The following is a 54,838-nucleotide window of genomic DNA, read 5'->3' on the forward strand; positions in this document are numbered from 1 at the left end:
TCTCAGGTTGGGCAGACTCTACATCACAGCGAGGGAACTTCCGGGGGGCAGGTCACAATATGCAGGAGATGAGATATCTTTTCTCACAACTCTCTACTACGGCAATTTGGAGCGCGAGAGAATTAGGGCCGCCCGGAAAGAACAAATGGAACGCCGCGAATGGAAGCAAATCGACAGGCTTGAGGCACTGCCTGAGTGGCTGACGAAGCGTAGTGAAGAAAAAGACGACTTTGAGTAACCTCACACATCCAACTCCTCCACAAACCTCGCATTCTCCTGGATGTACTGGAACCGCAACTCCGGCTTCTTGCCCATCAGGCGCTCCACCAGGTCGGAGGTGTCCCCCGGTTCGTCCTCGTCGATCGACACCCGGATCAGCTTGCGCGTCGCGGGGTTCATCGTGGTGTCCTTCAGATCCTTGGCGTCCATCTCGCCCAGCCCCTTGAAACGCTGGACGTCGATCTTGCCCTTTCCGCCCAGGCCCTTGGCGAGCCAAAGCTCCTTTTCGGCGTCGTCGGCGACGTACATCCGCCGCGCGCCTTGGGTCAGGCGGTAGAGGGGCGGGCAGGCGAGGTAGAGGTGGCCCTTGTCGATCAGGGGGCGCATCTGGGTGAAGAAGAAGGTCATCAGAAGCGAGGCGATATGCGCGCCGTCCACGTCGGCGTCGGTCATGATGATGATCTTTTCATACCGCAGGTCGTCGAGGCGGAACTTCGACCCCATGCCGGTCCCCAGCGCCTCGCAGATGTCGCGGATCTCGGCGTTCTCGGTCAGCTTGGAGGAGGCGGCGCCGAGGACGTTCAGCACCTTGCCGCGCAGGGGCAGGAGCGCCTGGAAGTTGCGGTCGCGCGCGCCCTTGGCGGAGCCGCCCGCGCTGTCGCCTTCGACGATGAAGAGTTCGGTGCCTTCGCGCGACTTGGCGGAGCAGTCGGTGAGTTTGCCGGGGAGGCGCAGCTTCTTGGTCGCGGTCTTGCGGGCGGTTTCCTTTTCCTCGCGCCGGCGCAGGCGTTCCTCGGCGCGCAGGACGAGGAAGTCGAGGATCGCTCCGGCCGATTTCGGGTCGGCGGCGAGCCAGGTGTCGAAATGGTCGCGGACGGCGTTTTCGACCCATTTCGTGGCTTCCTCGGTGGACAGCCGGTCCTTGGTCTGGCCGACGAAACTGGGTTCGCGGATGAAGATCGACAGCAGCGCGCAGCCCCCGGTCAGCAGGTCCTCGCGGGTGATCTGGTCGGCCTTGCGGTTCTTCACCCGCTCGCCATAGGCGCGGATGCCCTTCAGGATCGCGGCCCAGAAGCCTGCCTCATGCGTGCCGCCTTCCGGCGTGGGGACGGTGTTGCAGTAGGAGTGGAGCCAGCCGTCCTGGGCGGGCGTCCAGTTGATCGCCCATTCGACCGAGCCGGGGACGCCGTATTTCTCCTCGAACGAGACGCGGCCGGCGAAGGGGCGTTCGGAGTAGGTGGTGACCTTCTTGAGCGAGTCGTTCAGGAAGTCGGCGAGGCCGCCGGGGAAGTGGAAGGTCGCCTCCATCGGCGTGTCGCCGTCGGGGATGGCCGATTTCCAGCGGATCTCGACGCCCGAGAAGAGATAGGCCTTGGACCGCGTCATCTTGTAGAGGCGCGCGGGTTTCAGGGTCTGGTGGCCGAAGATGTCCGGGTCGGGGTGGAAGGTGACCCAGGTGCCGCGGCGGTTCTGGGTGGGGCCGAGCTTGCGGACCGGGCCTTGCGGGATGCCGCGCGAGAAGGATTGTTCGTAAAGCTCGCGGTCGCGGGCGACCTGGACCACCATCAGGTCGGAGAGCGCGTTCACGACCGAGGAGCCGACGCCGTTGAGGCCGCCCGAGGTGGAATAGGCCTTGTTGGAAAACTTGCCGCCGGCGTGGAGGGTGCAGAGGATGACCTCCAGGGCGCTTTTTCCGGGGAACTTGGGGTGGGGATCGACGGGGATGCCGCGGCCGTTGTCGCGGACGGTGACCGAGCCGTCGGCGTGCAGTTCGACCTCGATCCGGTTGGCGTGGCCCGCGACGGCCTCGTCCATCGCGTTGTCGAGGATTTCCGCGACCATGTGGTGCAACGCGCGTTCGTCGGTGCCGCCGATATACATGCCGGGGCGCTTGCGGACGGGTTCCAGGCCTTCGAGGACCTCGATCGAGGAGGCGTCGTAGGTGGTGGCGCCGGAGAGGAGGTCGTTCATGGATCACCTGTTCAAATGCGCAGGCATTAGAGCATCGAAGGGCATGGGGGCGCAAGATGTGGGGGCTGGTCGGGCCGGGGGGTGTGGCCTAGCTTAGCGCCAAAGCAGAAGGAGGATGGACGATGCGGGTGCTGTTCACGGGCGGATCGGGGAAGGCGGGGCGGCATGTGGTGCCTTACCTTGTGGCGCAGGGGCACAGGGTGCTGAACTTCGACCGGGTGCCGCTGGGGCTGGCAGGGGTGCATGACCTGATCGGCGACATCTGCGATGCGGGGCAGGTCTATTCGGCGATGCGGACCCATGCGGGCTATGACGAGATGGAGGACGGCGCGGCGAAGCTGTTCGACGCCGTGGTGCATTTCGCGGCCGTGCCCCGCTATGGCATGGTGCCGGACACCGAGACCTGGCGCGTCAACGTGGTGGGGACCTACAATGTGATCGAGGCCGCGCTGAAGATGGGCATCCGCAAGGTCATCATCGCGTCTTCCGAGACGACCTATGGCGTGTGTTTCAGCGATGGCGTGGTGGACCCCAAGGTCCTGCCGCTGGAAGAGGATTACGACATCGATCCGATGGACACCTACGGCACCTCGAAGAAGGTGAACGAGGTGACGGCGCGCAGCCTGCAGCGCCGCTTTGGCGCTGATGTCTATGCCTTGCGGATCGGCAACGTGATCGAGCCGCATGAATATGCCACGCTCTTCCCGCCACTGAGGGACGACCCGGGCCTGCGGCGGCGGATCACCTTCAGCTACATCGACGCGCGGGATCTGGGGCAGATCGTGGATCTGTGCCTGAAGAAGGACGGGCTTGGCTTTCAGGTGTTCAACGCGGTGAACGACGAGAACGCCGTGCCGCAGCCGAACTCGGAACTGCTGCCCCGGTTCTTCCCGAACGTGCCCCTGTCGCGGCCGGTGGGCGAGCGGGAGGGGCTTTTGTCCAACCGGAAGATCCGGGAAGTGCTGGGGTTCAAGGAAGAGCACAACTGGCAGAAGTATGTGAAATAGCCGGGCACAGCCTATCATTCGTCCGGGGGGGCGGTTGGCTTCGGCAGAATCAACCGCCAACTCCAGCTGGGAAAAGGGGAGGTGCAGGATGCGGAATGTCTTGCAGCAGCCGTTGAAGGCGGTCGCCATCGGGACTGTCCTTGCTGTTGGCCTGACGGTGTCGGTCGCGGCGGAGGAGCGGAAGGTGACCTACCTTTGCGACAAGGGCGCCACGATCGAGGTTGCCTTCGACGACGAGAGGGCGGTGCTGGTCCATGCCGGCCAGACCGTCGTGATGACCGCGCTGCCCACCGGGTCCGGGTATCTCTATACCGGCGGCGGGGCGGTCCTGCGCGGCAAGGAGCACGAGGCGACCTGGATCGACGCGCAGGGCGAGGTCCGGCAGTGCAGGGACGAGGTGCATGCCATGAGCCAGCCGCAGGTGGAGCCGCCGATGCTGACCATCGAGGGCACGAAATGGCGTCTGGTGCATTTCCAGTCGTCCGACGACGCGATCGGAACGGTGGTTCCGCCGCGACTGGAAAACTACTTGGCCGAGTTCAATACCAACGGCGAGCTGGCGATGCAGCTGGACTGCAACCGGCTGCGGGCAAGCTGGACCTCGGACCGGCTGGCGCCGGAAGGGGCCTCGCTGTCGATCTCGGCCGGGGCCATGACCCGGGCCTACTGTGGCGACGACGCCCTCGACGGCCAGATCGCCCGTGACCTGGAGAGGGTCCGGTCCTTCGTCATCCGCGACGGCAAGCTGTCGCTGGTGCTGGAGGCCGACAGCGGCATCTACCTGTGGGAGCCGGCCGCGCCCTGACCCGGCAGCGCGTTCGGGGCCTGGGTCAGGCCGGTTCCGCCATCCGCGCCGCCCACATCTTCTTGAACGCCGGGCGCGACTGGCAGGTTTCCAGCCAGGCCTTTACGGCGGGAAACTCGCCGAGCAGCGTCGGGTGGCCCTGTGCGTAGCGGAGGCATTCGGCGAGGTTCAGATCGGCCACGGTGAAGCGGTCACCCACCAGATAGGGATGCGCCGACAGATGCGACTCGAGCCGTTTCAGCGGGCGGCGGAGTTTCTCGGCATTGATCGCGATGGTGCCCTGGCCTTCGGGGGTCTTGTCGCCCCCGGCGCCCTGGACGTTCAGGATCTCCAGCGCCGGGGCCTCGATGGCGGTCACGGCCAGGAGCGTCCACTGGTCGATCAGCGCGGCCTCGGCCGGGGTCTGCGGCCCGAGCATCCCGCCCCGGGTGCGGGCGATGTGGTTGGTGATGGAGAGCGATTCCGTCAGCACCAGATCGCCTTCGACATAGGCGGGAATCTGGCCCTGCGGGTTCACCTTCAGGAAGGCGGGCGAGGCGGTATTCAGCGGTGCGTCCGGCGCGCTGGCCTGGGGCAGGCGGTAGGCCTGGATGACGGGGACGTGCTCGAAGGCCTCGTCCAGTTCGTAGAGTAGCCAGATCGGGCGCGAGGCGCGGCTGCGGAAGACGCCGTAGAGGGTGGGCATGGGGGACTCCATCGTATCCAGCGCCAGCCTAGGCGCTGTGGCGGGCAAGCAAAAGGGGCAAGGAAAGCAGGGCCGTCTTGATCCGTGTCAAGGCAAATTGTCGCAGACTGTGCCTGTCTTGTCCGATCATGTGCAAGGGAGGTGCCCCGTATGGATGACACTGCAACGATCCTGAAGCCCGCCGGGGATGCCGACCCGGTGGCCGAGGCGAAACCGCCGAAGGCCGAGCCGAGCCCGCTGCATCAGGCCTTCGAGTCCGGCCGTTATCCCTATGCCCGGCTGATGGGCCGCGCGCCCTACGAGGCCGAGAAGGCGCGACTTCAGGCCGAGCTTCTGAAGGTGCAGATCTGGGCGCAGGACACCGGGCAGAAGTTCGTGATCCTGATGGAGGGGCGCGACGCGGCCGGCAAGGGCGGCACGATCAAGCGGTTCATGGAGCATCTGAACCCCCGCTATGCCCGGGTCTGTGCGCTGACCAAGCCTTCCGATGTGGAGAAGGGCCAGTGGTTCTTCCAGCGCTACATCGCGCATCTGCCGACGGCGGGCGAAATGGTGTTCTACGACCGCAGCTGGTACAACCGCGCCGGGGTGGAGCGGGTGATGGGCTTCTGCACGCCCTCGGAATACCTGGAGTTCATGCGCCAGGCGCCGGAGTTCGAGCGCATGCTCGTCCGGTCGGGCATCCGGCTTTACAAGTACTGGTTCAGCGTGACGCGCGAGGAGCAGCTGGCCCGGTTCAAGGCGCGCGAGACCGATCCGCTGAAGATGTGGAAGCTCTCGCCGATCGACAAGGCGAGCCTCGACCGCTGGGACGATTACACCGAAGCCAAGGAGGCGATGTTCTTCTACACCGACACGGCGGACGCGCCCTGGGTGATCGTCAAGTCGAACGACAAGAAGCGGGCGCGGCTGAACTGCATGAAGCATTTCCTGTCCACCATCGACTATCCGAACAAGGATCCCGAAGTGGTGGGCACGCCCGATCCGCTGATCGTCGGCCGGGCGACGCAGGTTCTTGGCATGGGGCCGGCGATCTATGACGTGGCGACCCATCCGGCCATGCTGAAGCGCTGAGACGCGGATCGGCGCCGGGGGTGGCCCTCGCCTCTTGGCTCCGGCCCGTCCGGTGCTTACCTTGCCGGCCATGCTGCGCGCCGTCCTGTCTGCCCTCGTCCTGACATCCGCCCTGCCGGCCGGGCCGGCCGGGGCGCATCCGCATGTCTGGATCGACACCGGGATCGAGGTGATCCTGAACGACCGGAACGAGGCGGTCGCGCTGCGGATCCGCTGGACCTATGACGAGCTTTACTCGCTGTACATCGTCGGCGACATGGGGCTGGACGCGGACTGGGACGGCAAGCTGACGCCCGAGGAAGAGGCGCGGCTGTCCGGCTTCGACATGAAATGGGATGAGGGTTTTGCCGGCGACACCTTCGCTCTTCTGGGCGAGGCGGCGCTGGAGCTGTCGGGGCCGGAGGAGTTCGGCGCGAGCTATGACGGCAAGCGGATCACCTCGACCCATCTGCGGCGCCTTGCGGCCCCGGTGCCGGTGGGGCAGGTGCCGCTGATCGTGCAGGCCTATGATCCGGGCTATTACGTCGCCTATTCCATTCCCGAGCCGGCGGTGATCACCGGGGGCAGGGGCTGCACGGCGCAGACCTTCGTCCCCGACCTGACCGAGGCGCAGGCGGCGCTGATGGAGGCCCTGAAGGAATACACGCCGGATGTCGATGTCGAGGACGAGTTTCCGGCCGTGGGTGCCCAGTTCGCCGAGGAAGTGCGGGTGACATGCGCCGCGCCCTGATGCTGGCCGGGCTGGTCCTGGTGCTGGTGCTGGGGGCGCTCTGGGCCTCGGGCGCGCTTGGGGGGCTGGTGGCCTGGCTTGAAGCCGCGCAGCGGGCAGCGCAGGAGCGGCTGGCGGGCGCGATCCGGGCGCTGCGGGGGGGCGAGGCCGGGGCGCTGACGGCGTTCTGGGCGCTGTGCCTCGGCTATGGCGTGCTGCATGCGGCGGGGCCGGGGCATGGCAAGCTGGTGATCGGCGGCTATGGCCTGGCGCGGCGGGTGCCGGTGGCGCGACTTGCGGGGCTCGCTCTGGCCTCGAGCCTGGCGCAGGCGGCGGTGGCGGTGGCGCTGGTCTATGGGCTGGTGGCGCTGCTGGGGCTGGGCCGGCAGGCGGTCGAGGGCGCGGCGGAGCGCTGGGTGACGCCGGCGGGCCATGCGATGATCGCGGGGCTGGGCCTGTGGCTGGTCTGGCGCGGCGTGCAGGACCTGCGGCGGCAGGTGGCGGCGGGTGCCGATGCTCATGGCCACCAACACCAACACCATCACCATCATGACCACGACCACGACCACGACCACGGGCCGGGCTGCACCCATGCCCACGGGCCGACCGTCGAGGCGGTGGAGCGTGTCGCCTCGTTCCGAGACGGGCTGGCGCTGGTGGCGGGGATCGCGCTGCGACCCTGTTCGGGGGCGCTGTTCGTGCTGGTCCTGACCTGGCAGCTGGGGATCGCTTTGGCCGGGATCGTCGGCGCCTTCGTCATGGGCCTCGGGACGGCGCTGGTGACGGTCGGGGCGGCGGTGCTGTCGGTCTGGGCGCGCGAGGGGGCGTTCCTTGGCCTCGGCCTCGGCACCGGGCGCCTGGCGCGGGCCTTGCCGGTGGTGGAGCTGGCGGTCGGCGCGGCGATCGCGGCGGCGGCGCTGGGACTTCTGGCCGGCAGCCTCTGACGCCGCGCCGCGGCGGAAACCCTGCCTTGTGCCTGCCGGACGGCGCGGATAAGCCTGCGCCATGGCTATACGGTTGTCCAATTCGGCCCATGCGCGGGAGACGCTCGCGCTGGGCCTGCCCCTGATCGGCTCGCATCTGGCGCAGATGGCGCTGCATGTGACCGATACGGTCATGGTCGGCTGGTATGGGGTGGTGGCGCTGGCCGCGGTGGTGCTGCGGGCCTCGTCCTTCTTCATCGTCTTCGTCGTGGGATCGGGCTTTGCCAAGGCGGTGATGCCGATGGTCGCCGCCGCGCTGGGCCGCGAGGACGAGACGCAGGTCCGGCGCGACACGCGGATGGGGATCTGGCTGTCCATCGCCTTCGGCCTCGTGGTCTATCCGGTGTTCTGGTGGTCCGAGCCGATCCTGCGGGCGCTGGGGCAGGATCCGGAGGTGTCGGCCATCGCGCAGGACTACATGCGCATCGCGGGGCTGGGGATGGTGCCGGCACTGGTGGTGACGGTGCTGCAGAGCTATCTGTCGGCGCTGCACCGGACGCAGGTTGTCCTCTGGGTCACGCTGGCGGCGGTTGCGGTCAACATCGCGGTCAACTGGGCGCTGATCTTCGGCAACTGGGGTTTCCCCGAGATGGGCGCGCGCGGGGCGGCGGTGGCGACGCTGGTGGTGCAGGTCGTCTCTCTGGTGGCGCTGGCGCTTTACGCGCATTTCCTGCCGGCGCTGCGCCGGTTCCACCTGTTCCAGCGCTTCTGGCGGCCGGACTGGCCGGCGATGCGGCAGGTGTGGCGGCTGGGGCTGCCCATCGGGCTGACGGGGCTGGCCGAGGGCGGGCTGTTCCAGGCCTCGGCTCTGATGATGGGCTGGATCGGCACGGTGGAACTGGCCGCGCATGGCATCGCGCTGGAGGTGGCGGCGCTGACCTTCATGCTGCATGTCGGACTGTCCAGCGCCGCGACGATCCGGGTCGCGCGGTTCGACGGGCAGGGCGAGCGGGCAGAGCTGCGCCGGGCAGCGAAGGTGGCGGTGGTGATCTCCCTGGGCGTGGCGCTGGCCTCGATCCTCCTGTTCCTGTCTGCACCCCGGCCGATCGTCGCGCTGTTCCTGGACCTGACGAAGCCGGAAAGCGCGGCGATCCTCGCCTACGGCACGGTGCTTCTGGGGGTGGCGGCACTGTTCCAGCTGGCCGACGGGATGCAGGTCATGGCGCTGGGCCTCTTGCGCGGGGTGCAGGACACGCGGGTGCCGATGGGTCTGGCGGCGGTCAGCTACTGGTTGATCGGCATCCCGTGCAGCTATGTGCTGGCCTTCCCGCTGGGCCTCGGCGGGGTCGGGCTGTGGCTCGGGCTGGTCGTGGGTCTGGTCTGCGCCGCGGCGAGCCTGATGTGGCGGTTCTGGCGGCTGGCCCGGTAGCGCTCGTCGGCGACTTCGTCCCTCCTCGCCGGTCCCGCGACGAGGCGATGCAATCGCACGAGGAGCCTCAGCGCCAGAGCGGCGCGAGGCTGGCGAAGCGGCCCTGCGCCTTCGACAGCAGCCGGTTGAGCCGCCCCGGATGCGGGATCGCGCCCGAGGCCAGCCGCTCCAGCGCCACTTCGGGTGGGCAGGGGCGGCGGGCGACCGGATCCCAGTAGCGCGGATAGGCGATCAGCGCGGCATGGGCGAGCTGCACCAGATCGGGCCGCGCCGTCCGCCGCGCCGGCACCGGGCCGAGGTCGCGCGTCAGTCCCCAGCCGGCATAGAAGGGCGCGCCGAGGCAGGTGACGGAGAGGCCGCGGATCAGCGCCTCGAAGCCGAGAAGCGAGGTCATGGTCCAGACCTCCCCCACCTCGGCCAGAAGCGCCACCGGATCCGCCCCGGAGGCCACGACATCGGCGAGACCGTCGAGGTCGGCGGGCGCGATGGCGCCGGCGCGCAGGCCCGCCTCGACATCCGGGTGCGGCTTGTAGATCAGCACCGCGTCCGGGTGCGCCTGCCGCACCGCGCGCAGAAGCGCGAGGTTCGTCCGCACCGCGCCCGCCCCCTTGCCGATCGAGGCGTCGTCCTCCACCTGCCCCGGCACGAGGATCCGGCGGCCCGGAGGCAGGGCAGGGGTCGCGCCGCCGAGGTTGTATTTCGACAGGCCCCCCGCGCGCAGGCGGTCGAGGAGAGCCTCGGCCCGGCGGCGCTGCGTGGGGGTGAGCGGCGTGGCGATCAGCGCCTCGAGACGCGAGGGGCGGGTCGGGTCGTAGTAGATGCCGAGATCGTCCGTCACCAGCGACAGGGGCGGCACCAGTTCCGCGCCAAGCCCGCGCGAGCGCAGGAAGCCGTCCTCGACCCGGCGGCAGGGCGCGGCGGGGGTGAAGCCTTCCGGTTCCTTCCCCGCCCAGACCAGAAGGCCGCGCCCGGTGGCCGTGGCCAGCCGGTCCGCCGCCACGGGATCGTCGCGAAAGCGCAGCGACCGCGTGCCGCCGAAAACCGCCTGCAACCGGGGCCGCTTCCACAGCCGCATCCCCGCCGCGACATGGCCCCGGCGATCCTCGCGGAAGGCGCGGGCCTCGGCGGCAAGCTGGTGGATCACCTCTTCCAGCCCGCAGAGCCGGTCGCGGCAGGGGTCGTACCAGAGCGGCGCCAGCAGCATCGCGCCGGCGAACAGCTCTTCGCGCGTCAGGCGGCGGGTGCGGCGCGGGATCGGCTGTTCGTCCCGGCTGAGGCCCCAGCCGGCATAGAAGGGCTGGCCGAAGATCCGGGGGCAGTGGCCGTGCAGGATCGCCTCGAACCCCATCTGCGAGGTGACGGCATAGACCTCGGCCGCCCCCGCGAGCAGCCGGTGCGCCGAGACCGGCGCGGTCAGGAGCGTGACGCGGCGCTCGGCATCGGCCGGGCCGAAATGGCCGGGACGCAGGCCGGCGGCGGTCTCGGGATGGCTGCGGATCACGATGCGGCGGTCGGGATGGTCGCGCAGGGCGGCCGCGAGCATGTTGCGGAAGGTCGCGGCCGTGGCGCCGCCAAGACGGATCGAGGCGTCGCCGGCGCTCTGGTCGATCACCAGGACATAGCCGGGGTCGGGTGCGGCGAGATCGGAGTCATAATTGTTGTATTTTGATAGATTGCTTTCAAAAATACAGTCAATTAGAGCGCTTACTTCATTCAGAATGTTCGGATTGTGAAAATCCGTCGAGGCGAGGATCCGCTCCATCCGCGAGGGGGCGCGGCTGTCGAAATGCACGCCCTCGGGGTCGACCAGGTAACCCGCAGCCGGTTCGCCCCGCGCCCGGCCGGGGTGGATCGAGCGGAGGAAGGCGTCCTCGACCCGGATCAGCGGCAGGCCGCGCCGGGCGGCAAGCGCCTCGCCGCGCCAGGCGGTGGGACTTGCGCCCCAGACCAGGACGCCCTCGCCGGGGCGGGGCAGGCCGAAGCGCAGCTCGTGGCCGGCAAGCTGCAGGACCCGGTGCAGCCGGGCATTGCGCAGGATCGACAGGTTCTGATGCACCAGAACGCGCGGCACCCCGGCCAGCGCCGGATGCGCCTCTGGCCCTGCGAACAGGGCGGGATCAGTCGCCGGTATCGCCGACGCTGGCAAGGCTGGTCGCGGCCGAGGTGCTGCCGGTGATTGCACCGAGCGTCTTCTGCCACTGCACGAAGGGGGCCTCGGTGACATAGAGCGTGTCGCCGTCGCGGATCTGGAAGTCGCGGGCCTCGAACAGGCCGGTGGGTTCGGTCAGGTCCAGCACATAGACGATGCGCTGGTCGCCGATCAGGTCGTTGCGGCCCAGGACGGCGCGGGCGATCTCCTCGCTTTCGTCGCGCAGGATGAAGACGCCCTTGGGGTCGGCGGCCATGGTGGACAGCCCGCCCACAGTTGCGATGGCTTCGAGGGCGGACATCGATTCGGATTCGAACGGCACCAGGCTTTGTGCGCCGGTCGCCCCGAGCGCGATGAACTTGCGGCCGTCCTTCTCGATGTTGATCTTGTCGCCCGGGCGCAGCGCGATGTCGAGCGCGGGGTTCTCGTAGAGATCCTTGAGCCAGATCTTGCCGGTATGCTTGCCGCGCGTCACCCGCACGATGGCGATCGCGGGGTCGATCGTGACGCCGCCGGCCTTGGCCAGCATGGTGGCCAGCGTCCGGGTCGAAGCCTCGATCGGATAGACGCCGTTCAGCCCGGCCTGGCCCGAGATCGACACCGTCGCGCCTTCGCCCGCCACCCGCGAGACGCTGACCTGCGGGTCGGGCGTCTGGTTTTCCAGCTTGCGGGTGATCGCCTGGCGGAGGCCCTCGGGCGTCTGGCCCGCCGCCTTGATGCGCCCGGCATAGGGGATGTAGATGTAGCCCTGCCCATCGACCTGGACATCCGTCAGGCCCGAGACGCGCTGGCCTGTATTGCCCAGAAGCGGGTCGTCCTTGACGTTTTCGTAGACCGTCACGTTGATCGTGTCGCCCGGCGAGATCATGTCCGAGGCGACGACACCGGCGTTGCGGAAGCTCTGGCTGAAACCGAAGACCGGTTGCGCCGAGGTGGCGCGCGTCACCGCGGGCGTGACGCGGACAACATGCGCATTTCCCTGCTTGTCCACCGCGCCGGCGAGGATCTCGCGCTTGTTGGGGCCCGAGCGGGGCAGACCGCAGGAGGCCACCAGAACAATCGCCGCAAGCAGCGCAAGCGCCCTTGCCGTGTGCGACACACCAACCTTCACCTGACTGTCCCCTGGCTTCGAGCAGCTTTCTTGCGGCGTAACCTAGCGAAGCCCGTTCACCAAGGCCAGTGCGGAATCAGCGGACGAGCCGCAACTGCTGCCGCGGGCCTGCCGTGCCCTGCAACAGCGACTGGTAGGGGTCTTCCGGCGACAGCATCAGGTCGACAACCTGCCGCAAGAGCCGCCGCCGCCCCCGCGCCGAGTAGAACCCGCCGACCAGTTGCGAGGTCTCCAGCAGGAAATGGCGGTAGTCGCGATAGGCGCGGGTATCCGGCCGGTCCGGTGCGGCGAAGAACTCTGCCAGCGGCTGGGACGAGACGAATTCCGGCTTGGCATAGACCGCCGCCCCGAAGGTGCGCAACGGCAGGCCGCGCCAGAGCGCCTGCTGCCCGGCCGTGGAATTCACCGTCACCGCCGAGCGCGCATCGTTCAGAAGCTGCGCGAGCTTGCCGCCGCGGACGAAATGCACCCGGCCCCTCACGCCGTGCAGCCGCGCAAGCCTGCGGATCTCCGGCAGGAGCGGCACGCGCCCGTCCTCCAGCGGGTGGGCCTTGAAGACCAGGTGGTGATGGCCGGGCGCGCCTTTTGCGAAGCCTGCGATCACCTCGGCCAGGAAGTCGGTCATGCTGGCGAAGGGGGAATGGGCCCGGAAGCTCGCGTCGTGTTCGAGTTGCAGGATCGCCAGGTGATAGGGAAAGCCGCCGTTGCGGATCCGCCGGGTGGCGATGCGTCGTTCGATGCGATGGACCGGCATCATCAGGAAGCGGCGCAGGTAGAGCCGGAATTCCTGGCCCACGGTCAGCGCGCGGTGCGGACGGAAATTCCGGTAGGCGCGGAAGCCGGCCGCGACGCAGCCGTGGTAGAGCGCACCCCAGAACATGTGCTGGCGCATGTCGCCCCATGTTGCGGGCACCTCGGGCAGGTCGAGATCGACGCGCGCCAGCGCGCCCCGCATCTCCTCGACCGTCAGGTCCATCAGCCGCGAATGGCCGTTCGATCCGTTACGTTCGTAGGTGACCCAGTAGGGGCGCAGGTAGCCTTCCTCGAACACATGCACGGTGATGCCGCGCGCCCTGGCCAGCCGGATCGCCTGGGCATGGATCGGTCGGGTGTCGCCGTAGAGCACCAGATCGGTGACGCCGAGGTCCGTCATCAGGCGGTCGCAGGTTTCCGGCCAGCAGTCCTGCGGGTCGTGGAAGGCGATGTAGCCGGGGCCAGGCCAGAAGACCCGGTCGCCAAGGTTGAAGCCCACGCGCGTCACCCGCGCCCCGGTGCGGCGCAGGTGCTGGCCCAGGCGGTGGAACCAGGGACCGTGCGGGCCTTGCAGCAAGAGGAAGTGGCGGGAGGCGGGGGGCAAGTCGGGCCTTGTGTTCCGTCGGGTCATGCAGCGGTCGTCGGGACAGCCTGCCCCGGAAAGGATGAAAAGCGGGTGAGGGATGATGGCCCCAACCGGCCGAGGCTTGCAAGCGGCGAGGGCGGGCTTTACCTCGGAACGGCAGGTCGGGATCCAGGGAAGGCGGGGTGCAGTCATGTTTACCGGAATTGTCACCGATGTGGGGCGGATCATCGACACCAGGGTCGCGGGAGACCTGCGCGCGCGCATTGCCACGCATTATGATGTCGGCGGCATCGATATCGGCGCATCCATCGCCTGCGACGGGGTCTGCCTGACGGTTGTCGCGCTGGGCAGCGAACCGGAGGGCTGGTTCGACGTGGAGATTTCGGCCGAGACGGTGTCGAAGACGAATCTGGGCAACTGGCGCCCGGGCAAGCGGGTGAACCTGGAGCGGGCGCTGAAGGTCGGGGACGAGCTGGGCGGGCATATCGTGTCGGGCCATGTCGACGGACTGGCCGAGGTCGTGGGGGTCCGGCCCGAGGGCGGGTCGCTCCGGGTGACATTCCGCGCGCCGGAGGCGTTGGCGAAGTTCATCGCGCCGAAGGGGTCGGTGGCGCTGAACGGGACGAGCCTGACGGTGAACGAGGTCTCGGGGGCGGAGTTCGGGGTGAACCTGATCCCGCACACGCAGGAGGTGACGACCTGGGGCGAGGTGGCCGTGGGCGACCGGGTGAACCTGGAGGTCGACACGATGGCCCGCTACGTGGCGCGGCTGCGCGAGTATGACTGACGGCGCGCTTTTGGCTGGCCCCGGGGGATTTCACATCCCCCGGACCCCCTGTGGAGTATTTGCCAAAGGGCAAGCGCAGATTCTGGTCGAATTGTCTGGAGTTTCTGTTGGGCGAGATCGGGCATAACGGCGGGCCTTCGATGGAGGCCGGGGTCAGCTGGCGGCGGCACTGCTGGTCCTCGGCGCGGGAGGCCTTGTTGCCCACGCTGCCCGTCGAGGTGGTGCGGACGCGGGTTCGCCGGGCGCAGGCCTTGGGACTGGATTACCGGACCTATGCCGGGGTGCGGGCGGCTACGGGGCATGATGTGGTGGCGTTCCTGTTTTCGTCCAATGCCTTGCGGGTCACGCTCGTCAACCCGGCCATGCCCGAGGCGCGAGCGGTGAAGCTGGCGGAGGTCGCTTGCGAGCGGTTCGCGCTGGCGGTGGCGCCGCTGACGCCCGGGATGGTGGCGGCGGCCAATCCGGTGCTGGATGGGGTTTCGCCTGCTCCTTATGCGCTGGCGGGGTTCGGCGAGATGCGGGATCGGGTGCGGGCGGCTTTGCGCAAGTTGCCCTCGGATCAGGTGATCCTGGTGGGCGACCTGGGGCTGGAGCGCGACTGGTGTGCGGCGGGGCGGCTGGCGGGGTATCTGCCGGCAGAGCGGTACTTCGGGTGAGGCGGGTCGGGGATGTTGTCCTTTCCGTACTGCAATGGCTCCTCATGCTGTGGGGCGTGGCGCTGATCGTGATTTCGCTTGTCGAGTACAACTTTCAGGCGGAGTTGCAGCAAGGGCTTACGGTGTCAGGCTTGGAAAGCGCTCTATACGCTCCGCCAATCCGTTTGCGCCTCGTTCAGGGCGTTACGACGGGTCTGGTTGCGATGGGACTGAGTGCCGCGCTGTTCTACCTTGGCCGCCTGTACCTCTCGCGCCGGAAATGAAAAACGGCGGCCCCTTGGGACCGCCGTTTCGCATTCCATGACCCCGAAAGATCAGGCCGCGCGGCCGACGAGGACCGAGTCCACCTGCTTCGCTGCGCCCGCCTCATCGACGCCCGAGACAGCCGCGACTTCGCGGGTCAGGCGTTCAAGGGCGGCCTCGTAGAGTTGACGTTCGGAATAGGACTGCTCGCGCTGGTCGTCGGCGCGGTGCAGGTCGCGGACCACCTCGGCGATCGAGAGCAGGTCGCCGGAATTGATCTTCTGTTCGTATTCCTGGGCGCGGCGCGACCACATCGCGCGCTTGACCTTGGCCTTGCCCTTCAGCGTGTCGAGCGCCTTGGTCACGACATCGGGGGCCGACAGGGGGCGCATGCCGATGTCGATGGCCTTGTGGGTCGGCACCCGCAGGGTCATCTTGTCCTTCTCGAAGGAGATGACAAAAAGCTCCAGCTGAATCCCGGCGATCTGCTGTTCCTCGATGGAAATGATCTTGCCGACGCCATGCGCCGGGTAGACCACGAAATCGTTCGGACGGAATTCAGGCTTCTTCGACTTGGTCATTCATGCTTCCCCAGAAAGGATGCCCTCTGCCCGCAACAAACGCCCCGCGCGCCCTGAACCCCTCGTTCAGGCGTGTGGAGCTGATTGTCACAACAGATTCTGGCCCAGGCGATGTGCTCTAAGCCGGCGTCAGGCGTCCATGCTTGCTTTGTAAAGAAATCATAACACAAACATCGCCCGATTCCAACTGCCGCGACTCACGGGTGGGTTGGGATAACACGTTGAATCCATGCAACTTTGCGCGTCGTAACCGATTCGTGGTCACAGTTGTGCCCGAATCGGGCCCAGGCTCAGCCGCCCGTGCCGGGGGCTTCCGAGAAGTATTTCTCGCGCTTGTTCTTCTCGCCGTCGCGTTCCTGGTAGCCGGGGAGCGGGTCCTTCTTGGTCACGATCACCGGCCATTGCACGGCGTATTTCCGGTTGAAGGCGACCCATTCCTCCATGTCCGGCTCGGTGTCCGGGCGGATAGCGTCGGCTGGGCATTCCGGTTCGCAGACGCCGCAGTCGATGCATTCGTCGGGGTGGATGACGAGCATGTTCTCGCCTTCGTAGAAGCAGTCGACCGGGCAGACCTCGACGCAGTCGGTGTATTTGCAGGCGATGCAGTTGTCGATGACGACATAGGTCATGGGCGGGCCCCGGAGCGGATGGTCTGCATGCCAGTTAGAGCAGGCGGCCGGATCATTCAAGCGGGTCCGGCGCCGCGGAGGGTTCGAGATCGAGATAGAGCGCCTGCGCCTCGGTCGCGGGGCCGCGGCGCAGCCCCAGCGCAAGGATGCGGACCACTCGGATGCGGCCGCCCTGCGGGAAGGTCAGGGTGTCGCCCGCGCTGATGTCGCGGCCGGGGCGGCTGACACGGGTGCCGTTGACGCGGACCGATCCGGCCTCGATCACGGCGGCGGCGAGGCTGCGCGACTTGAAGAAGCGCGCCTGCCAGAGCCATTTGTCCAGCCGCAGTTTCGCAGCGGCGTCCGGGTCGGGTCTGCCCGAGGGCCCGGCCAATCAGACCTTGCCCTTGAGCGCGAGCAGCGCCGCGAAGGGGTTGTCGGGGTCGATGGGCTTTTCCTGCCGGGGCGGGCGGGCCTCGTAGGATTTCTGCCGCTCCTCGCGCGGGGGCTTGGCCCCCTTGCCATGGGGACGGTCGCCCTTGGGTCGGTCGTGCCTGGGCCGGTCGCCCTTGGGCCTGTCGCCTTGCGGACGATCGCCGTGCGGACGGTCGCCGCGCGGGGCGCGGGCTTCGCCCTCCTTCCGCTCGGGGCGGGGGCCGCGTTCGCCGCCGCGTTCGGGGCGCTGGTGGCGGGGCTTCGGCGCCCAGGTGAAGGTGTAGAACACCTCCATCTCGGGCGTGGCTGCCGTCTCGGGCTCGGGCGCGGGTTCGGGGGCGAGGATCGAGACCTCTTCCGGGATCGGCACGCCGGCGGCGATGGCGGCGGCGGCTTCCTCGGAGATCTCGGGGGCCTTCGGTGCCACGGCGGCCTTGACCTTCGGGCGTTCGCCCTTTTCGCCCTTGTAGCCCAGCCCCGCCATCAGGTCGGCGAACTGGTCCAGTGTCATGCCGGTGATCGACAGCATGTCGGGCGTGGCCTCGAAGCCCGCGCGGCTGTCCTTCTGGCGCAGGATGTCGGCGAGCCGTTCCAGCATGTCGATGCGGATCGCGCGGCTGCCGGCCGGGTGATAACCCGCGAGCGTGTAATGGCTTTTCGGCACCTCGGGCACGTTCGGGATGGTGACGAGGCCGGGCGGCGGCGATTCGGGGAATTCCTGCAACCCGTTCCAGAGCGACCAGAGCACCAGCCGCAGGCGCGTCGGCGAGGGTTTCAGCAGCGCGGGCAGGAAGATGGTGAACTGGCCGAAGCGGACGCCGTGCTTGCGCAAGGCACCCCGGGCCTCCTGGTCCAGTTCCTTCACCTCGGCGGCGACCTGGTCGCGGGGGAGGACGCCCATCGCCTCGGACAGCCGGAACGCGAAGCCGCGAGCAAGGCCGGTGAGGGATTCGTCGCGCGCCATGGCGAGCAGGGGCTCGAACTGCGCCGCGACCTTGCGGTCGATGAAATGCTGCAACCGGCGGCGGACCTTTTCGGCGACCTCCGGTCCCGCTTCCTCGTCCACGAATGCCTCGACGGCGGGCTTGGCGGGCTCGGACCCCTTGACCAGCTTGCCCACCGCAGAGGTGCCCCACATCAGGCCGCCCTGTTCGGTGAAATCAAGCTCGGTATCCGGCGCGTTGTAGAAGCGGTCGGCGCGCAGGTGGAATTCGGGCTTCAAGGCCTGGAGCGCGGCCTGCGCAAGGGTGCGGGCGGCATCGGGCGTGGCGCTGGCATCCTGCTTGAAGCGGAAGCCTTCCAGTTTCCCGGCATATTCGCCTTCGACCGTCACTTCGCCCTTGTCGTTCACTTCGGCCACCAGAGCCTCCTTCTGCTTCAACCGGCGGAGCAGAACGGATGTCCGCCGGTCGACAAATCGTTGGGTCAGCGCCGCATGCAGGGCATCCGACAGGCGGTCTTCTACCGCGCGCGTTTCCTCGCGCCAATGGCTTTCGTCTTCGACCCAGTTTTTCCGCTGGGTGACGTAGGTCCAGGTGCGGATATAGGCCAATCTGCGCGACAAGGTGTCGATGTCGCCTTCGGTCTTGTCGATGCGCCGGATCGCGGTCGCGAGCCAGTCCGAGGGGATGCGCCCGCCGCCGAGGCCGCGGCCGACCAGGAATTCGAAGATCCGGGTCAGGAGCGTGGTGTGTTCGGGGCCGGTGGAGGAGCGGAAGTCGGGGATGCGACAGACATCCCACAAAAGCTGGACGCGCTTGGGTTCGGTCAGGCGGTCCTGCACTTCGGGCAGGGTGGAGAGCGCCTTCAGCGCCAGCAAGTCGTCGGCATCCCGCGCACGGGTCAGCCAGTCGTTGTGCGTGGGTTCCTCGAGGCTGCGGATCAGCCGTTCGGCGCTGCCGAAGTCGAGCGATTCGTTGCGCCAGTGCAGCTTGCGGACGGGCTGGAAGCGGTGGGTCTCGATCGCCTCGACCGTCTCTTCGTCGAAGGGGCGGACCTCGCCGGTGACGCCGAAGGTGCCGTCCTCGGTGTGCCGTCCGGCGCGGCCGGCGATCTGGGCCAGTTCCTGGGGATAGAGGCCGCGCATCCGGCGGCCGTCGAATTTCGCGGTTGCCGAGAAGGCGACATGCTTGATGTCGAGGTTCAGCCCCATGCCGATGGCATCGGTGGCCACAAGGTAATCCACGTCGCCGTTCTGGTAGAGCGCGACCTGCGCGTTGCGGGTGCGGGGGGAGAGGGCGCCCATGACCACGGCGCAGCCGCCCTTCTGGCGTCGGATCAGCTCGGCGATGGCATAGACGTTTTCCACCGAGAACCCGACGATGGCCGAACGCGGCGGCATCCGGCTGATCTTCTTCGACCCGGCATAGCGCAGGGTGGACATCCGGTCGCGCTTCAGGAAGGTCACATGCGGCACCAGCGCCGCGATTGCGCCCCGCATGGTGTCGGAGCCGAGGAACAGCGTCTCGTTCAGCCCCCGCGCGCGCAGCAGCCGGTCGGTGAAGACATGGCCCCGGTCGGCATCGGCGCAAAGCTGGATCTCGTCCACCGCGACGAAATCGGCGCCGATTTCCAGCGGCATCGCCTCGGTCGTGCAGACCCAGTATTGCGTGCGGTCCGGGACGATGCGTTCCTCGCCGGTGACCAGCGCCACGACCGAGGGGCCGACGCGGGCGACGATCCGGTCATAGACCTCGCGCGCAAGCAGACGCAGCGGCAGGCCGATGACGCCGGTGCGGTGCGCCAGCATCCGCTCGATCGCGTGATGGGTCTTGCCGGTGTTCGTCGGCCCGAGGACCGCCGTCACCCGCCGGGTGGCGTCCATGGCTTAAAGCTCCTGACCCTCGGCTGCCTTTTGCAGGCGTTCGACCGCCTCGGTCGCGCCCTCGAGATGGGGGTGGATGGCAAGGGCCGCACGATAGGCCGCCAGCGCCTGTTCCGGCTTGCCGGTTTCCTCCAGGATCATCGCCAGGCCGGACAGCGCCCCGAAATGCCTTGGGTTCAGCGTCAGGACCCGGGCGATGTCGGCGACCGAGGGGCCGAATTCGCCGGCCATGTAATAGGCGGTGGCCCGCGCGTTCCAGGCCTCGGCAAAGGCCGGGTCGTGGTCGATCACGGCGGTGAAATGCTCGATGGCGGCGGGATAGTCGCCCATTTCCATCGCGTCCTTGCCGCGTTGCAGCAGGAGGTCCAGCGCCGGAGACCCGGATTTCGACCATTCGAGCCAGATTTCCCGCTCGATCCGGCCGGCTTCGCCCGCCTCGGCGGTCTTGAGCCGTTCGAACAGACCGTCCAGCTTGGCCGCATCCTGGGCCTGAGCGAGGGCGCAGGTCAGGAAAAGCGGCAGAAGTGCCGCAACGATACGATTGAGAATGGTGGCCTGGATGCCCATAACGGGAAAGTAACCGATCCGCGCCGGATTGCCAGTGGCGCCGGGGTCACGAAGGAGAGACGAATGAGCGAAATGATCGATGCGGCCGTCAAGGCGCTGTCCGCCAAGGTTTCGGGTGGCTTCGACGGCGTGGCCAAGTTCGTGATCCCCGGCGAAGGGGCGATCATGCTGGACGGGCAGGGTGTGCGCGCCGGCGACGAGGAGGCCGACGTGACGCTGACCGCCGAGGCGGACGTGTTCCGCGCGATCCTCGACGGCGAGATGAACCCGACCATGGCCTTCATGACCGGCAAGCTGTCGGTCGATGGCAGCATGGGGCTGGCGATGAAGCTGGGCTCGGTCCTGGGATGAGACAGGAGGCCGCCCTGCCCGCGCCGTTCCACGCCGGGGTGGCCGATGCGCCGCCCGGAGTGGTGGCGGTCTGGGTGCAGGCGGGGGCGGCGCGGATCCGGCTCGCCTCGTGGAAGGCGGGGGAGAAGGGCACGGTGCTGCTGCTGCCCGGCCGGACGGAATGCATCGAGAAATACGGCCGCGCCGCCGGGGATCTGGTGGCGCGCGGCTTTTCGGTCATCACCATCGACTGGCGCGGGCAGGGGTTGGCCGACCGGGCGCTGCCCGACCGGCTGATGGGCCATGTGGGCGATTTCGCGGAATACCAGCAGGACCTGGATGCCATGCTGGCCGAGGCCGCCCGGCTGGACCTGCCGCGGCCCTGGTACATGGTGGCGCATTCCATGGGCGGCTGCATCGGCCTGCGCGGGCTGATGCGCGGGCTGCCGGTCGCGGCGGCGGTCTTCTCCGCGCCGATGTGGGGGATCGCGATGACCCCCTGGCAGAAACCGCTCGCGGCGGTGGTCTCGTCGGTCGCGCGGCCCCTGGGGCTGAACGCGCGCTATGCACCCTCGACCGGGCCGGCGGTTTACCTCACCACGGCACCCTTTGCGGGCAACGTGCTGACGACCGACCGCGAGATGTGGGACTACATGCGCCGGCAGGTCGTCGAGGTGCCGGAGCTGGCGCTGGCCGGGCCCTCCATCGGCTGGGTCTCGGCCGCGCTGGCCGAATGTGCCGCGCTGGCGGCGCTGCCGGCGCCGCGGGTGCCGGCAGTCTGCGCGCTGGGCACCGCCGAGAAGGTGGTGGCCGTGGCGCCGGTGCATCTGCGGATGGCGGGCTGGGCGCGGGGCGAGCTGGACCTCTATCCGGGCGCCGAGCACGAGATCATGATGGAAGGCCCGGCCGTGCGGAAGCGGTTCTTCGACCGGGCCGCCGCGCTGTTCGAGGCGACCCGGGGCTAGGCGCGCGGCTCATCCCTCCCTTGCGGTCGGTCTTCGCGGGGCGGCGAAGAGCGACCGCAGGGAAGCGATGAGCGGTGCCGGGCGCTAACGGGCGTCGAGCTTGCGCTCGATCTCGGCCAGGCGGGCCAGCACCTTTTCCTCGAAGGCATGGGTTTCCTCCCGTGTCTCCTCGGAGGCCGCCTCCTGCATCGAGTTCACGATCAGACCCACGATCAGGTTCATCACCGCGAAGGTGGTCATCAGGATGAAGGGCACGAAGAAGGCCCAGGCGTAGGGGTAGACCTCCATCACCGGTCGGACGATGCCCATGGACCAGCTTTCCAGCGTCATGATCTGGAAGAGCGAATAGGCGCTGGCGCCGAGGCTGCCGAACCAGTCGGGGAAGCTGGCGGCAAAAAGCTTGGTCGCGATCACGGCGGCGATGTAGTAGATCAGCAGGATCAGCAGGAACACCGACCCCATCCCCGGCAGCGCGCGGCCGAGGCCGTTCACCACGCGGCGTAGCGATGGCACGACCGAGACGATGCGAAGCACCCGCAGGATGCGCAGCGCGCGCAGGACCGAAAGGCCCCCGGCCGCAGGGATCAGGGAAATACCGACGATCACGAAATCGAACAGGTTCCAGCCCGACCGGAAGAAGCGCAAACCTTGTGCGTAAAGCCGCGCCGCGAGTTCCGCCACGAAGATCGCGAGGCAGGCCCGGTCGATGGTGACAAGCGCCGTGCCGGCCCGCTCCATCACCGCCGGGAAGGTCTCCAGCCCCAGGGTGACAGCATTGATGAGGATGACGGCGATCAGGAAGCGGGCGATGGCGGGGCGGTCGAGAAAGGCGGCGACTGCGGCGCGGCTGGACATGTCGATTCCGGGATTGTTGCGACTGAGCGCGGATATGGGGAATCCTGCCCGGCGATGCCAGAGCCCGGCGCGCGCCTTGGCGACGTGTTCAGTTCATCGGGCGGACGAACTCCATGCTGCGCCCACCCGGACCGGTCAGCTTGAGGCCGAGGATGCCCTCGGTCCGCGCCTCGGTCATGGCCGAGAGCGCCTCCAGAAACCGGGCCTCTTCCTTCATGTCGGGGCAGGCCATGCGGGTGACGGCGACGCCCTTCAGCACGAAGGCCGGCAGCACCCCCTCGTAGCTTCCCGTCCAGCGGTTGCAGGGCGCCTCGCCGAAGGCACGCCCGGGTTCGGAGAAGTCGATCGTGCCGCGCGCGCCGAAGGGCTTGCCGTCGATCGCGACGATCCGCCACTGCGGGGCGAGGTATTCGGGCGGCACGGTGCCGTTCCCCGAGGCCGTCGCGGTGCAGGCGGCAAGCAGGGCAGCGGCGGCCAGGGATCTGCGGGGGGCGGACATGGGGCACCTCATGCGATTGTTCCCGCAGTTTGCGTGGCCGCCGCTGCCGGGTCAATCCAGATGCTGCGGTCAGAACGCCTCGGGTCTGGCCTCGCGCGCCATGTGGTCGAGGACGGCGTTGACGAACTTGGGTTCCTTGCCGTCCGGAAAGAAGGCCTTGGCCACGTCCACATATTCGGTGATCGCGACCTTGGGGGGAGTGGATAGGTCCACCAGTTCCGCCCCCGCCGCGCGGAAGAGCGCGCGCAGCACCGGGTCGATCCGGTCGATCGGCCAGGCAGCGACCAGCGCGCGGTCGGTCATCTGGTCGATCTTCGCCTGCCAGTTGACAGCGGCGCCCACGACGGCGCGGAAATGGTCCACGTCGCCCTCGGCGAATTCGCCTTCCTCGTAGGTCGCGCCGAAGCGGTGCGTCTCGAACTCGCGCGTCACCGCCTCGACCGTCTGGCCCGAAACCTCCATCTGGAACAGCGCCTGCACGGCGTAAAGCCGGGCCGCCGATTTCATCTGGCGCTTTTCCGTCCGCCTGTCCGTCATGCCCGGAAACCGATCCCCTTGGATTTCCCGGCCCATTTGCGCGAAAGCGCGATCAGGTGCAAGGCCGCCGCTGCGGCACCGCCGCCCTTGTTCTGGCCCTGCGGATCCGCGCGCACCTCGGCCTGGGCGCGGTTTTCCACCGTGAGGATCCCGTTCCCGATGCAGGCGCCTTGCAGGCCCAGGAGGCTGAGCGCGCGGGACGAGTCGTTGCAGACCGTGTCGTAATGCGTCGTCTCGCCCCGGATCACGCAACCCAGCGCGACATAGCCGTCATAGTCCGCCAGCCGTTCCGCCATGGCGATGGCCGACGGCACTTCCAGCGCGCCCGGAACCTCGACGAGGTCCACCTCGGCCGCGCAGGCGGCGGCCACCGCGCGGGCCCCGGCGACCAGGTTGTCGGTGATGTCCTTGTAATAGGGCGCCACCACGATCAGGAGTTTCACCGGCTTGTCGAAGCCGGGCAGGGGCAGGGTGTGATGGGTTTCGGCGGTGGCCATTTCCTACTCCTTGATGGGCCGGGTGCCGGCGATGGTCAGGCCGTAGGCATCGAGGCCCACGAAGCGCGGCGCAGCGGAGTTGGTGACGAGCGTGATCGACGACAGCCCCAGCGACGACAGGATCTGCGCCCCGAGGCCATACTGGCGCAGGGTCTGGGGCGAGTGTTCGCCCGGCGTTACCATCTTCATGGTGGTATCGCGCAGGAGGACCACGACGCCGCGCCCCTCGGCGGCGATGATCCGCATGGCGGCGGGCAGCTCTCCGCCCCCGCCGATGCCCAGCACATCCTCGAGCGGGTTCAGCGCGTGGACCCGCACCAGGACCGGGCCGGGGCCGGACAGGTCGCCCTTGGACAGGACAATATGTTCGTCGCCCTGCGTCTCGTCGGCGTAAACCCGCATCAGCCAGTCGCCGCCATGCGCGGAGGTGACGGATTTCACGGCCTTTTCTGTGATGAGGTTGTCGTGGCGGCGCCGGTAGGCGATCAGGTCCGAAATGGTGCCGATCTTCAGCCCGTGCCTCTGGGCAAAGGCCACCAGGTCGGGCAGGCGCGCCATCGTGCCGTCGTCGTTCATGATCTCGCAGATCACGCCCGACGGGTTCAGCCCCGCCAGACGCGCCACGTCCACGGCCGCCTCGGTATGGCCGGCGCGGACCAGGACGCCACCCTCGCGGGCGCGCAGGGGGAAGATGTGGCCCGGCGTGGCGATGTCGGCCGGACCCTTGGTCGGGTCGATGGCGACCGAGACGGTCCGCGCCCGGTCGGCGGCCGAGATGCCGGTGGTCACGCCCTCGCGCGCCTCGATGGACAGCGTGAAGGCGGTCTCGTGGCGGCTGGAGTTCTTCGGGCTCATCAGCGGCAGGCCCAGCTGATCGACCCGCGATCCGGGCAGCGCCAGGCAGATCAGCCCCCGGCCATGGGTGGCCATGAAGTTGATCGCGCTCGGCGTGCACATCTGGGCCGGGATCACGAGGTCGCCCTCGTTCTCGCGGTCCTCGTGGTCGACAAGGATGAACATCCGCCCGTTGCGGGCATCCTCGATGATCTCTTCGGTCGAGGAGATGGCGTCGGTGAATTCGGACATGGGCGCGGCCTCGCAAGCTCTCTCTGCCCGTCTATCGCGGGCGTGGCGCAAAGGCCAGAGGCTGTCCCCGCCGACTCCGCAGACCCGCTGTGCGGCGGCAGGGGCGTGGCCCTCTGGCACATCGCTTGCCTACCCGCGCGCGGACAGCACCGCGAGACAGGCGATCTCGGCAAGTTGCTGGTTCGCGCCCAGAATGTCTCCGGTCTGTCCGCCGATCCGGCGCAGCGCGGTGACTGCCAGCCAGAGCGTCACCGCAAGCGTGACGAAGACCATTGGCACCGCGGTCCAGCCGGTCAGCGCCACCGCGATGCCCGTCGCAAGCGCAAGGCCGGCCAGCGCGGTTGCGGCAGAGGGTCGGCCGGTGGCATGGCTCAGCCCCTCGCCCCGCGCATTGGGCAGAAGCGCCATGGTCAGCCCCATCGGTGCCCGCGACAGCGCCCCGGCGGCGATCAGGGCGGCCCAGGGGCCGTTGCCCTGCGACGTGTGGACGAGAACCGCCGTCAGCGCCGACCAGCGCGCCAGGGTCGCCAGCACGAGGGCCAGGACGCCGTAGCTGCCCACCCGGCTGTCCTTCATGATCTCCAGCCGCCGCTCGCGCGTCCAGCCGCCGAACAGCCCGTCCGCCGTGTCCGACAGCCCGTCCTCGTGCAGCGCGCCGGTCAGCATGGCGCCCGCCGCCAGCACCAGGACCGCCGCCACGCCCGGCGTCACGCCAAGCCAGAGGGCGCCGGCGGCAAGGGCAGCCCCCATCGCGCCGAGCACGGCGCCGACCAGCGGCCAGGCCCAGGCCGAGGCGGCTGCGGTCCCCCGATGGTCGGGCAGCGGCAGGCGGGTCAGCAGCGCGAAGGCCGACAGGAGGTCGGACGGCAGCCGGAGGGCGATGTCGCGGATTGGGGTCAAAGCGGCTTGTCCCGGCTGGCGTTCGTTTCGGCCATGGGGTAGCCCCGGACGCGACGATGTGCAATCCGGAGAAGACGATGCCGTTCCAGACCCTTGCCGATGTCCGTGCCGCCCTGCGCCAGCTTCCGGCCCCTGACGCGGCCGCGATCGCGGCGGCCGAGGCGCGCAACGGCCAGCTGACCAAGCCGCCCGGCGCGCTGGGCCGGCTGGAGCGGTTGGCGATCTGGATGGCGGGCTGGCAGGGAACCGACCGCCCGCGCGCCGGCAAGCCGCAGATCGTGGTCTTTGCCGGCAATCACGGGGTGACGGCCAAGGGCGTCTCGGCCTTCCCGGCAGAGGTCACGGTGCAGATGGTGGCGAACTTTGCCCATGGCGGGGCGGCGATCAACCAGCTGGCCCGCACCTTCGGGGCGAAGCTCGACGTGCATGCGCTGGACCTCGACCGGCCGACGGCGGATTTCACCGAAGGTCCGGCGATGACAGAGGCCGAGGTCGTGGCCGCCCTGCGCAAGGGATACGAGGCGGTGGACCCGGAGGCCGACCTGTTCGTGGCCGGCGAGATGGGGATCGGCAACACCACCTCTGCCGCCGCCATAGCCACCGCGCTTTACGGCGGCACCGGCTGGGCGGGGCGGGGCACCGGCGTTGACGACGAGGGGCTGCGCCGCAAGGAGGCCGCCGTCGCTGCCGGGGTGGAGCGGCACGCGGCGGCGCTGTCCGATCCGCTGGAGGTGCTGCGCTGCCTTGGCGGGCGCGAGATCGCGGCGATGGCGGGGGCGATCCTGGGCGCACGCCGGGCGCGGGTGCCGGTAATCCTGGACGGGTTCATCGCCTGCGCGGCGGCGGCGGTGCTGGACAAGGCCGCGCCCGGGGCGCTGGACCACTGCGTCGCCGGGCACCAGAGCGCCGAGGGGGCACATGCGCGGCTGCTGGAGAAGCTGGGGAAGGAACCCCTGCTGTCTCTCGGCCTGCGGCTGGGCGAGGGGTCGGGCGCGGCGCTGGCGATCGGGGTGCTGCAGGGCGCGGTGGCCTGCCATTCCGGCATGGCGACCTTTGCCGAGGCCGGGGTCGCCGAAGGCTGACAGGGGCTCCTCGTTCGACTTCGTCTCCTCGTCGCAGGTAGCTTCCCGCCGCGACGGGTGACGAAGTCATCGATGAGACGTCCGCGAGACAGGCTAGCCAGTCCGCAAACGTCCACGCGCAACAGGTTGATTTCTAGAGAGTACGAAGTCTGTCCTGCGTGGACGGGCTTAAGCCTTCGGCATCTTCAGGCTGACAAGACGCCCGCCCTTCTGGTAGCGCACCTCGGTCTCGGTGATCGCCTTAACCGTACCGCCGTCGATCTTGTCGCCTACCTTGACCTTCTTGTACTTGCCGTTCGACTGCCGGATCAGCGCATAACGGCGGGAGTCGGTGCCGTAGGTCCCGATCAGGTTGATCTTCGACAGATTGATCGCGTTCACGAAGGTCGCCTGTTTGGCCACGCTGGCCTTGGTCGGGATCGAGGGGGCGGCCTTCGCCACTTCCGGTTCGTCAAGCTCGTCGATCTCTTCGGGCTTTGCCGCTGCCGGGGCCGCGGCGGCCACTTCGACGACCTCTTCCTTCGGCGCGGCAGGCGCAGGTTCGCGCACCGCAGCGGCCACGGCAGCCTCGACCGCGCGGCTCATGTCCTGCGGGCGGGCGGCGGGCCGCATCGAGATCGCGACGATCGAGGGGTTCTGCGCCTCGAGAGCGGCGGCCTCGGCCAGCTTCGCCTGGGCCTGCGCGGTCAGCGAGGCACCCTGGGCACCAAGATCGGCGGGCGCGGCGCTTGCGGGCAGGATGGCGGCGGCGGCAGCGGTCACGCTGGCCGGGCGCGGCAGGGGGCGCAGGCCCGCGAAGCGGGTGGCGGCAGCAGAGCCGAGCGAGGCGTCGTCCTCTCCGCCAGCAGCGGCCGGGGCCAGACCCTCGGGGCGCGGGCGCGGCCGGAACCCCGCCATCTCGGGGTCGGACGGGATCGTCGCCTCGGGATCCGCGGTTTCGCCGGCGGTCGCCAGCGAGGCATCTGCGGCATCGGAGGCCGCAGCTCCTGCTTCTGCCGGGGGCGCCGAAACGGCGGCGGCCGCCTGGGCGGCGGCCGCGGCGGCCTCGCTGCGGGGCGGCGGCACAAGCGGCGGCTTGCCCGCAATAAGGAACACGCCGTCGGGACTGAGAATGCCCTCGGGCGTCGGTTTCAGCAGGCCGGCGGCATCGAACTGGTAGACCGTTCCGGGCGCGGGCGGCGGCATCACCGGGTCGGGCAGGCTGTCGCGCGGATCGGCCAGCGGCGGCAGGGCAAGCGCGTCCAGCGCGGGGGGAGGGGCATCCATCGCCGACAGGAAGATCTCGTCCTGGTCCTCGACCGGAGCCGACGCGGTGGCGACCTCGGTGGTCACGGCTGTGTCGGGTGCGGGTTCGGGCGCCGGTTGGACGGGCGGCGTGGCGGGGGCCTCGGCAACGGGTTCCGGCGTGGGTTCCGGCACGGGCTCGACAATCTCGGCTGCGACCGCGGTCGCGTCCGCCGGAACATCCGGTTCGACCGCCTCGGGATCGGCGACCTGCGCGGTTTCCTCCCCGGCATCTGCTGCCAGGCTCTCGGTGGCCAGCGCGTCGAGGTCGGCCGAGCGGGCGGATTCGCCGGCCTCGGGCAGCGGTTCGGTCAGGCCTTCGGGATCCTGCATGTCGGCCAGCATCTCGTCGCTGGCGTCCGGGATGGTCTCGGTCGCGGCAGCCTGCGGCGCCGCATCGCGCGAGCCGATGAAATAGGAGGCCCAGGCGGCGACCAGCGCGAGGAACAGCAGGAGGAGCCCGACCATGATCATGAACACGGTCCCGCTGCGCCGTTTGGCCGGGACCGCCGCACCGAAGGTGCCGCCCGGGCGGGCCGGCGACTTCACCGTGGTCGGCCCAAGCGACGGACGCGGGATGTCGCCGCCCTTGACCTTGACCTTGGCGCGGGTCCCGGGGATCGAAGGCGCGGTGACCAGGCCGGAATAGCCCTTCGCGGTTGCGGGCCGGGCGGCGGCGGTCTTGGCGGCGACCGCCGGGCGGGTGACGCCATCGACCGGACGGGCCGCAGCCTCGCCCGCCGCGGCCCGCCGACTGGCGAAGGCCACCATCGCGGCCGAAGGGGGCGCAGGCGGGATGTCATCCTCGACCGTGTCGGCAAGCACGCCCGAGACAGACCCCTTGCCGGCCCGCGTCCCGACCGGGGCGGCAGCGGCCGGGGACATGTCGGTGTCGCCCTCGGGGAAGGCCTGCGTGTCGGTGACATGCGCGAAGGGCGCTTCCTCGGGCTCGGGTTGCGGTTCGGGGCCGCGGGCAGGGGCCGAGGGCGCAGATGCGGCCATGGCGGCCGCCCGGTCAATGCCGCGTTCGGTTGCGACGGCTGCCTGAGGAGCGGGGGGCAGATCGGCGACGGGCCCCTCCTCGTCCATCAGGTCGAGGGCCGCGGGTTCCGCCGCCTGTGCAACGGGCGTGACCTCGGCAACCGGCAGGTCGGCGTTCAGCGCCTCTTCCAGGCCCGGGAGGGGATCGTCATCCTCGACCGGCGCCGCGGGGGCGGGGGGCGGCGCCGAGGCGGTGGCGGGCTCGCTCACTGTCTCGGCTTCGGGCGCGAGAGGCGCGACCTCGGCCTCGGCGGCGGGGGCTGCCTTCGGCAGTTCCCGGTGCAGGACCGTCACCGGCTCGCGGTCGCGCTCGACGGTCTCGTCCTCGGAAAGGAGGCTCGCCGCGGCATTTGTCGGTCCGAACCACGGTTCGCCCACGAAGGTGCCATCTTCCGGGATCGCCACGAAGGAGACCGGGTTCAGCCTGTGTTCGACGGCAAAGGCCTCGGCCTCTGCCAGGGTTTCCTTCGCCACCACGGCCACCTTGACCGTCGCGCCCTTGCCGGACCAGTCGAAGACGAGCTCCTCGACGGCATAGGGGGTCCGGCCTTCCAGCGCGGCGGCGATCTGGCGGCGCTTCTCGTCGCGGCTGGGCCCGGGGGCATGGATCTCGGTGTAGAGGATCTGGCTGTTCGGCAGGATCAGCTTGGTGGCCAAGCCCATCGGCGACAGGCCGAGCGCGGTCTTGCGCATGTAGTCCAGCGCCTCGGCGAGATCGGGGGCGTCGAAGGCGACCTCGCCGATCGAGAGCCAGCCCTTTGGTGTCCGATGCAGAAGACCGATGGTCTCGCGCGTCAGGTCAAGTGCAAATGTCGGTTTCATGTCGCGGGTCTAGCACGGATCTTGGAGGTGCTGGAACGTGCCCCAGCCGGTTGCTGCCTTAGTAAAGCAGCTTTTCGCCGAAGGGAAGGAAAACGGCCAAGGAAGCGGTTGCGGCGCGCGTCACAGTCACGAATTGTCGCGCAAAACGAAGGAGACCCCGATGCGTGCCCTGAATGCCCTCTTCCTGTCCGCAGCCCTGGCCCTGCCGCTGGCCGCGCCGACCCTGGCCGAGGACGGCCCCTTGCGCACGATCAGCGTGACCGGCACCGGGACGGTCGAGGCCGCGCCCGACATGGCCACGGTGACCATCGGAGTGACCACGCAGGGCGAGACGGCGGCGGCGGCGCTGGCGGCCAACACCACGGCGACGGACGCGGTGATCGCGCGGCTGACCGCCTCGGGGATCGAGGCGCGGGACATGCAGACCTCGAACCTGTCTATCAACCCGAACTGGACCGGCTATGACAGCTCCAGCCCCCGCATCTCGGGCTATGTTGCCGCGAACATGCTGACGGTGCGGGTGCGCAAGCTGGACGCGACCGGCACGGTTCTGGACGCGGCGGTGGCCGATGGTGCCAACACGCTGAACGGGCTGACCTTCGGCCTGGCCGACCCCGAGCCGGCCTACAACGAGGCGCGCAAGGAAGCCGTTGCCGATGCCCGCGCCAAGGCCGAGCTTCTGGCAGCGGCCGCGGGGGTCAGCCTGGGGCAGGTCCTGTCCATCGCCGACGGCGGGGCGATGACCGATCCCGCGCCGATGTATCGCGAGGCGGTCTCGGCCGTGCCGGTGCCGGTGGTGGGCGGAGAGCTGGGCCTGGTCGCCACGGTGACCATGACCTTCGCCATCACGGACTGACGCCCGGCCGATTGGTGGACAAGCGGCGGAATTCGCAGGGGTTTCGCCCTTTCGCGTCATGATTTGGCCAAAGTCGCAGGGCAAAAGCGCCGCGAGAGGACAGTGCAGGAGCAGCCAGGATGATCCGCGGACCGGTCAGCCTCGTGATCGTCGGGGCAATCTCCATGGTCATGTTCCTTCTGGTCTGGAAGGGACCGCGCGCCTTCGAGGACTACCTGCCCGAATCCGCCATGGCCTTCCTCGAGGGGCAGGCCATGCTGTCCACCTTCGGCGATCCCGCCACCGCCCGGGACGGCAGCCCCGAGGACATGCTGCGCGACGGCCCCGACGGGCTTGAGGCCAGGGGGCCGATCGCTGCCCTGGCCGGCAACCGGCCGGTCCTGATCTCGGGTGTGCTGAAGGGCCACGAGACGCGGATCGCGAAGGACATTCCGGCCGAGATCACCACGATCCGGCCAATCTCGGGCTGCAAGCCGACGCCCCCGACGCCGGAGGCGCTGGTGGGCCACGTCACGGCCGGCAGCAGCGGGCTTGAGACGGCGCTTCTGACCTATGGCGACCGGGTGCTTGCCGATGCGGTGCAGGTCTTCGTCAACAGCTATCGGCAGACGGGCAGCGGCACCGTCTCGGCCCAGGCCGAACTGGCCTACGAGGCCTACGATGTCGCGGTCACGGAAACCGCGCGGCCGGTCTATCTTGTGTTGCTGAATTTCCATGGCCACCAGATCTGGAACATCCACCTCGCCGAGGGCGCCCGGGTCGAGCGGGTGGTGCTTCTGGGAGGCGAGCAGGCGGGGGTGGCCAACCTTGACCCTGTGGTCCCGGTCGAGGTCATGCCGGCCGCGGCGCTGGCGGCCTGCGGGCTGGCGCCCGCCTATCCGCTGAACCCCGGCCACCGCTTCTTCGAGGTGCTGGCCTCTGGCCCCGAGTCCTATCGCAAGGAAGCCGAAGTGAAATACGCGGCCATGCAAGAGGCGATCCTGGCCTGGAACACCTGGTTCCGCGACACCTTCGGCGTATCGGCCGAGGAGATCCGTGCCGGGTTCGACGAGGGCATGGTCTCGGTCGTGGGGCCCGTGCCGGGTGAGGCGGGGCCGCTGGCGGTCTATGCGCCGATACAAGGGTCGCGCATCCGGACGACGCAGGATACCTACTTCGAGGTCCGCGGCCAGGGCGAGGCAGCGAACAGCTTTGCCGGTCGGGTCAAGGCCATCGCGACCAGTTTCGCCTTCGGCGATCTGGCCTATCTGAGGCAGGGAGTGTCCTTCTGATGCTGCGCCTTCTGATCGGAACCGGGGTCCTGTTGATGGCGGTGGGCTTCGGCGCCGCCGGCTGGCAATACTGGCAGGGACTGCCGAAGGCGGAAGCCGCACAGGCCGACGCCAAGGCGCCCGAAGCGGGCGGGACGGCGGCCGCCGCGCCGCCGCCACGGCAGACCTGGCTGATCTCGCCTTCGGGCGGGCTGGTGCCGCAGGACGATGTCCGGGCCTATCTGGCGCAGGAGCGTTTCGCCGAACGCCGCACGGCCACGGTGACCCGGCAGGCGCGGCTCACGGACCTGCTGGCCGAGGGCGAGACCCTGCCGCAGCCCGAGTATCTGCAGGTGCTGGCCGACATCCGCGCGCCGAAGGTGGCCGAGGGGCTCTGCGCGGTGCTCGTGCAGTCGCTTGCCACGGATTGCGCAGTCAATGCGGCGCGGGTCGTCGAGGGTAGCGTTGATCCGGTCGCAGGCACGGCGCAGTTCCGCCTGGAAGTCGTGTATCGCCTGCCCGACACCGAGGACCTGCCCGACCTTGCCGCGCATGTGCTGCGCGACGACACGGTTTCGCTGACGCTGGCGGCCGGAGCCGAGGGCACCGCCAGCGCCGAGACCGCGCTCGCTGCCGCGGTGTCCGCAGGGACCGACGCCTGTGCGGCGCAGGCCGATGCGAAGGTCTGCCGGGTGGTGCAGGTCGTGCTGGACTGGGCTCCCGACCAGCCGGTCCAGGCGCGGGCAAGGATTGCCTGGCTGGCACCGCTGCCGAAGGGCATGTTCCCCGCCCCGCCGCTCGGCCCCGCACCGGGGGGCTGAGGCAGCGGGGCAGCGGGGCGTATCGCCTCAGGCCGTGGCCTTCGTCAGCGCCTGGTCGAGGTCGGCGATGATGTCGCGCACGTCCTCGATCCCGATGGACACCCGAACCACGTCGGGCGCCGCGCCGGCCTTGATCTGCGCCTCTTCGCTGAGTTGGCGATGGGTGGTCGAGGCCGAGTGGATGATGAGGCTGCGCGTGTCGCCGAGGTTCGCCACATGGCTGAACAGCTTCACGTTGTCGATCAGCTTGACGCAGGCCTCGTAGCCGCCCTTGACCGAGAAGGTGAACAGCGCGCCGGGGCCCTTGGGCGTGATCATCTGCGCGAGGTGGTAGTAGGGCGAGGACTTCAGGCCGGGGTAAGTGACCTTGCCGATCCGGGGGTCCTGCTCCAGCCATTCCGCGACGATCTGGGCGTTCTGGACGTGGCGTTCCATGCGCAGGGCCAGCGTCTCGATCCCCATGAGGGTGTAGTGGGCGCCCTGAGGGTTCATGGTCATGCCCAGATCGCGCAGGCCGATGGCGATGGAGTGGAAGGTGAAGGCCATGTTGCCGAGCGTCGGGTGGAAGACGAGGCCGTGGTAGGCCGGTTCGGGCTGCGAGAGCGAGGGGAACTTGTCGTCCTTCGACCAGTCGAACTTGCCGGAGTCGACCACGATCCCGCCGGTGACGGTGCCGTTCCCGGTGAGATACTTGGTCGCCGAATGGACGACGAGGGTCGCGCCGTGCTCGATCGGGCGGCAGAGGTAGGGGCTGGCGGTGGTGTTGTCCACGATCAGCGGGATATGCGCCTGGTTCGCGACGCGGGCGATGGCGGGGAGGTCGGAGAGGGCTCCGCCCGGGTTGCAGATCGTCTCGCAGAACAGCGCGCGGGTGTCGGCGTCGATGGCCTTCTCGATTTCCTTCGGGTCGTCGAAATCGACGAACTTCGCCGACCAGCCGAACTTTCGGATCGTGTTCGAGAACTGCTGGATCGTGCCGCCGTAGAGCTTCGTGGAGGCGACGATGTTGCGCCCCGGGGCCATGATCGGGAACAGCGCCATGATCTGCGCGGCATGGCCCGAGGAGCAGGCGATGGCCCCCGCCCCGCCTTCCAGCGCCGCCACCCGGTTCGCCAGCGCCGAGACGGTGGGGTTCGTCAGGCGCGAGTAGATGTAGCCCACCTCTTGCAGGTTGAAGAGTTTCGCCGCGTGGTCGGCGTCGCGGAAGACGTAGGCGGTGGTCTGGTAGATCGGCACCTGCCGGGCGCCGGTGGCGGGGTCGGGCGCGGTGCCGGCGTGGATCGCAAGCGTCTCGAAGCCGAGGGGTCTGTCGGTCATGGGTCGTTCCTCCCTGTTTCCGGGCAGGGTAGGAGGGATCGCTGCGGCTGGCAACGGGAAGCTGTCCACGGTGGACAGGGCGGTGCGAGATAAGGAAATCAACGGCTTGGGCGCGGAGGTTTACGGAATATTCATCCCTGATCCGGCCTTGCGGCAGGAGGATCGTTGCGCGGGGCACAGCTTTCTGCTTGCCTCGTCCCGACCTGACCGGAGCGCCCCCATGCTGACCCCCTTCCACCTGGCCTATCACGTCACCAGCCTGGACGAGGCCCGCGCCTTCTATGGCGGCGTCCTTGGCTGCCGCGAGGGGCGGAGCACGGAAACCTGGGTCGATTTCGACTTCTTCGGCCACCAGATCAGCCTGCATCTGGGCGAGCCGTTCCGGACGACGAACACCGGCAAGGTCGGCGACCATCTGGTGCCGATGCCGCATCTGGGGCTGGTCCTGCACCTGCCGGACTGGCGCGCCCTGGCCGACCGGCTGACGGGCGCCGGGGTGGAGTTCGTCCTGCCGCCGCAGGTGCGGTTTCACGGGCAGCCGGGGGAGCAGTGGACGATGTTCTTCCGCGATCCGAGCGGGAATCCGATCGAGGTGAAGGGGTTCGCGCGGATGGAGGCGGTGTTCGAGGGGTGATGGCGAGTCGGTCTGAAGTCCGACCTACGTCAGTAATGGTATCGGCACTGCGCGATGTCCAAGGTCTGATCGGCCGCCGACCCTGACACCCGATAGACCAGACGGTGTTCGCTGGTGATGCGACGGGACCACCAGCCGGTGAGATCTCCCTTCAGCGGTTCGGGCTTGCCGGTGCCGGAGAAGGGATGGCGACGGCATTCCTCGATCAGGGAGTTCAGGCGGTGCAGCACCGTCGGGTCGGCGGTTTGCCAATGCAGGTAGTCGGCCCAGGCATGGGCGGCGAAGCGGAGTTTCACTCGATGGACCGCAACTCACCGCCGCCCGCGTCCAGTTCGGCGATGGCTTCGTGCAGGCGCTGTGCGTTCTTCGGCGAGGACAGGAGGTGCAGGGTTTCCTGGATGGCATCCCATTCGCCTTGGGCGACCATGACCACGGCCTCGCGCCCCGTGCGGGTGATGATCGCGGGATCACGGTCCTTGACCACGCGGTCCATGGTGGAGGCGAGGTTGTTGCGGGCGTCGGTGTAGGTGAGGATGGTCATCGGGCTCTCCTTGTGCAAGGATATGTGCAGGATACTGTACATGTCAAGAGTTGCGCATCGATTGGGCATCCGGTGCGCTGTAGCGCACCCTGCGATGCGTTTTCGGTTGCGCTTCCGACGCGGGCGGCCAACTCTGCGCCTCTGGCGAGGGAGTGGCGAATGGCAACGGAATCCGCGGGTGTCGATCTGGTTTCGGTGGTCACGCTGCTGGGCGCGGCGGTCGTGGCGGTGCCGGTTTTCAAGCGGATAGGCCTCGGGTCCGTCCTGGGCTATCTGGCCGCCGGGCTGGCGATCGGGCCGTTCGGCCTTGGGCTCTTTTCCGACCCGATGGCGATCCTGCATGTCGCGGAACTGGGCGTCGTCATGTTCCTGTTCATCATCGGGCTGGAGATGGAGCCCTCGAAGCTCTGGTCCATGCGGCGCGACATCTTCGGGCTGGGGCTGGTGCAGGTGCTCATCTGCATCGCGGTCCTGAGCCTGGTGGGCTTTGCGCTGGGCTATCCCTATGCCAGTTCGCTGATCGCGGGGGCCGGGTTCACGCTGACCTCGACCGCCATCGTGATGCAGATGTTGCAGGAGCGCGGCGACATCAGCGCGCCGAAGGGGCAGCGGATCGTGTCGATCCTGCTCTTGGAGGACCTGGCCATCGTGCCGCTTCTCGCGCTGGTGGCCTTCCTGGCGCCGGGGGGCGAGGAGGTGACGCTGGCCGACCGGCTGATCGGGGTGGGCATCGGCCTTGGCGCCATCGCGGCGCTGGTGGTGGCGGGGATCTACCTTCTGAACCCGATGTTCCGGCTGCTTGCGGCCAGCCGTGCGCGCGAGGTGATGACGGCGGCGGCGCTGCTGGTCGTCCTGGGCGCGGCGCTGTGGATGCAGCTGGGGGGCCTTTCGGCGGCGATGGGGGCGTTCCTTGCCGGCGTGCTTCTGTCGGAATCGAGCTTCCGCCACCAGCTGGAGGCGGACGTGGAGCCGTTCCGGGGCATCCTCCTGGGCCTGTTCTTCCTGGCGGTCGGCATGGCGCTGGACCTGTCGGTGATCGCGGAAAACTGGGGACTGGTCGCGGTTTCGGTCCTGGCCTTCATGGTGCTGAAGTCGGCGATCATCTACGGCGTGGCGCGGCTGATGCAGGCCCCCCATGCCGAGGCGCTGGAGCGGATGGTGCTGATGGCGCAGGGCGGCGAGTTCGCCTTTGTCCTTTACTCGGCGGCGCTGGCGGTGGGGCTTCTGGGCGTGACCGAGAACGCGATCCTGAACGCCATCATCATCGTCTCGATGGTGCTGACGCCGCTGATGGTGATCCTGCATGACCGCTTTCGCCCGGTGGCGCCGGTCTCGGCCGAGGGGCTCGAGGCGCCGGAAGGGTTGTCGGGCACGGTCCTGATCATCGGCTTCGGGCGGTTCGGGCAGATCGCGAGCCAGCCACTCCTGGCGCGGCGCTGTGCCATCACCATCATCGACGATGACCCCGAGATGATCCGTGCGGCGGAAACCTTCGGCTTCAAGGTCTGGTTCGGCGACGGCACGCGGCTGGACATCCTGCATGCCGCCGGGGCGCAGACGGCGCGGGCGGTGGTGATCGCCACCGACAAGCGCGAGGTGACGACGCGGATCGCGAAACTGGTGCGGGACGAGTTCCCGAACGCGGTGATCCTGGCCCGCGCCTTCGACCGGGAACATGCGCTGGAACTGATCCGGGAAGGCGTGGACCACCAGATGCGCGAGGTGTTCCATTCCGCGCTGGCGCTGGGCAGCGAGGTGCTGGAGGTGCTGGGGGTGGATCCCGACGAGATCGCCGAGATCGCCGAGGGCGTGCGCAAGCGCGATGCCGAGCGGCTGGCGCTGCAGACGACGGGCGACATCTATTCCGGCACGAGCCTGCTGCTGGGCAATGCCGGCCATGCCGCCGGAACGCAGAAGCCGGCCGCCGGTCGGGAACCCGGCGCAGCCGAGCCGGCGGCAAGCTAGGGCCGCGCCACGGGGCGGCGGTCGGGGCGGTCGGCGGGTTCGGGCGGGGCCATCAGGCTTTCGAGTTTCGCCTTCACCTCGGGCGGCCAGGGCATCGAGGTGTGCTTGTCGAGCCAGCTTGCCGCCAGCACCTGTTCCACCGACCAGCGGTGTTCCTCGCCGCAGTGGATGGTGTGGTGGAGCCTGACCGAGGACTGGCCGACCTTCAGGATCGAGATGCGGAAGGTCAGCCTGTCGCCGAAGAAGGAGGGCTTGGAGAAGTCGCAGGACAGGTGGACGGTGGGCGTGCCCCAGCGTTCGTTCCAGATGATCTCGTGCCAGGGCCAGCCGATATGGGCCCAGAATTCCTCGACCACGCCGTTGAGGATGTTGAGATAGGCCGGATAGTAGGCGGTGCCCGAGATGTCGCAATCGCCGAAATGCAGCATGCGGTCGGTGGTGTAGCAGACGGTCATTCCTGTCTCCCCTTTTGCGGTCAGGGTGGGCAAGGGCGCGGCGGAGATCAAGCTCCGGTCGCTGGGACCGCGGTGCGCGGGGGCGCTTCGCCCCCCCCCGCCGATCAGGCTCTGGGACCTGTGGCGAACGTGATCGGCCCCCCGCGTGTATCTTGAACAGGGCAAGCAGCACCTGCACCTCGCCAGGTCGGGCGGGGTGGCTGTCTAGCCGCGTTGCAGCTTGACGGGCTCGGAGCGGGCGAGGCGCAGGAAATGCGCGATGTAGGGTTTGGCGGCGTCCTCCTCGCGCGTGGCGGCATACATGCGTTTCGTCACCGGGTCGGGGCCGAGGGGGCGGGTGATGTAGTCGGCGTTGGTCCTGACCTCGCGCATAACCCAGTCGGGCAGGACCGCCACGCCGCGGTTCGAGCCGACGAGCATCAGGATCACCGCCGTCAGTTCCGCCGTCCGTTGCGCCCGGGGCTCGACCTTGGCCGGGGTCAGCACTTCGGTGAACACGTCCAGCTTGTCGCGTCCCACGGGGTAGGTGATGAGCACCTGGTCGCGGAAATCCTCGGCGGTGATGAAGTCCCTTGCGGAGAGCGGGTTCTGCGACGAGGCGACGAAGGTCGGGTGGTAGTCGAACAGGGGGTGGAACACGATCCCCGGCGGCGGTTCGCGGTCGGAGGAGATGACGAGGTCCACATCCTCGCGGTGCAGCGCGGGCAGGGCCTCGAAGGCGAGGCCGGCGCGGATGTCAACGTCGATCTCGGGCCAGGCGTGGCGGAACAGCTCCAGCACCGGGAACAGCCAGTCGAAACAGGCGTGGCACTCGATGGCGATGTGCAGGCGGCCCGTGCGCCCGGCGCGAAGGGAGCGGAATTCCTCCTCCATCGCGTCGATTTCGGGCAGGATGCGTTCGGCGGCGCGCAGCATCCGCAGGCCCGCCGCCGAGAGCCGCATGGGTTTCGAGCGGCGCACGAACAGCTCCATCCCCGCCTGGTCCTCCAGCCCCTTGACCTGATGCGACAGCGCGGACTGCGTCATGTTCAGCATGTCGGCGGCGCGCGCGAGCCCCCCGGCCTGCTGGATCGCCCGGATCGTGCGCAGGTGGCGCAGCTCGATATACATGAATGAACCTCATGAAGATCGTGAGAACTATGAATTTGTCTCACGCAAACCGATCTGCGACAAGGGGGCATCGAAGGAGACCATCATGCCCACCCCGCGCATCAGTTTCGAATTCTTCCCGCCGCAGTCGCTGGACGCCTCGTTCCGGCTGTGGGAGACGGTGCAGGCGCTGGCGCCCTTGCAGCCCTCGTTCGTCTCGGTGACCTATGGCGCGGGCGGCACGACGCGGACGCTGACGCATGAGGCGGTCTCGACCATCCATCGCAACTATGGCCTGCCGGTCGCGGCGCACCTGACCTGCGTCGATGCCACCCGGACCGAGACGCTGGCCATCGCCGAGGCCTATGCGGCCGCCGGCGTGACCGAGATCGTCGCGCTGCGCGGCGATGCGCCGAAGGGGGCGCAGCGCTTCGTGCCGCATCCCCTGGGCTTTGCCAATTCGGTGGAACTGGTGGAAAAGCTCGCGCGCACCGGCAAGTTCAGGATCCGCGTCGGCGCCTATCCCGAGCCGCATCCGGACGCGGCCGATGCCAGCGCGGACGTGACCTGGCTGAAGCGCAAGATCGACGCGGGCGCATCGAGCGCGATCACCCAGTTCTTCTTCGAGGCCGACACCTTCTTCCGCTTCCGCGATGCCTGCGCGAAGGCGGGGATCGACGCCCCGATCATCCCCGGCATCCTGCCGATCACCTCGTGGGAGGGTGCGAAGAAATTCGCCCGGCGCTGCGGCACCTCGATCCCGCAGAGGCTGGACGAGGCCTTTGCCACCGCCGCCCGTGACGGGCGCGAGGAGCTTCTGGCGCTGACCCAGTGCACGCAGCTTTGCGACAAGCTGATCCAGGGCGGGGTGGAGGATCTGCACTTCTACACGCTGAACCGTCCGCACCTTACCCGCGAGGTCGTCCATGCCCTGGGCATCAAGCCCGAGGTGGTGCTGGAGAAGGTGGCCTGAGTTTCGGCCCCCGCGGGGCCAACCGTCGTCTCCCTGGGCGGCTTTCCGACCTGACCCGAGCAGGTGCCCGGAAAGCCGCCAATTTTTTGTCCGTTGCCCATCAGGGCATATCGGCTAATCTCGCGCCGATCCTTGCCCCGGAACCCCCATGCCCAAGCTTGTTACCCTTCTGAACGGCCCGAACCTGAACCTGCTGGGCCTGCGCCAGCCGGAAATCTATGGCCGCGAGACGCTGGAGGACGTGGCCGCCAAGGTCTCGGACCTGGGCGAGGAACTGGGGCTGCGGGTCAAGGCGCTGCAGTCGAACCACGAGGGGCAGCTGGTGGACTGGATCCACGAGGCGCGGGGCACCTCGGCCGGGATCATCATCAATCCGGGCGCCTATTCGCATACCTCGGTCGCGATCCTGGATGCGCTGAATGCCTATGAGGGGCCGGTGATCGAGGTGCATATCTCGAACATCCACAAGCGCGAGGCGTTTCGGCATCACTCTTACGTCTCGGCGCGGGCCGACGGGGTGATCGCGGGCTGCGGGACCGAGGGCTATCTTCTGGCCCTGCGGCGGATCGCATCGCTCTTGAAGGCATGAGCGACAGGTTCCGCTGGCACCCCGCCGCCCGGCTGTTCGACAGCACTGGGGGTGAGGTTCTGCGCGTGGGCCCCCCACCTCCATCGTCGGGGCAGTGCCCCGACCCCCACCAGGGGGAGGGGAGGCGCCCGGATCGGCCGGTCGGGGCGGTCATGCCCGACAGTGCCGCGGGCCTGGCCGCCGCCATCGGGCATCCGGCCTTCCGCATCGGCGCGCCCGATGAGCCGCCGCCCGATGGGCACGAGGTGCCGGTGCTGGAGACGCTGACCTCGGGGTCGATGGGCCGGCCGCGCCGGATCCGGCGGACGCAAGGGTCCTGGACGGCGAGTTTTGCTGTGAACGCGCGTTTCGGCATCGGCCCCGGTGCGCGGGTGGCGGTGCCGGGGCGGCTGGTGCATTCGCTGTCGCTGTACGGCGCGGTCGAGGGGCTGCATCTGGGGGCCGAGGTGCATCTTCTGGCGGACCTGCGCCCCGACCGGCAGCGGCAGGCGCTGGCCGAGCGGCGGATCACCCATCTTTACGCCACGCCCGCGCAGCTGCGGCTGATGCTGGGTCCCGGAGCCCTTCCCGACCTGCAGCTGATCCTGATCGGCGGGTCGAAGCTCGACAGCGCCTTGCGCGCGGGGCTGGCGGCGCTCGCGCCGGGGGCGGAGCTGCGCGAGTTCTACGGCGCGGCCGAGACGAGTTTCGTCACGCTGGCCGATGCCGCGACGCCCGAGGCGTCGGTCGGGCGGCCCTATCCGGGGGTGGCGCTGCGGCTGGACGCGGACGGCACGATCTGGGTGCAAAGCCCCTATCTCTTCCTCGGATATGCCGGCGAGGGCGGGGGTGAGGCCGGTTCCGGCGCGGCCCCCTCCCCCCTCGTGGGGGAGGGAGGGGGTGGGGGGGCCTCGGCTGCGCGCTGGCGCGAGGGCTGGCTTTCGGTGGGCGAGGTGGGCCGGCTTGAGGAAGGGTTCCTTACCTTGCGCGGGCGGGCGGGGCGGATGGTGACGGTGGCCGACCAGAACGTCTTTCCCGAAGAGATCGAGGATTTCCTTCTTGGCCTGCCCGGCGTTGTGCGCGCCGCCGTTCTGGCGCTACCGGATTCCGCGCGCGGACACCGGCTGGTCGCCGTGGTGCAGGGCGACCGGGCAGCGGAGGTGGCGATCCTGGCCGCGCTGCGGGCCGAGCTTGGCCCCACCAGGGCGCCGAGGGCGGTGGTCTGGCGGGAGGACTGGCCGGTGCTTGCCTCGGGCAAGACCGACCTGCGCGCGCTGGAGGCCGCGCTGTGGCCCGCCTGATCGCCGCCCGGCGGACGGCGGTTGTCCCGCGCGGGGGGGCCTTCGCGCGCCTCAGGATCGAGGATCTGGCCGCGCCGGTGCTGACCGCCTGTCTGGCCGATGCCGGGATCGGGCCGGGGCGGGTGGACGAGGTGATCCTGTCGAACGCTCTTGGCGCCGGGGGCAATCCGGCGCGGCGGGCGGCGCTGGCGGCGGGGCTGCCCGAGCGGGTCGCGGGGCTGACCATCGACCGGCAATGCGCGGGGGGGCTGGATGCGATCCTGCTGGCGCGGGCGCTGGTGGACAGCGGCGCGGTCGAGGTCGTGCTGGCCGGCGGCGTCGAAAGCTATTCCCGCCGCCCCTTGCGGCTGGCGACCGACCCGGACGGCGGCCCGCCGGTGCCTTACGACGAGGCGCCCTTCACCCCCTGGCCCGACCGGGACCCCGGGATGGCCGAGGCCGCCGAGGCGCTGGCCCGGCGCCTGGGGATCGGGCGCGCCCGGCAGGAGGCCTGGGCGGCGGAGAGCCATGCGAAGGCCGTCGCTGCCGATCTGTCGGCGGAGATCGTGGCGCTGAACGGGGTCGCGCGCGACGCCTTTCCGCGCCTTTTGACGCCGAAACTCATGGCCCGTGCCCCGGTCCTGACCGGCAGCCTCACCGCGGCCACGGCGGCGGTGGCGGCGGATGCGGCGGCGGTCTGCCTCGTCGTCTCGGACCGGATCGGGGCGGGGCGGGGGCTGGCGATCCTGTCGGGCGCAACGGTTGGTGGCACCCCGGAGGAGCCGGGCCTTGCGCCGGTCGCGGCGATCCGGCGCATCTGGGACGGCGAGCCGCTGGCCCAGGCCGAGATCATGGAGGCCTATGCGGTGCAGGCGCTGGCGGTGATCGACGCGGCGGGTCTTGACCCGGCAATCGTCAATCCCGGCGGCGGGGGGCTTGCGCGCGGGCATCCCGTGGGGGCGTCAGGGGCGATCCTTGCGGTGCGGCTGTTCCACGGACTGCGGAAGGGCCGGGGCCTTGCCGCCATCGCCGCCGCCGGAGGGATCGGCACGGCGCTTCTGGTCGAGGCGCCGGCCTGAGGCGTCAGGCGCGGGAGAGGAGCGAGGCGGGACGCATCCGCGCGAGGCTTTGCGTGACAAGGCCCGCGATCACCGCCTTGACCGCATCGCCCGGCAGGAAGGCGGCCGAGAGGAAGGCGGCCTCGCCCAGGGTTTTCCCCAGCATCACCGACATGCCGATGATGCCGAAGACGTAAAGCACGCCGATCCCGCCGATCACCGAGGCCGCGGTGGCCGCGACCATGGGCGAGAGCGTCGTGCGCTCCATGAACCAGCCGGTGACGAAGGCCGCGACGGGGAAGCCCACGAGGAAGCCGACCGAGGGCCCGGCAAAGACACCGATGCCGCCGCGCCCGCCCGACAGAAGCGGCAGGCCCGCGGCGACGAGCGCCAGGAACAGAAGCACCGCCAGCGCTCCGCGCCGCGCGCCAAGCACCGTGCCGCACAGCATGATCCCCAGCGATTGCGCGGTGATCGGCACGCCGGCGGCGAGGTCGATCTTCGGGATCAGGCCCAGGACGGCGATCAGCGCGGCGAAAAGGGCGATGTGGGTCAGATTGCGTTCCATGATGTCCCCGTTCGTTCCCGGCCATTTAATCAGCGCCGCCCCGGGCGCGCAAGGCCTCGGCCACCCGGTCCGCGTCGTCGAGTGCGGCCAGCACCGCCGGGACCAGCACCCGCCAGCGCGGCCGGCGGGGGGCGCGGGCGCGCCAGCTGGCCTCGATCTGGGCCATACGGTCCAGCATGACCGGGATGAAGCGGATCACCAGGGCAAAGGCCAGCGCGAGGCGGCGGGGCGGCAGGAGGGGCGACAGGGGGCGGGCTAGGTGCTCGAACACTGCCAGCATTTCGGACAGCCGCGTGGTCATGGTGACGAAATTCGCCAGCGCCACCGCCGTCACCATCCTGAGCAGGATTGCCGCGCCGCCGGACAGGTCGGCGGTCCAGAGATGCCAGAGGCCGACCACCGCGACGAAGGGCCAGAGCGGCCAGAGATGACGCGCGCCGGTCCGGGCAAAACGCCCGCCGCCGGTCAGATACAGCGCTACCGTGGCCAGAGCGGCGCCGGCCAGCGCCCAGGGCGAGGCGAGGAGGAACAGCCCCGTTGTCGCCAAGGCGAGCGCGGCCAGCTTCGCCCCGGCGGGCAGGCGGTGCGCCCAGGTCTCAACCGGCGAGGTCAGCGTCAGCATCTTCCGCTCCGATCCGGGCCATTTCGGCGGTGAAGGCGGGCAGCACCAAGTCGGGCGGGCCGTCGAGCGCGATGCGCCCGGAGTCCAGCCAGAGCACCCGGTCACAGGTGCCAAGCGTCGCCGGGTCGTGGGTGATCGTCACCAGGCGCTGCGGCAGGGCGGCGAAGCGGCGGGCAAGCCGCGCCTGCGTCGGCAGGTCGAGCCCGGCCAGCGGTTCGTCCAAGAGGATCGTGCGCGGCGCCATCAGCAGGACCGAGAGCAGGCAGAGGTAATGCCGCTGCCCCTGGCTGAGGCTGGCGACCGGCACGCCGGCCCAATGCGCGCGCCCCTCGGCGGCAAGCGCGGCATGGGCACGGGCCAGCGCCTCGGACTGAGGCATTCCCTGCTGGGCAAGGCCGAAGGCCAGCTCCTCCTCGACCGTGGGAAAGAGGATCTGGTGGTCGGGATTCTGGAACAGGATGCCAAGGGCCGCGACCGCGGCGCGGCGGTCGGCGAAGGGATCGAAGCCCTCGACCCGGACCGTGCCCGTGTCGGGCGCGATCAGCCCGGCGATCAGGCGCAGAAGCGTGGTCTTGCCCGATCCGTTGCGGCCGAGGATGCCGATGCGGCGCTCGGTGAGGGTGAGATCGATCCGCTCCAGCACCGGGCGCCCGCCAAGCCGGAGGCTGGCCGAGGCGATCTCGATGCCGAGGGAGGGGTCAGGCATGGGCGGCCCTGCGGTGAACTGGCGGTGCTTCTAGCCGCTTGTGCCCGCCGGCGGAAGGGGCGGGAGGCAAATGAAAACCCCGGGCCGTTGCGGGCCCGGGGCTCAAGGGTGACCGGCCGGGGAGCCGGATGCGCCTTACTGGCAGTCGGCGATGAAGCGGTTGCCGTACTGGTCGCGGTAGTAGCACTTGCCGCGCTGCGGGGCGGGGCCGAGGAGCTGCGAGGCGGCAACGCCGGCGATCGCGCCGATGACGGCACCCTTTTCGCGGTCCTTGTCCGACGAGACCGCCGCCCCGACCGCCGCCCCGCCGAGGGCGCCGATGGCCGCATTCTGCTCGGCCGGGGTGCAGGCGGCCAGCCCGGCCACGAAGAGGGGAAGGATCAGGAGGGAACGTTTCATTCTGAGTGCTCCGAAAGGGTGAGTCTACACGCCGAGTGTAACGTCATGTTCCGGCGATGGTGCCATCGTCTTGCGGCATGGGCGGATTCCGACCGACCGGCAGCGGCGCGAGCCGGTCTCAGCCCGCCCGCGCGGCGGCGACCGAGGCTTCGAGGATCTCCATCGCCTCGGCGAAATGGGCGTCGGGGATGGTGATGGGGGCGAGGAAGCGGATCACGTTGCCGTAGACGCCGCAGGTGAGCAGGATCAGCCCGCGCTTCTGCGCCTCCATCCGCACCCGGCCGGTGAAGCCCGCGTCGGGTTCCTTCGTGCCGGGCTTGCCGAATTCGACCGCAACCATGAAGCCCGGCCCGCGGATGTCGATGATTTCCGGCGTGGTGGCACGCATCGCCTCGAGCCGCTGCTTCAGCCGGCTGCCGAGTTCATTGGCACGAGCGCAGAGGTCCTCCTCCTCGATCACGTCGAGAACGGCGTTGGCGGCGGCGATGCCCAGCGGGTTGCCGGCATAGGTGCCGCCGAGGCCGCCGGGGTTCGCGGCATCCATCAGCTCGGCCCGGCCGGTGACGGCCGCGAGCGGAAGGCCGCCAGCAAGGCCCTTGGCCATGGTGGTCAGGTCGGCGGCGACGCCGTGCATCTCCATCGCGAAGAGGTTCCCGGTGCGGGCAAAGCCGGTCTGCACCTCGTCGGCGATCATGACGATGCCGTGCTGGTCGCAAAGCGCCCGGATCGCCTTCACCAGATCGGTCGGCGCAGGGTAGAAGCCGCCTTCGCCCTGCACGGGCTCGAAGATGATCGCGGCGACGCGGGCCGGGTCGAGGTCGGCCTTGAACAGTTTCTCGATGCCAGCCATGGCGTCCCTGGTGGAGATCCCGTGCGGCTCCATCGGGAACGGGACGTGGAAGACATCGGGCATCATCGCGCCGAAGCCCTTCTTGTAGGGCTCGACCTTGCCGGTCAGCGACATGCCCATGAAGGTGCGACCGTGGAAGCCGCCGCCGAAGGCGATGACGGCGTTGCGGCCCGTGGCGATGCGGGCGATCTTGATCGCGTTCTCGCAGGCCTCGGCGCCAGTGGTGACGAAGATCGTCTTTTTCTTGAAGTCGCCCGGCACCTTCTCGTTCAGGCGCTCGGCCAGGCGGATATAGTTTTCATAGGGCATCACCTGGTGGCAGGTGTGGGTGAACTTCTGCATCTGGTTGGCCACGGCGGCCATGACCTTCGGATGGCAATGCCCGGTATTGACCACCGCGATCCCGGCGGCGAAGTCGATGTAGCGGTTGCCCTCGATGTCCCAGACCTCGGAGTTCAGCGCCCGATCCGCATAGATCTGCGTCATCATCCCCACCCCGCGCGAGATGGCATCGTCGCGGCGCTTGGCTACTTCGGCGTTCAGCATGGTCTTCGCTCCCCAGAAAGCATGACACCCCCGGAGGACAGACTCGGGCCACGGGGTCTTTCGGTCATTTGATCAAATATTCCGGAGGACTGCAATCCTTGTGACGGCAAAGCTTCCTTGCGGGATTCAGCATTCGTTAACCCTCGTCGGGGCAGACTGGCGCGAGGCGATGCGACGGGGGACGGGATGGCGGATGGTCAGCTTGCGGAACGGGCTGCCGGTCTGAGCGCCGAGGAACGGCGGGACCGGCTGCGCCTGGTCCGGTCGCGGCGGGTGGGCGCCGTCACCTATCACCGGCTGATGGCAGAGCATGGCTCGGCCGCCGCGGCGCTGGCGGCGCTGCCTGCAATCGCGGCCGCCGCCGGGGTCGAGGGCTATGAGTGCTGCCCGGTGGGCGTCGCCCTGGCCGAGGAACGCCGGGGCCTTGCCGCCGGTGCCCGGCTGCTGGTCCATGGCGAGGCGGACTATCCCCGTGCCCTTCTGGACCTTCCCGACGCGCCGCCGGTGCTGTGGGCGATAGGGGAGGTGGCGCTGTTGAACCGGCCCGCGATCGGCATGGTCGGGGCGCGGAACGCCTCGTCCCTTGGCATGCGCATGGCGCGCAGGCTGGGTCAGGGTCTGGCCGAGGCGGGGCTGACGGTCGTCTCGGGCCTCGCGCGTGGCGTCGATGCCGCGGCGCACGAGGCGGCGCTGGACTGCGCGGGGGGGACGGTTGCGGTGATGGCGGGCGGGATCGACGTGATCTACCCGGCCGAGAACGCGGCTCTGGCCCGCCGGATCGACGAAAAGGGCTGCCGGATCAGCGAGCATCCGCCCGGCCTCGAACCCCAGGCCCGGCATTTCCCGCTGCGCAACCGGATCGTGGCCGGCCTGTCGCGGGCCGTCGTGGTGGTCGAGGCCGCGGCGAAATCGGGCAGCCTGATCACCGCCCGCGCCGCTCTGGACTATGGGCGCGAGGTGATGGCGGTGCCCGGGCACCCCTTCGATGCCCGCGCCTCGGGCTGCAACATGCTGATCCGCGATGGCGCGGTGCTGGTGCGCGGTCCGCAGGACGTGCTGGAGGCGCTGGGCGCGCCCGGCCCCGTCTGCCGCGACGCAGGGCCCGTGGCCCGGCCCTTGCCCGGGCCGGTAGCGCCGCAGCGCCCGCTGAAGGAGGTGGCGCTGTTGCACGCGATGATCCTGGATCGCCTGGGGCCCAACCCGCTGGCCGAGGATCAGCTGATGCGCGACCTCGATGTCAGCCCGGCCCAGCTTGCCCCCGAACTCCTGACGCTGGAGCTTGACGGCCGCATCGCGCGCCAGCCGGGTGGCCTTCTGGCACGGGTGGACTGACGACCCGCTCATCCCTTCCTTCGGTCGGTCTTCGCTGGCCCCCGCGAGAAGCGACCGGAGGGGAGCGCCGAGCCGCCCCCGGTTGACAAGCGCGCGCCTTCCCCCACATGGTGCCGCGCCATTCGCCGGCCCGGGAGTTTCAGGAAAGCATGCCAGTCGTCGTCGTCGAATCCCCCGCCAAGGCCAAGACAATCAACAAGTATCTCGGCCCGGACTTCACCGTGCTTGCCTCCTACGGCCATGTCCGCGACCTGCCGGCCAAGGACGGTTCGGTCGATCCCGAGCATGGATTCGAAATGCTCTGGGAGGTGGCGCCCGAGTCGAAGAAGCATGTCCGCGCCATTGCCGAGGCGCTGAAATCCGACGACACGCTGATCCTGGCCACCGACCCCGACCGCGAGGGCGAGGCGATCAGCTGGCACCTGAAGGAAGCCCTGCAATCCAGCCTGAAGAAAGGGAAAAAGGTCGCCCGCGTCACCTTCAACGCGATCACCAGGGACGCGGTGACGAAGGCGATGCAGGAGCCGCGCGAGGTCGATCAGGCGCTGGTCGAGGCCTACCTCGCCCGTCGCGCGCTGGATTACCTGGTGGGTTTCACCCTGTCGCCAGTCCTCTGGCGCAAGCTGCCGGGTGCGCGTTCGGCGGGGCGGGTGCAATCGGTCTGCCTGCGGCTGATCGTCGAGCGCGAGATGGAGATCGAGGCCTTCAAGGCGCAGGAATACTGGACGGTGAAGGCCGTCTTCCGCACGCCGAGGGGCCAGGAGTTCGAGGCGGGGATGGTCACGCTGGGGGGCAGGAAGCTCGCCAAGTTCGACATCTCCACCGCGACCGCGGCGGAGCTGGCCGTGCAGGCGGCCAAGTCGCGCGATTTCAAGGTGGCGGCGGTCGAATCGAAGCCCGCGACGCGCAACCCCTGGCCGCCCTTCATGACCTCGACCCTGCAGCAGGAGGCCAGCCGCAAGTACGGCATGGGCGCCAAGCAGTGCATGAACGCGGCGCAACGGCTCTACGAGGCGGGCTACATCACCTACATGCGGACCGACGGGATCGACATGGCGCCCGAGGCGGTCATGGCCGCACGCGACGAGATCAGGCGGCGTTTCGGCGACAGCTACGTTCCGGAATCTCCGAGAATGTACAAGAACAAGGCCAAGAATGCTCAGGAAGCGCATGAATGCATCCGGCCGACGGACATGGGCCTCGGGCCCGAGAAGATCCGGGTCGAGGAGGACCAGCGCAAGCTCTATGAGCTGATCTGGAAGCGCACGATCGCCAGCCAGATGGCGGCGGCGCGGATGGAGCGGACGGCGGTGGACATCGCCAGTCCAGACGGCGAGGTCGGGTTCCGGGCCACCGGGCAGGTCGTGCTGTTCGACGGCTATCTGAAGGTCTACGACCAGGGCCGCGACGACCGGCAGGAGGGCGAGGAGGACGAGGAGGGCCGCCTGCCGCAGCTGATGCAGGGCGAGGGGCTGGACAAGGGCGCGGTCACGCCCGAGCAGCATTTCACCCAGCCCCCGCCGCGCTATACCGAGGCGACGCTGGTCAAGCGGATGGAAGAGCTGGGGATCGGCCGGCCCTCGACCTATGCCTCGATCCTGAGCACGATCGTGGACCGCGAATATGTGCGCAAGGACAAGAACCGCCTGATCCCCGAGGACAAGGGGCGGCTGGTGACGGCGTTCCTCGCGAACTTCTTCAAGCGGTACGTCGAATACGATTTCACCGCCGACCTCGAGGCGGAACTGGACGATGTCTCGGCCGGGGAGCGCGACTACAAGGACGTTCTGGCCCGCTTCTGGCGCGACTTCAGTGCGGCAGTTGCGGAGACGGCGGAGCTGCGGATCGGCGAGGTGCTGGAGAAGCTGGACGAGTTCCTCGCGCCCCACCTTTACCCGCCGCGCGCCGATGGGGGCGATCCCCGCATCTGCCCGGCATGCGGGACGGGGCGGCTGCATCTGAAGACCGCGCGGTCGGGCGGGGCCTTCATCGGCTGCGGGAACTATCCCGAGTGCCGCTATACGCGGCCCTTGGCGGGGGATGCGGAGGCGGTCGCCTCGGACGGGCGGGTGCTGGGGCAGGACGAGAACGGTGTGGAGATTTCGCTCCGCGCCGGCCGGTTCGGGCCCTATGTCCAGCGCGGCGAGGCGACCGAGGCCAACCCCAAGCCCGACCGGGCGAGCCTGCCGAAGGGGTGGTCGCCAGACACGCTGACGCTGGAGCGGGCCTTGCAGCTTCTGTCGCTGCCGCGCGAGGTCGGGCCGCATCCCGAGGACGGGGTGATGGTCGAGGCGGGGATCGGGCGGTTCGGGCCTTACGTGAAGCACGGGTCGGTCTATGCGAACCTGCCCGAGGTGGAGGAGGTCTTCACCATCGGGATGAACCGGGCCGTGGAAGTGCTGGCCCAGAAGGCCTCGCGCGGGCGGGGCAGGGCGGCGCCGGCGGGGCCGCTGAAGGTGCTGGGGGCGCATCCCGATGGCGGTGAGGTGCAGGTCATGCCCGGCCGCTATGGGCCCTATGTGAAGTGGGAAAAGGTCAACGCGACCCTGCCCAAGGGGATGGAGCCCGAGGCGGTCACGCTGGAGGAGGCGCTGGCCCTGATCGCCGAGAAGGCGGGCAAGTCGGGGACGAAGAAGAAGGCCGCGCCGAAGAAGGCGGCGGGGAAGCCTGCGGCGAAGAAGGCGGCTCCGAAAAAGGCTCCGGCGACGAAGAAGGCGGCTTCGGGGACCTGAGTGTCCACGGTGGACATTTCCGGATTTTCTTTCCGGATCAGAAGGTTGCTTGTGGGCTTTAGGGATTTCTTTACCGGCAGCCGATGAGCCCCCACCCCCATCCCCGCCCCACGGTGGGGGAGGGGAGGTGCGGGGTGGAAGCGGTATGCAACCGTGCGGCCGGGAGCAAATCTTTTCGAAAAGATTTGCCAAAAGTTTTCGAAAACTTTTGGCTCCCGGTCCGACTCAGCCGCGCGGGTTGATGAGGCGGCCGATCAGGCCGGCGGTGCGGACGAGGCCCAGGGGCCGGCCGTTTTCCGTCACCACCAGTTCCGCCGCCCCCTGGCTCATCAGCTCCATGATGTCCTTTACCGGCGTCTCGGCCGGCAGTTCGCGGGCCGTGGCCGAGGTCATCCCCGGCTCCATCACGTCGCGCGCGGTCAGGACGCCCAGCGGGTTCATGTGGGCCACGAAGTCGGCGACGTAATCCGAAACCGGATTGGCGATGATCTCGCGCGCGGTGCCGCATTGCACGATACGCCCGCCCTCCATCAGCGCGATGCGGTTGCCGATCTTGAACGCCTCGTCAAGGTCGTGGCTGACGAAGACGATGGTGCGCTTCAGCTTCTTCTGCAGGTCCAGAAGCTCGTCCTGCAACTTCGAGCGGATCAGCGGGTCGAGGGCCGAGAAGGGCTCGTCCATCAGGAGGATCGGGGCCTCGGTCACGAAGGCGCGGGCGAGGCCCACGCGCTGCTGCATGCCCCCGGAAAGGTCGCCGACCTTGCGCTCGGCCCATTGCGAGAGGTTCACCAGTTCCAGCTGCGCATCCACCCGGGGGCGGCGCTGGGCGGGAGGGATGCCGGCAAGCTCCAGCCCCAGGCCCACGTTTTCGCGCACCGTGCGCCAGGGCAGGAGGCCGAACTGCTGGAACACCATGGCGACCCGGGTCGCGCGCAGCCGGCGCAGGGTGGCGGGGTCGGCCTTCGTCACCGAGACCATGCGGTCGCCGTCGAGGATGCGCACCTCGCCCCGCACCACCGGGTTCAGCGCGTTCACCCCGCGCAGAAGCGTGGACTTGCCCGAGCCGGAGAGGCCCATGAGCACCAGGATCTCGCCCTCGGCGACCGAGAGCGTGCAGTCGTGCACGCCCAGCACCTGCCCGGTGGCCTCTTGCACCTCGGCCCGGGACTTGCCCTGGTCCATCAGGGGCAGGGCGGCTTCCGGTCGGTCGCCGAAGACGATGGAGACACGGTCGAATTCGACGGCATTGGTCATTTGCGCGTCACCCTCAGCATGCGGTCCAGCATGATCGCCACCACGACGATCACCATGCCCGATTCGAAGCCGAGCGCGGAGTTGTTCTGGCCAAGCGCCCGCACCACCGGGATGCCGAGGCCGTTCGCCCCCACCATGGCGGCGATCACCACCATCGACAGCGACAGCATGATGGTCTGGGTGAGGCCGGCCATGATCTGCGGCATGGCATAGGGCAGTTCCACCTTCCACAGCTTCTGCCGGGGCGTGGCGCCGAAGGCGGTCGCGGCTTCGATCAGCGCCTGGGGCGTGGCCGAGATGCCGAGATAGGTCAGCCGGATCGGGGCGGGCACGACGAAGATCACCGTGGCGAGGAGGCCCGGCACCATGCCGAGGCCGAAGAACACCACGGCCGGGATCAGATAGACGAAGGTCGGCAGCGTCTGCATCAGATCGAGGATCGGCGACATTGCGGCGTAAAGCCGGGGCCGGTGCGCGGCGGCTATGCCGATGGGCACGCCGACGGCCATGCAGATCAGGCAGGAATAGAACAGCAGGACCAGGCTTTCGGTCGTGGCCTTCCAGTAGCCCTGGTTCAGGATGAAGAGGAAGCCCAGAAGGACCAGGAGGCAGATCTTCCAGGACCGTTGCAGCACCCAGGTCAGCGCGACGAAGAGCGCCACCACGACCAGCGGATGCGGCCACTGGATCAGGGAGAGGGTGGCATCGATGAGCCAGCCGAAGGCCTCGCTGATCCCGTCGAAGAAGGGCCGGGCGTTGGCCTTCAGCCAGTCCACCGCCTGTTTCGCGGCCCAGCCGACCGGAATTTTCTCGAACAGCCACGGAAACGTGGTTTGCAGCCAGTCCAAATCCGTCCCCCCCGATCAGCCGGCCCGAAACGGGCGGCCGGGTTGGTCCCCGGCCTGCCCGCCCTGTCAGTGCCTTATTGCAGCGCGGCCGCCACCGCGGCCTTGGCGTCGCCGCCGTCCCTGGTGGTCACGCCGTCGAGCCAGGCTTCCCAGGTGGCCGGGTTGGCCGCGAGCCAGGCCTTGGCGGCCTCGCGCGGATCGGTGCCGTCGTTCAGGATCGCGCCCATGATCTCGTTTTCCATCTGGAGCGAAAAGACGAGATTCTGCAGGAACTTGCCGGTATTCGGGCATTCCTGGACATAGCCCTTGCGGGTGTTGGTCGCCACGATCGCGCCGCCGAAGTTCGGTCCGAAGACCTCGTCGCCGCCCGAAAGGTAGGTCAGCTTGAAGTTCGAGTTCATCGGATGCGGTTCCCAGCCGAGGAAGACGATGGGCTGGCCGGCCGAGGTCTTGCGTTCCACCTCGGCCAGCATCCCCTGTTCGCTGCTTTCCACCAGTTCGAACTTGCCCAGGCCGAACTGGTCGGCGGCGATCATGTCGAGGATCAGCCGGTTGCCGTCATTCCCGGCCTCGATGCCGTAGATCTTGTTTTCCAGCGCCTCGGCATGGTCCTTGATGTTGCCGAAATCGCTGATCCCCAGCGCCGCGCCGGCCTCGTTGGTGGCAAGCGTATACTTCGCGCCCTCGAGGTTGGTGCGGACCGTCTCGACCGTGCCGGCCTCGCGGTAGGAGGCGATGTCGCCCTCCATCGTCGGCATCCAGTTGCCGAGAAACACGTCAACGTCGCCTTCGGCAAGGCCCGCGTAGGTGACAGGGACCGAGAGAATGTTGGTCTCGGTCTCGTAGCCCAGGGCTTCGAGGACGAGCGTCGTGGCCGCCGTGGTGGCGGTGATGTCGGTCCAGCCGACATCGGAGAAGACGATCTTGTCGCAGCCCTCGGCAAAGGCGCTGCCGGCCAGCGCGAAGGTCACGGCACTGGTCAGGAGGGTGGAACGTATGGACATGGATACTCCCCGCGGTGTTTTTGTTGATTGACGAGTCAATAAACTTCGCCCTTATTCGGTTTGGCAAGCATTTTCTGGGGCCAGACCGTCATGCCGAAGCTTGGAATGGAGCCTATCCGCAAGGAAGCGCTGGTGAAAGCCACCATTGTCGAGATCGGCAGGGTGGGATCGCTGGACGTGACCGTCAGCCAGATCGCCCGGCGGGCGGGGATGTCGAGCGCGCTGGCGCATCATTACTTCGGGTCGAAGGAAGAGATGTTCCTCGCCGCGATGCGCCACATCCTGACGCTTTACGGGGCCGAGGTGCGGGGCGCGCTGGCCGCGGCAGAGGGGCCGGAGGGGCGGATCCGGGCGATCCTGCGGGCCAGTTTCAGCCCCGGCAACTTCCGGCGCGAGGCGGTGGGGGCCTGGCTGAACTTCTGGGTCCTGGCGCAGACGGTGCCCGAGGCCAAACGGTTGCTCGCGGTCTATCAGGGGCGGCTGCGGTCGAACCTGGTGGCGGCGCTGCGGCCGCTGGCGGGGGACCGGGCCGGGGGAATCGCCGAATCGCTCGGGGCGATGATCGACGGGCTCTACCTGCGCGAGGTGCTGAAGTCGGGCCCGCCGGACGGCGCGGCAGCGGTGGAGCTGGCGCTGCGCCATCTTGAGGCGGAACTGGTGCGGGGGGCGGTCTGATGCACGCGGATTATGTGATCGTCGGCGCGGGCTCGGCCGGTTGCGCCATGGCCTACCGGCTGGCCGAGGCGGGGCGGCGGGTCACGGTGATCGAACATGGCGGATCGGATGCCGGGCCGTTCATCCAGATGCCCGGCGCGCTGAGCTATCCGATGAACATGGGCATCTACGACTGGGGTTTTGCCACCGAGCCCGAGCGGCATCTGGGCGGAAGGGTGCTGGCGACGCCGCGCGGCAAGGTGATCGGCGGGTCGTCGAGCATCAACGGGATGGTCTATGTCCGGGGTCACGCCAAGGACTTCGACACCTGGGCCGAGATGGGGGCGGACGGCTGGGCCTATGCCGATGTGCTGCCCTATTTCAAGCGGATGGAGCAGTCGCACGGCGGGTCGGGGCCGGAGTTCCGGGGCACCGACGGCCCGCTGCATGTCACGCGCGGGAGCCGCGAAAATCCGCTGTTCGATGCCTTCATCGA

Annotated in this window: 56 protein-coding genes (1 of these 56 cut by a window edge); 26 read left to right on the forward strand and 30 right to left on the reverse strand. The window is 69.0% G+C overall.

The annotated features are described in order from the left end of the window. On the forward strand, positions 1 to 238 hold a 238-nt coding region (locus FL625_RS18415; protein ID WP_235019433.1), incomplete at its 5' end, for a hypothetical protein. A 2-nt stretch (positions 239 to 240) separates the two neighbouring features. Here the strand turns inward: FL625_RS18415 and parE are convergent. After that, complete coding sequence (parE, locus tag FL625_RS14750; RefSeq protein WP_149589442.1) at positions 241 to 2,190, reverse strand: DNA topoisomerase IV subunit B; 1,950 nt, start codon at positions 2,188 to 2,190, stop codon at positions 241 to 243. Between the two features lie 122 nt (positions 2,191 to 2,312). Between parE and FL625_RS14755 the strand changes: the two genes are divergently transcribed. Next, positions 2,313 to 3,197: an NAD-dependent epimerase/dehydratase family protein gene (locus tag FL625_RS14755; protein WP_149589443.1), complete on the forward strand. Its 885-nt coding sequence runs from the start codon at positions 2,313 to 2,315 to the stop codon at positions 3,195 to 3,197. Positions 3,198 to 3,285: 88 nt separating this feature from the next. After that, positions 3,286 to 4,002 (forward strand): META domain-containing protein, encoded by a 717-nt coding sequence (locus FL625_RS14760; protein ID WP_149589444.1) that lies wholly within the window; start codon positions 3,286 to 3,288, stop codon positions 4,000 to 4,002. Positions 4,003 to 4,027: 25 nt separating this feature from the next. Here the strand turns inward: FL625_RS14760 and FL625_RS14765 are convergent, their stop codons facing one another. Continuing rightward, entirely contained in the window at positions 4,028 to 4,687 is a 660-nt protein-coding gene (locus tag FL625_RS14765) for a glutathione S-transferase family protein (protein ID WP_149589445.1), read from the reverse strand. Between the two features lie 150 nt (positions 4,688 to 4,837). Here FL625_RS14765 and ppk2 point away from each other — a divergent pair, with 150 nt between their 5' ends. From ppk2 to FL625_RS14785, 4 genes are all read left to right on the forward strand, one after another. Next, positions 4,838 to 5,761: a polyphosphate kinase 2 gene (gene ppk2, locus FL625_RS14770; RefSeq protein ID WP_149589446.1), complete on the forward strand. Its 924-nt coding sequence runs from the start codon at positions 4,838 to 4,840 to the stop codon at positions 5,759 to 5,761. A gap of 70 nt (positions 5,762 to 5,831) precedes the next feature. After that, positions 5,832 to 6,491 carry a DUF1007 family protein gene (locus tag FL625_RS14775; protein ID WP_149589447.1) on the forward strand — a complete coding sequence of 220 codons (660 nt, stop codon included), beginning with the start codon at positions 5,832 to 5,834 and terminating at the stop codon, positions 6,489 to 6,491. Continuing rightward, on the forward strand, positions 6,476 to 7,414 hold the full coding sequence (locus FL625_RS14780; RefSeq protein WP_149589448.1) for a nickel/cobalt transporter: 939 nt from the start codon (positions 6,476 to 6,478) through the stop codon (positions 7,412 to 7,414). The genes FL625_RS14775 and FL625_RS14780 overlap by 16 nt, the downstream gene beginning before the upstream one ends. 61 nt (positions 7,415 to 7,475) lie before the next feature. Beyond that, positions 7,476 to 8,822 (forward strand): MATE family efflux transporter, encoded by a 1,347-nt coding sequence (locus tag FL625_RS14785; protein WP_149589449.1) that lies wholly within the window; start codon positions 7,476 to 7,478, stop codon positions 8,820 to 8,822. Between the two features lie 67 nt (positions 8,823 to 8,889). Here FL625_RS14785 and FL625_RS14790 read toward each other — a convergent pair whose 3' ends face one another. The 3 genes from FL625_RS14790 to FL625_RS14800 all read right to left on the reverse strand — a co-directional run bounded on the left by FL625_RS14790 (position 8,890) and on the right by FL625_RS14800 (position 13,466). Further along, positions 8,890 to 10,893, reverse strand: a complete 2,004-nt coding sequence (locus FL625_RS14790; protein WP_235019434.1) for a capsule polysaccharide biogenesis protein — start codon at positions 10,891 to 10,893, stop codon at positions 8,890 to 8,892. A 46-nt stretch (positions 10,894 to 10,939) separates the two neighbouring features. After that, a complete protein-coding gene (locus FL625_RS14795; RefSeq protein ID WP_235019437.1) occupies positions 10,940 to 12,082 on the reverse strand; it encodes a polysaccharide biosynthesis/export family protein in 1,143 nt (380 codons plus the stop codon). Positions 12,083 to 12,158: 76 nt separating this feature from the next. Further along, positions 12,159 to 13,466, reverse strand: a complete 1,308-nt coding sequence (locus FL625_RS14800; RefSeq protein ID WP_149589451.1) for a capsule polysaccharide biogenesis protein — start codon at positions 13,464 to 13,466, stop codon at positions 12,159 to 12,161. A 145-nt stretch (positions 13,467 to 13,611) separates the two neighbouring features. Here FL625_RS14800 and FL625_RS14805 point away from each other — a divergent pair, with 145 nt between their 5' ends. The 3 genes from FL625_RS14805 (at position 13,612) to FL625_RS14815 (ending at position 15,127) form a co-directional block, all read left to right on the forward strand. Beyond that, complete coding sequence (locus FL625_RS14805; RefSeq protein WP_149589452.1) at positions 13,612 to 14,208, forward strand: riboflavin synthase; 597 nt, start codon at positions 13,612 to 13,614, stop codon at positions 14,206 to 14,208. Between the two features lie 140 nt (positions 14,209 to 14,348). After that, a complete protein-coding gene (locus FL625_RS14810; RefSeq protein WP_200833958.1) occupies positions 14,349 to 14,864 on the forward strand; it encodes a hypothetical protein in 516 nt (171 codons plus the stop codon). A gap of 56 nt (positions 14,865 to 14,920) precedes the next feature. Further along, entirely contained in the window at positions 14,921 to 15,127 is a 207-nt protein-coding gene (locus tag FL625_RS14815) for a hypothetical protein (protein ID WP_149589453.1), read from the forward strand. Between the two features lie 51 nt (positions 15,128 to 15,178). Here FL625_RS14815 and FL625_RS14820 read toward each other — a convergent pair whose 3' ends face one another. From FL625_RS14820 to FL625_RS14840, 5 genes are all read right to left on the reverse strand, one after another. Next, positions 15,179 to 15,688, reverse strand: coding sequence for a CarD family transcriptional regulator (locus FL625_RS14820; RefSeq protein ID WP_149589454.1), 510 nt, complete (start codon positions 15,686 to 15,688; stop codon positions 15,179 to 15,181). Positions 15,689 to 15,978: 290 nt separating this feature from the next. Next, entirely contained in the window at positions 15,979 to 16,317 is a 339-nt protein-coding gene (gene fdxA / locus FL625_RS14825) for a ferredoxin FdxA (protein ID WP_149589455.1), read from the reverse strand. A 52-nt stretch (positions 16,318 to 16,369) separates the two neighbouring features. Beyond that, on the reverse strand, positions 16,370 to 16,690 hold the full coding sequence (locus FL625_RS14830; protein ID WP_149589456.1) for an RNA-binding S4 domain-containing protein: 321 nt from the start codon (positions 16,688 to 16,690) through the stop codon (positions 16,370 to 16,372). Continuing rightward, positions 16,691 to 19,555, reverse strand: coding sequence for a helicase-related protein (locus FL625_RS14835; protein ID WP_149589457.1), 2,865 nt, complete (start codon positions 19,553 to 19,555; stop codon positions 16,691 to 16,693). It abuts the gene before it with no gap. A gap of 3 nt (positions 19,556 to 19,558) precedes the next feature. Beyond that, the gene (locus tag FL625_RS14840; RefSeq protein ID WP_149589458.1) at positions 19,559 to 20,122 is read right to left on the reverse strand and encodes a tetratricopeptide repeat protein; all 564 of its coding nucleotides are present in this window, start codon (positions 20,120 to 20,122) and stop codon (positions 19,559 to 19,561) included. A gap of 63 nt (positions 20,123 to 20,185) precedes the next feature. Here FL625_RS14840 and FL625_RS14845 point away from each other — a divergent pair, with 63 nt between their 5' ends. Further along, on the forward strand, positions 20,186 to 20,473 hold the full coding sequence (locus FL625_RS14845; RefSeq protein WP_149589459.1) for an SCP2 sterol-binding domain-containing protein: 288 nt from the start codon (positions 20,186 to 20,188) through the stop codon (positions 20,471 to 20,473). Beyond that, complete coding sequence (locus FL625_RS14850) at positions 20,470 to 21,417, forward strand: alpha/beta fold hydrolase (RefSeq protein WP_149589460.1); 948 nt, start codon at positions 20,470 to 20,472, stop codon at positions 21,415 to 21,417. Before FL625_RS14845 ends, FL625_RS14850 begins: the two co-directional genes overlap by 4 nt. An 84-nt stretch (positions 21,418 to 21,501) precedes the next feature. Here the strand turns inward: FL625_RS14850 and FL625_RS14855 are convergent, their stop codons facing one another. The 6 genes from FL625_RS14855 to cobS all read right to left on the reverse strand — a co-directional run bounded on the left by FL625_RS14855 (position 21,502) and on the right by cobS (position 25,782). Continuing rightward, positions 21,502 to 22,272, reverse strand: a complete 771-nt coding sequence (locus tag FL625_RS14855) for an ion transporter (protein ID WP_149589461.1) — start codon at positions 22,270 to 22,272, stop codon at positions 21,502 to 21,504. Between the two features lie 88 nt (positions 22,273 to 22,360). Beyond that, positions 22,361 to 22,771: an META domain-containing protein gene (locus tag FL625_RS14860; RefSeq protein WP_160147793.1), complete on the reverse strand. Its 411-nt coding sequence runs from the start codon at positions 22,769 to 22,771 to the stop codon at positions 22,361 to 22,363. A gap of 69 nt (positions 22,772 to 22,840) precedes the next feature. Continuing rightward, positions 22,841 to 23,308 carry a transcription antitermination factor NusB gene (gene nusB / locus FL625_RS14865; RefSeq protein WP_235019438.1) on the reverse strand — a complete coding sequence of 156 codons (468 nt, stop codon included), beginning with the start codon at positions 23,306 to 23,308 and terminating at the stop codon, positions 22,841 to 22,843. Further along, on the reverse strand, positions 23,305 to 23,805 hold the full coding sequence (locus FL625_RS14870; protein ID WP_149589463.1) for a 6,7-dimethyl-8-ribityllumazine synthase: 501 nt from the start codon (positions 23,803 to 23,805) through the stop codon (positions 23,305 to 23,307). Before FL625_RS14870 ends, nusB begins: the two co-directional genes overlap by 4 nt. A 3-nt stretch (positions 23,806 to 23,808) precedes the next feature. Next, the gene (ribB, locus tag FL625_RS14875) at positions 23,809 to 24,891 is read right to left on the reverse strand and encodes a 3,4-dihydroxy-2-butanone-4-phosphate synthase (protein WP_149589464.1); all 1,083 of its coding nucleotides are present in this window, start codon (positions 24,889 to 24,891) and stop codon (positions 23,809 to 23,811) included. Between the two features lie 129 nt (positions 24,892 to 25,020). Continuing rightward, positions 25,021 to 25,782, reverse strand: a complete 762-nt coding sequence (gene cobS / locus FL625_RS14880; RefSeq protein WP_149589515.1) for an adenosylcobinamide-GDP ribazoletransferase — start codon at positions 25,780 to 25,782, stop codon at positions 25,021 to 25,023. 86 nt (positions 25,783 to 25,868) lie between these two features. On the opposite strand from cobS, the gene cobT reads away from it, so the two are divergent. Beyond that, positions 25,869 to 26,873, forward strand: a complete 1,005-nt coding sequence (gene cobT / locus FL625_RS14885; protein ID WP_235019440.1) for a nicotinate-nucleotide--dimethylbenzimidazole phosphoribosyltransferase — start codon at positions 25,869 to 25,871, stop codon at positions 26,871 to 26,873. A gap of 168 nt (positions 26,874 to 27,041) precedes the next feature. Here the strand turns inward: cobT and FL625_RS14890 are convergent, their stop codons facing one another. Next, positions 27,042 to 30,020 carry a ribonuclease E domain-containing protein gene (locus FL625_RS14890; protein WP_149589466.1) on the reverse strand — a complete coding sequence of 993 codons (2,979 nt, stop codon included), beginning with the start codon at positions 30,018 to 30,020 and terminating at the stop codon, positions 27,042 to 27,044. 160 nt (positions 30,021 to 30,180) lie between these two features. On the opposite strand from FL625_RS14890, the gene FL625_RS14895 reads away from it, so the two are divergent. The 3 genes from FL625_RS14895 (at position 30,181) to FL625_RS14905 (ending at position 32,947) form a co-directional block, all read left to right on the forward strand. Further along, positions 30,181 to 30,876, forward strand: coding sequence for an SIMPL domain-containing protein (locus FL625_RS14895; RefSeq protein ID WP_149589467.1), 696 nt, complete (start codon positions 30,181 to 30,183; stop codon positions 30,874 to 30,876). 119 nt (positions 30,877 to 30,995) lie between these two features. Beyond that, entirely contained in the window at positions 30,996 to 32,147 is a 1,152-nt protein-coding gene (locus FL625_RS14900; RefSeq protein WP_149589468.1) for a hypothetical protein, read from the forward strand. Beyond that, a complete protein-coding gene (locus FL625_RS14905; RefSeq protein WP_149589469.1) occupies positions 32,147 to 32,947 on the forward strand; it encodes a hypothetical protein in 801 nt (266 codons plus the stop codon). Before FL625_RS14900 ends, FL625_RS14905 begins: the two co-directional genes overlap by 1 nt. Positions 32,948 to 32,974: 27 nt before the next feature. On the opposite strand, the gene FL625_RS14910 is transcribed toward FL625_RS14905, so the two are convergent. After that, positions 32,975 to 34,264, reverse strand: a complete 1,290-nt coding sequence (locus FL625_RS14910; protein ID WP_149589470.1) for an O-acetylhomoserine aminocarboxypropyltransferase/cysteine synthase family protein — start codon at positions 34,262 to 34,264, stop codon at positions 32,975 to 32,977. Between the two features lie 220 nt (positions 34,265 to 34,484). Here FL625_RS14910 and FL625_RS14915 point away from each other — a divergent pair, with 220 nt between their 5' ends. After that, positions 34,485 to 34,898 (forward strand): VOC family protein, encoded by a 414-nt coding sequence (locus FL625_RS14915; RefSeq protein WP_149589471.1) that lies wholly within the window; start codon positions 34,485 to 34,487, stop codon positions 34,896 to 34,898. Positions 34,899 to 34,927: 29 nt separating this feature from the next. On the opposite strand, the gene FL625_RS14920 is transcribed toward FL625_RS14915, so the two are convergent. Continuing rightward, positions 34,928 to 35,194: a Txe/YoeB family addiction module toxin gene (locus FL625_RS14920; protein WP_149589472.1), complete on the reverse strand. Its 267-nt coding sequence runs from the start codon at positions 35,192 to 35,194 to the stop codon at positions 34,928 to 34,930. After that, entirely contained in the window at positions 35,191 to 35,439 is a 249-nt protein-coding gene (locus FL625_RS14925; RefSeq protein ID WP_149589473.1) for a type II toxin-antitoxin system Phd/YefM family antitoxin, read from the reverse strand. Before FL625_RS14925 ends, FL625_RS14920 begins: the two co-directional genes overlap by 4 nt. A 159-nt stretch (positions 35,440 to 35,598) precedes the next feature. Between FL625_RS14925 and FL625_RS14930 the strand changes: the two genes are divergently transcribed. After that, the gene (locus FL625_RS14930; protein ID WP_149589474.1) at positions 35,599 to 37,404 is read left to right on the forward strand and encodes a monovalent cation:proton antiporter-2 (CPA2) family protein; all 1,806 of its coding nucleotides are present in this window, start codon (positions 35,599 to 35,601) and stop codon (positions 37,402 to 37,404) included. On the opposite strand, the gene FL625_RS14935 is transcribed toward FL625_RS14930, so the two are convergent. Next, positions 37,401 to 37,859, reverse strand: coding sequence for an acyl-CoA thioesterase (locus FL625_RS14935; protein ID WP_149589475.1), 459 nt, complete (start codon positions 37,857 to 37,859; stop codon positions 37,401 to 37,403). The genes FL625_RS14930 and FL625_RS14935 overlap by 4 nt on opposite strands. A gap of 204 nt (positions 37,860 to 38,063) precedes the next feature. Then, positions 38,064 to 38,969 carry a LysR family transcriptional regulator gene (locus FL625_RS14940; protein ID WP_149589476.1) on the reverse strand — a complete coding sequence of 302 codons (906 nt, stop codon included), beginning with the start codon at positions 38,967 to 38,969 and terminating at the stop codon, positions 38,064 to 38,066. Positions 38,970 to 39,054: 85 nt separating this feature from the next. Here FL625_RS14940 and metF point away from each other — a divergent pair, with 85 nt between their 5' ends. The 4 genes from metF to FL625_RS14960 all read left to right on the forward strand — a co-directional run bounded on the left by metF (position 39,055) and on the right by FL625_RS14960 (position 42,848). Continuing rightward, entirely contained in the window at positions 39,055 to 39,921 is an 867-nt protein-coding gene (metF, locus tag FL625_RS14945) for a methylenetetrahydrofolate reductase [NAD(P)H] (protein ID WP_149589477.1), read from the forward strand. Positions 39,922 to 40,069: 148 nt separating this feature from the next. After that, the gene (aroQ, locus tag FL625_RS14950) at positions 40,070 to 40,510 is read left to right on the forward strand and encodes a type II 3-dehydroquinate dehydratase (RefSeq protein ID WP_149589478.1); all 441 of its coding nucleotides are present in this window, start codon (positions 40,070 to 40,072) and stop codon (positions 40,508 to 40,510) included. A gap of 152 nt (positions 40,511 to 40,662) precedes the next feature. Further along, positions 40,663 to 41,790, forward strand: a complete 1,128-nt coding sequence (locus tag FL625_RS14955; RefSeq protein ID WP_160147794.1) for an AMP-binding protein — start codon at positions 40,663 to 40,665, stop codon at positions 41,788 to 41,790. Further along, positions 41,778 to 42,848 carry a thiolase family protein gene (locus tag FL625_RS14960; RefSeq protein WP_149589480.1) on the forward strand — a complete coding sequence of 357 codons (1,071 nt, stop codon included), beginning with the start codon at positions 41,778 to 41,780 and terminating at the stop codon, positions 42,846 to 42,848. Before FL625_RS14955 ends, FL625_RS14960 begins: the two co-directional genes overlap by 13 nt. A gap of 4 nt (positions 42,849 to 42,852) precedes the next feature. On the opposite strand, the gene FL625_RS14965 is transcribed toward FL625_RS14960, so the two are convergent. From FL625_RS14965 to FL625_RS14985, 5 genes are all read right to left on the reverse strand, one after another. After that, a complete protein-coding gene (locus tag FL625_RS14965; RefSeq protein WP_149589481.1) occupies positions 42,853 to 43,395 on the reverse strand; it encodes a biotin transporter BioY in 543 nt (180 codons plus the stop codon). 25 nt (positions 43,396 to 43,420) lie between these two features. Beyond that, positions 43,421 to 44,017, reverse strand: coding sequence for an energy-coupling factor transporter transmembrane component T (locus tag FL625_RS14970; RefSeq protein ID WP_149589482.1), 597 nt, complete (start codon positions 44,015 to 44,017; stop codon positions 43,421 to 43,423). Continuing rightward, entirely contained in the window at positions 43,992 to 44,723 is a 732-nt protein-coding gene (locus FL625_RS14975; protein WP_149589483.1) for an energy-coupling factor ABC transporter ATP-binding protein, read from the reverse strand. Before FL625_RS14975 ends, FL625_RS14970 begins: the two co-directional genes overlap by 26 nt. A gap of 135 nt (positions 44,724 to 44,858) precedes the next feature. Then, entirely contained in the window at positions 44,859 to 45,122 is a 264-nt protein-coding gene (locus FL625_RS14980; RefSeq protein WP_149589484.1) for a YMGG-like glycine zipper-containing protein, read from the reverse strand. Positions 45,123 to 45,240: 118 nt separating this feature from the next. Next, positions 45,241 to 46,518, reverse strand: coding sequence for a 4-aminobutyrate--2-oxoglutarate transaminase (locus FL625_RS14985; RefSeq protein ID WP_149589485.1), 1,278 nt, complete (start codon positions 46,516 to 46,518; stop codon positions 45,241 to 45,243). 186 nt (positions 46,519 to 46,704) lie between these two features. On the opposite strand from FL625_RS14985, the gene dprA reads away from it, so the two are divergent. Both dprA and topA read left to right on the forward strand, forming a co-directional pair. After that, positions 46,705 to 47,850, forward strand: coding sequence for a DNA-processing protein DprA (gene dprA, locus FL625_RS14990; RefSeq protein ID WP_149589486.1), 1,146 nt, complete (start codon positions 46,705 to 46,707; stop codon positions 47,848 to 47,850). 149 nt (positions 47,851 to 47,999) lie between these two features. Continuing rightward, positions 48,000 to 50,582 carry a type I DNA topoisomerase gene (topA, locus tag FL625_RS14995; RefSeq protein ID WP_149589487.1) on the forward strand — a complete coding sequence of 861 codons (2,583 nt, stop codon included), beginning with the start codon at positions 48,000 to 48,002 and terminating at the stop codon, positions 50,580 to 50,582. A 225-nt stretch (positions 50,583 to 50,807) separates the two neighbouring features. On the opposite strand, the gene choV is transcribed toward topA, so the two are convergent. The 3 genes from choV to choX form a co-directional block, all read right to left on the reverse strand. Beyond that, a complete protein-coding gene (gene choV, locus FL625_RS15000; RefSeq protein WP_149589488.1) occupies positions 50,808 to 51,836 on the reverse strand; it encodes a choline ABC transporter ATP-binding protein in 1,029 nt (342 codons plus the stop codon). Then, the gene (choW, locus tag FL625_RS15005) at positions 51,833 to 52,684 is read right to left on the reverse strand and encodes a choline ABC transporter permease subunit (RefSeq protein WP_149589489.1); all 852 of its coding nucleotides are present in this window, start codon (positions 52,682 to 52,684) and stop codon (positions 51,833 to 51,835) included. Before choW ends, choV begins: the two co-directional genes overlap by 4 nt. A gap of 74 nt (positions 52,685 to 52,758) precedes the next feature. Further along, the gene (choX, locus tag FL625_RS15010) at positions 52,759 to 53,688 is read right to left on the reverse strand and encodes a choline ABC transporter substrate-binding protein (protein ID WP_149589490.1); all 930 of its coding nucleotides are present in this window, start codon (positions 53,686 to 53,688) and stop codon (positions 52,759 to 52,761) included. A 90-nt stretch (positions 53,689 to 53,778) separates the two neighbouring features. Between choX and betI the strand changes: the two genes are divergently transcribed. Together betI and betA are read left to right on the forward strand one after the other, a co-directional pair. Beyond that, positions 53,779 to 54,363 (forward strand): choline-binding transcriptional repressor BetI, encoded by a 585-nt coding sequence (betI, locus tag FL625_RS15015; RefSeq protein WP_149589491.1) that lies wholly within the window; start codon positions 53,779 to 53,781, stop codon positions 54,361 to 54,363. After that, a protein-coding gene (gene betA, locus FL625_RS15020) for a choline dehydrogenase (protein ID WP_149589492.1) crosses the window boundary here: on the forward strand, positions 54,363 to 54,838 show its start. 1,174 nt of this gene lie beyond the right edge of the window; the window shows 476 of its 1,650 coding nt (coding positions 1-476); its start codon is at positions 54,363 to 54,365; its stop codon lies off the right edge, out of view. Before betI ends, betA begins: the two co-directional genes overlap by 1 nt.

This window comes from Tabrizicola flagellatus, assembly GCF_008271465.1.
GTDB lineage: Bacteria > Pseudomonadota > Alphaproteobacteria > Rhodobacterales > Rhodobacteraceae > Tabrizicola > Tabrizicola flagellata.

Coding starts and splice junctions, on each gene's coding strand:
- FL625_RS14835 (WP_149589457.1), bottom strand. CDS start 19,555: ATGGACGCCACCCGGCGGGTGACGGCGGTCCTCGGGCCGACGAACACC.
- FL625_RS14900 (WP_149589468.1), top strand. CDS start 30,996: ATGATCCGCGGACCGGTCAGCCTCGTGATCGTCGGGGCAATCTCCATG.
- FL625_RS14970 (WP_149589482.1), bottom strand. CDS start 44,017: ATGCTGACGCTGACCTCGCCGGTTGAGACCTGGGCGCACCGCCTGCCC.
- FL625_RS14845 (WP_149589459.1), top strand. CDS start 20,186: ATGAGCGAAATGATCGATGCGGCCGTCAAGGCGCTGTCCGCCAAGGTT.
- FL625_RS14910 (WP_149589470.1), bottom strand. CDS start 34,264: ATGACCGACAGACCCCTCGGCTTCGAGACGCTTGCGATCCACGCCGGC.
- FL625_RS14895 (WP_149589467.1), top strand. CDS start 30,181: ATGCGTGCCCTGAATGCCCTCTTCCTGTCCGCAGCCCTGGCCCTGCCG.
- aroQ (WP_149589478.1), top strand. CDS start 40,070: ATGCCCAAGCTTGTTACCCTTCTGAACGGCCCGAACCTGAACCTGCTG.
- FL625_RS14820 (WP_149589454.1), bottom strand. CDS start 15,688: ATGACCAAGTCGAAGAAGCCTGAATTCCGTCCGAACGATTTCGTGGTC.
- FL625_RS14965 (WP_149589481.1), bottom strand. CDS start 43,395: ATGGAACGCAATCTGACCCACATCGCCCTTTTCGCCGCGCTGATCGCC.
- FL625_RS14915 (WP_149589471.1), top strand. CDS start 34,485: ATGCTGACCCCCTTCCACCTGGCCTATCACGTCACCAGCCTGGACGAG.
- FL625_RS14780 (WP_149589448.1), top strand. CDS start 6,476: ATGCGCCGCGCCCTGATGCTGGCCGGGCTGGTCCTGGTGCTGGTGCTG.
- FL625_RS14805 (WP_149589452.1), top strand. CDS start 13,612: ATGTTTACCGGAATTGTCACCGATGTGGGGCGGATCATCGACACCAGG.
- FL625_RS14980 (WP_149589484.1), bottom strand. CDS start 45,122: ATGAAACGTTCCCTCCTGATCCTTCCCCTCTTCGTGGCCGGGCTGGCC.
- FL625_RS14905 (WP_149589469.1), top strand. CDS start 32,147: ATGCTGCGCCTTCTGATCGGAACCGGGGTCCTGTTGATGGCGGTGGGC.
- ppk2 (WP_149589446.1), top strand. CDS start 4,838: ATGGATGACACTGCAACGATCCTGAAGCCCGCCGGGGATGCCGACCCG.
- FL625_RS14940 (WP_149589476.1), bottom strand. CDS start 38,969: ATGTATATCGAGCTGCGCCACCTGCGCACGATCCGGGCGATCCAGCAG.
- ribB (WP_149589464.1), bottom strand. CDS start 24,891: ATGTCCGAATTCACCGACGCCATCTCCTCGACCGAAGAGATCATCGAG.
- FL625_RS14985 (WP_149589485.1), bottom strand. CDS start 46,518: ATGCTGAACGCCGAAGTAGCCAAGCGCCGCGACGATGCCATCTCGCGC.
- topA (WP_149589487.1), top strand. CDS start 48,000: ATGCCAGTCGTCGTCGTCGAATCCCCCGCCAAGGCCAAGACAATCAAC.
- FL625_RS14955 (WP_160147794.1), top strand. CDS start 40,663: ATGCCCGACAGTGCCGCGGGCCTGGCCGCCGCCATCGGGCATCCGGCC.
- FL625_RS14930 (WP_149589474.1), top strand. CDS start 35,599: ATGGCAACGGAATCCGCGGGTGTCGATCTGGTTTCGGTGGTCACGCTG.
- FL625_RS14935 (WP_149589475.1), bottom strand. CDS start 37,859: ATGACCGTCTGCTACACCACCGACCGCATGCTGCATTTCGGCGATTGC.
- FL625_RS14870 (WP_149589463.1), bottom strand. CDS start 23,805: ATGGCCACCGCCGAAACCCATCACACCCTGCCCCTGCCCGGCTTCGAC.
- FL625_RS14860 (WP_160147793.1), bottom strand. CDS start 22,771: ATGTCCGCCCCCCGCAGATCCCTGGCCGCCGCTGCCCTGCTTGCCGCC.
- metF (WP_149589477.1), top strand. CDS start 39,055: ATGCCCACCCCGCGCATCAGTTTCGAATTCTTCCCGCCGCAGTCGCTG.
- FL625_RS14850 (WP_149589460.1), top strand. CDS start 20,470: ATGAGACAGGAGGCCGCCCTGCCCGCGCCGTTCCACGCCGGGGTGGCC.
- FL625_RS14800 (WP_149589451.1), bottom strand. CDS start 13,466: ATGACCCGACGGAACACAAGGCCCGACTTGCCCCCCGCCTCCCGCCAC.
- choX (WP_149589490.1), bottom strand. CDS start 53,688: ATGTCCATACGTTCCACCCTCCTGACCAGTGCCGTGACCTTCGCGCTG.
- fdxA (WP_149589455.1), bottom strand. CDS start 16,317: ATGACCTATGTCGTCATCGACAACTGCATCGCCTGCAAATACACCGAC.
- FL625_RS14975 (WP_149589483.1), bottom strand. CDS start 44,723: ATGCCTGACCCCTCCCTCGGCATCGAGATCGCCTCGGCCAGCCTCCGG.
- FL625_RS14760 (WP_149589444.1), top strand. CDS start 3,286: ATGCGGAATGTCTTGCAGCAGCCGTTGAAGGCGGTCGCCATCGGGACT.
- nusB (WP_235019438.1), bottom strand. CDS start 23,308: ATGACGGACAGGCGGACGGAAAAGCGCCAGATGAAATCGGCGGCCCGG.
- dprA (WP_149589486.1), top strand. CDS start 46,705: ATGGCGGATGGTCAGCTTGCGGAACGGGCTGCCGGTCTGAGCGCCGAG.
- FL625_RS14855 (WP_149589461.1), bottom strand. CDS start 22,272: ATGTCCAGCCGCGCCGCAGTCGCCGCCTTTCTCGACCGCCCCGCCATC.
- FL625_RS14810 (WP_200833958.1), top strand. CDS start 14,349: ATGGAGGCCGGGGTCAGCTGGCGGCGGCACTGCTGGTCCTCGGCGCGG.
- FL625_RS14775 (WP_149589447.1), top strand. CDS start 5,832: ATGCTGCGCGCCGTCCTGTCTGCCCTCGTCCTGACATCCGCCCTGCCG.
- FL625_RS14765 (WP_149589445.1), bottom strand. CDS start 4,687: ATGCCCACCCTCTACGGCGTCTTCCGCAGCCGCGCCTCGCGCCCGATC.
- cobT (WP_235019440.1), top strand. CDS start 25,869: ATGCCGTTCCAGACCCTTGCCGATGTCCGTGCCGCCCTGCGCCAGCTT.
- FL625_RS14755 (WP_149589443.1), top strand. CDS start 2,313: ATGCGGGTGCTGTTCACGGGCGGATCGGGGAAGGCGGGGCGGCATGTG.
- FL625_RS14890 (WP_149589466.1), bottom strand. CDS start 30,020: ATGAAACCGACATTTGCACTTGACCTGACGCGCGAGACCATCGGTCTT.
- parE (WP_149589442.1), bottom strand. CDS start 2,190: ATGAACGACCTCCTCTCCGGCGCCACCACCTACGACGCCTCCTCGATC.
- FL625_RS14925 (WP_149589473.1), bottom strand. CDS start 35,439: ATGACCATCCTCACCTACACCGACGCCCGCAACAACCTCGCCTCCACC.
- choV (WP_149589488.1), bottom strand. CDS start 51,836: ATGACCAATGCCGTCGAATTCGACCGTGTCTCCATCGTCTTCGGCGAC.
- betI (WP_149589491.1), top strand. CDS start 53,779: ATGCCGAAGCTTGGAATGGAGCCTATCCGCAAGGAAGCGCTGGTGAAA.
- FL625_RS14785 (WP_149589449.1), top strand. CDS start 7,476: ATGGCTATACGGTTGTCCAATTCGGCCCATGCGCGGGAGACGCTCGCG.
- FL625_RS14840 (WP_149589458.1), bottom strand. CDS start 20,122: ATGGGCATCCAGGCCACCATTCTCAATCGTATCGTTGCGGCACTTCTG.